Source organism: Pigmentiphaga litoralis, from assembly GCF_014651835.1.
In the GTDB taxonomy this organism is placed as follows: Bacteria; Pseudomonadota; Gammaproteobacteria; order Burkholderiales; family Burkholderiaceae_B; genus Pigmentiphaga; species Pigmentiphaga litoralis.
Genome location: NZ_BMXQ01000001.1, coordinates 2615018 through 2672023, shown reverse-complemented (window position 1 = coordinate 2672023; position 57006 = coordinate 2615018). Strand labels below are relative to the sequence as shown.

At 59.9% G+C, this 57006-nt stretch carries 54 protein-coding genes and 1 pseudogene (2 of these 55 only partly in view); 24 read left to right on the top strand and 31 right to left on the bottom strand.

Features of this window, described 5'->3' with window-relative positions; translation table 11 throughout:
- Positions 1 to 159 carry the final stretch of a cell division protein ZapD gene (gene zapD / locus IE116_RS12110; protein ID WP_189612738.1) on the top strand. It extends 597 nt beyond the left edge of the window, so only the last 159 of its 756 coding nucleotides appear in the window; its start codon lies off the left edge, out of view; its stop codon occupies positions 157 to 159.
- A gap of 22 nt (positions 160 to 181) precedes the next feature.
- Positions 182 to 400: a DNA gyrase inhibitor YacG gene (locus IE116_RS12105; protein ID WP_189612736.1), complete on the top strand. Its 219-nt coding sequence runs from the start codon at positions 182 to 184 to the stop codon at positions 398 to 400.
- A 96-nt stretch (positions 401 to 496) separates the two neighbouring features.
- Here the strand turns inward: IE116_RS12105 and IE116_RS12100 are convergent, their stop codons facing one another.
- From IE116_RS12100 to IE116_RS12085, 4 genes are all read right to left on the bottom strand, one after another.
- On the bottom strand, positions 497 to 1429 hold the full coding sequence (locus tag IE116_RS12100; RefSeq protein WP_189612734.1) for a LysR family transcriptional regulator: 933 nt from the start codon (positions 1427 to 1429) through the stop codon (positions 497 to 499).
- A 117-nt stretch (positions 1430 to 1546) separates the two neighbouring features.
- Entirely contained in the window at positions 1547 to 2338 is a 792-nt protein-coding gene (locus IE116_RS12095; protein ID WP_189612733.1) for a maleate cis-trans isomerase family protein, read from the bottom strand.
- A 34-nt stretch (positions 2339 to 2372) separates the two neighbouring features.
- Positions 2373 to 3368 (bottom strand): Bug family tripartite tricarboxylate transporter substrate binding protein, encoded by a 996-nt coding sequence (locus IE116_RS12090; RefSeq protein WP_189612731.1) that lies wholly within the window; start codon positions 3366 to 3368, stop codon positions 2373 to 2375.
- A gap of 15 nt (positions 3369 to 3383) precedes the next feature.
- Positions 3384 to 4421 carry a glutamate cyclase domain-containing protein gene (locus IE116_RS12085; protein ID WP_189612729.1) on the bottom strand — a complete coding sequence of 346 codons (1038 nt, stop codon included), beginning with the start codon at positions 4419 to 4421 and terminating at the stop codon, positions 3384 to 3386.
- Between the two features lie 197 nt (positions 4422 to 4618).
- Here IE116_RS12085 and IE116_RS12080 point away from each other — a divergent pair, with 197 nt between their 5' ends.
- The 5 genes from IE116_RS12080 (at position 4619) to IE116_RS12060 (ending at position 10029) form a co-directional block, all read left to right on the top strand.
- Positions 4619 to 5539, top strand: coding sequence for a LysR substrate-binding domain-containing protein (locus tag IE116_RS12080; RefSeq protein WP_189612727.1), 921 nt, complete (start codon positions 4619 to 4621; stop codon positions 5537 to 5539).
- A 132-nt stretch (positions 5540 to 5671) separates the two neighbouring features.
- A complete protein-coding gene (locus tag IE116_RS12075; RefSeq protein ID WP_189612725.1) occupies positions 5672 to 6643 on the top strand; it encodes a Bug family tripartite tricarboxylate transporter substrate binding protein in 972 nt (323 codons plus the stop codon).
- A gap of 85 nt (positions 6644 to 6728) precedes the next feature.
- Complete coding sequence (locus IE116_RS12070) at positions 6729 to 7418, top strand: dienelactone hydrolase family protein (RefSeq protein ID WP_189612723.1); 690 nt, start codon at positions 6729 to 6731, stop codon at positions 7416 to 7418.
- A 9-nt stretch (positions 7419 to 7427) separates the two neighbouring features.
- The gene (locus IE116_RS12065) at positions 7428 to 8789 is read left to right on the top strand and encodes a M28 family metallopeptidase (protein ID WP_189612720.1); all 1362 of its coding nucleotides are present in this window, start codon (positions 7428 to 7430) and stop codon (positions 8787 to 8789) included.
- Positions 8779 to 10029 carry an NAD(P)/FAD-dependent oxidoreductase gene (locus IE116_RS12060; RefSeq protein ID WP_189612717.1) on the top strand — a complete coding sequence of 417 codons (1251 nt, stop codon included), beginning with the start codon at positions 8779 to 8781 and terminating at the stop codon, positions 10027 to 10029. The genes IE116_RS12065 and IE116_RS12060 overlap by 11 nt, the downstream gene beginning before the upstream one ends.
- Positions 10030 to 10094: 65 nt before the next feature.
- Here the strand turns inward: IE116_RS12060 and IE116_RS25900 are convergent, their stop codons facing one another.
- The 6 genes and pseudogenes from IE116_RS25900 to thiD all read right to left on the bottom strand — a co-directional run bounded on the left by IE116_RS25900 (position 10095) and on the right by thiD (position 16609).
- Positions 10095 to 11300: a thiamine phosphate synthase gene (locus IE116_RS25900; protein ID WP_229828118.1), complete on the bottom strand. Its 1206-nt coding sequence runs from the start codon at positions 11298 to 11300 to the stop codon at positions 10095 to 10097.
- 164 nt (positions 11301 to 11464) lie between these two features.
- Positions 11465 to 12310, bottom strand: a pseudogene (locus IE116_RS12045) (ATP-binding protein); the annotation flags it as partial.
- A gap of 64 nt (positions 12311 to 12374) precedes the next feature.
- The gene (gene argJ, locus IE116_RS12040; RefSeq protein WP_189612715.1) at positions 12375 to 13601 is read right to left on the bottom strand and encodes a bifunctional glutamate N-acetyltransferase/amino-acid acetyltransferase ArgJ; all 1227 of its coding nucleotides are present in this window, start codon (positions 13599 to 13601) and stop codon (positions 12375 to 12377) included.
- 70 nt (positions 13602 to 13671) lie between these two features.
- Entirely contained in the window at positions 13672 to 14958 is a 1287-nt protein-coding gene (hemL, locus tag IE116_RS12035; protein ID WP_189612713.1) for a glutamate-1-semialdehyde 2,1-aminomutase, read from the bottom strand.
- 14 nt (positions 14959 to 14972) lie between these two features.
- Positions 14973 to 15662, bottom strand: a complete 690-nt coding sequence (thiE, locus tag IE116_RS12030; protein WP_229828117.1) for a thiamine phosphate synthase — start codon at positions 15660 to 15662, stop codon at positions 14973 to 14975.
- A 17-nt stretch (positions 15663 to 15679) separates the two neighbouring features.
- Positions 15680 to 16609 carry a bifunctional hydroxymethylpyrimidine kinase/phosphomethylpyrimidine kinase gene (thiD, locus tag IE116_RS12025; protein ID WP_189612711.1) on the bottom strand — a complete coding sequence of 310 codons (930 nt, stop codon included), beginning with the start codon at positions 16607 to 16609 and terminating at the stop codon, positions 15680 to 15682.
- Positions 16610 to 16747: 138 nt separating this feature from the next.
- On the opposite strand from thiD, the gene IE116_RS12020 reads away from it, so the two are divergent.
- The 5 genes from IE116_RS12020 (at position 16748) to IE116_RS12000 (ending at position 19763) form a co-directional block, all read left to right on the top strand.
- Positions 16748 to 16912 (top strand): rubredoxin, encoded by a 165-nt coding sequence (locus tag IE116_RS12020; RefSeq protein ID WP_179584690.1) that lies wholly within the window; start codon positions 16748 to 16750, stop codon positions 16910 to 16912.
- A 32-nt stretch (positions 16913 to 16944) separates the two neighbouring features.
- The gene (locus IE116_RS12015) at positions 16945 to 17517 is read left to right on the top strand and encodes a YqgE/AlgH family protein (RefSeq protein WP_189612708.1); all 573 of its coding nucleotides are present in this window, start codon (positions 16945 to 16947) and stop codon (positions 17515 to 17517) included.
- Positions 17510 to 17914, top strand: a complete 405-nt coding sequence (gene ruvX, locus IE116_RS12010; protein WP_189612706.1) for a Holliday junction resolvase RuvX — start codon at positions 17510 to 17512, stop codon at positions 17912 to 17914. The genes IE116_RS12015 and ruvX overlap by 8 nt, the downstream gene beginning before the upstream one ends.
- Positions 17907 to 18854 carry an aspartate carbamoyltransferase catalytic subunit gene (locus IE116_RS12005; RefSeq protein WP_189612704.1) on the top strand — a complete coding sequence of 316 codons (948 nt, stop codon included), beginning with the start codon at positions 17907 to 17909 and terminating at the stop codon, positions 18852 to 18854. The genes ruvX and IE116_RS12005 overlap by 8 nt, the downstream gene beginning before the upstream one ends.
- A gap of 180 nt (positions 18855 to 19034) precedes the next feature.
- Positions 19035 to 19763 (top strand): acyltransferase, encoded by a 729-nt coding sequence (locus IE116_RS12000; protein ID WP_189612702.1) that lies wholly within the window; start codon positions 19035 to 19037, stop codon positions 19761 to 19763.
- 63 nt (positions 19764 to 19826) lie between these two features.
- On the opposite strand, the gene IE116_RS11995 is transcribed toward IE116_RS12000, so the two are convergent.
- The 3 genes from IE116_RS11995 to IE116_RS11985 form a co-directional block, all read right to left on the bottom strand.
- A complete protein-coding gene (locus IE116_RS11995) occupies positions 19827 to 20804 on the bottom strand; it encodes a LysR substrate-binding domain-containing protein (protein ID WP_189612700.1) in 978 nt (325 codons plus the stop codon).
- A gap of 123 nt (positions 20805 to 20927) precedes the next feature.
- Positions 20928 to 21599 (bottom strand): DUF1028 domain-containing protein, encoded by a 672-nt coding sequence (locus IE116_RS11990; protein ID WP_189612698.1) that lies wholly within the window; start codon positions 21597 to 21599, stop codon positions 20928 to 20930.
- Positions 21600 to 21637: 38 nt separating this feature from the next.
- Complete coding sequence (locus IE116_RS11985; RefSeq protein ID WP_179584704.1) at positions 21638 to 22051, bottom strand: RidA family protein; 414 nt, start codon at positions 22049 to 22051, stop codon at positions 21638 to 21640.
- A gap of 161 nt (positions 22052 to 22212) precedes the next feature.
- On the opposite strand from IE116_RS11985, the gene IE116_RS11980 reads away from it, so the two are divergent.
- The 3 genes from IE116_RS11980 to IE116_RS11970 all read left to right on the top strand — a co-directional run bounded on the left by IE116_RS11980 (position 22213) and on the right by IE116_RS11970 (position 25038).
- Positions 22213 to 23238, top strand: coding sequence for an ABC transporter substrate-binding protein (locus IE116_RS11980; protein ID WP_189612696.1), 1026 nt, complete (start codon positions 22213 to 22215; stop codon positions 23236 to 23238).
- A gap of 122 nt (positions 23239 to 23360) precedes the next feature.
- The gene (locus tag IE116_RS11975; RefSeq protein WP_189614587.1) at positions 23361 to 24215 is read left to right on the top strand and encodes an ABC transporter permease; all 855 of its coding nucleotides are present in this window, start codon (positions 23361 to 23363) and stop codon (positions 24213 to 24215) included.
- Between the two features lies 1 nt (position 24216).
- Positions 24217 to 25038: an ABC transporter permease gene (locus IE116_RS11970; RefSeq protein WP_189612694.1), complete on the top strand. Its 822-nt coding sequence runs from the start codon at positions 24217 to 24219 to the stop codon at positions 25036 to 25038.
- A 74-nt stretch (positions 25039 to 25112) separates the two neighbouring features.
- On the opposite strand, the gene IE116_RS11965 is transcribed toward IE116_RS11970, so the two are convergent.
- Genes IE116_RS11965 through IE116_RS11950 form a run of 4 tightly spaced genes read right to left on the bottom strand, consistent with a single transcriptional unit; the run spans position 25113 to position 28302 of the window.
- On the bottom strand, positions 25113 to 26057 hold the full coding sequence (locus tag IE116_RS11965; RefSeq protein WP_189612692.1) for a 2-hydroxyacid dehydrogenase: 945 nt from the start codon (positions 26055 to 26057) through the stop codon (positions 25113 to 25115).
- Positions 26054 to 26512, bottom strand: coding sequence for a type II 3-dehydroquinate dehydratase (locus IE116_RS11960; RefSeq protein ID WP_189612690.1), 459 nt, complete (start codon positions 26510 to 26512; stop codon positions 26054 to 26056). Before IE116_RS11960 ends, IE116_RS11965 begins: the two co-directional genes overlap by 4 nt.
- Positions 26513 to 26521: 9 nt before the next feature.
- Complete coding sequence (locus tag IE116_RS11955) at positions 26522 to 27136, bottom strand: glutathione S-transferase (RefSeq protein WP_189614586.1); 615 nt, start codon at positions 27134 to 27136, stop codon at positions 26522 to 26524.
- A 47-nt stretch (positions 27137 to 27183) separates the two neighbouring features.
- Positions 27184 to 28302: an ABC transporter ATP-binding protein gene (locus IE116_RS11950; protein ID WP_189612688.1), complete on the bottom strand. Its 1119-nt coding sequence runs from the start codon at positions 28300 to 28302 to the stop codon at positions 27184 to 27186.
- 227 nt (positions 28303 to 28529) lie between these two features.
- Between IE116_RS11950 and IE116_RS11945 the strand changes: the two genes are divergently transcribed.
- From IE116_RS11945 to IE116_RS11935, 3 genes are read left to right on the top strand one after another with little or no spacing between them, the layout of a single operon-like run.
- Positions 28530 to 29780 carry a flavin-containing monooxygenase gene (locus IE116_RS11945; RefSeq protein ID WP_189612686.1) on the top strand — a complete coding sequence of 417 codons (1251 nt, stop codon included), beginning with the start codon at positions 28530 to 28532 and terminating at the stop codon, positions 29778 to 29780.
- Between the two features lie 59 nt (positions 29781 to 29839).
- Positions 29840 to 31132: a dihydroorotase gene (locus IE116_RS11940; protein WP_189612684.1), complete on the top strand. Its 1293-nt coding sequence runs from the start codon at positions 29840 to 29842 to the stop codon at positions 31130 to 31132.
- A gap of 5 nt (positions 31133 to 31137) precedes the next feature.
- Positions 31138 to 31908 (top strand): lysophospholipid acyltransferase family protein, encoded by a 771-nt coding sequence (locus IE116_RS11935; protein ID WP_189614585.1) that lies wholly within the window; start codon positions 31138 to 31140, stop codon positions 31906 to 31908.
- 185 nt (positions 31909 to 32093) lie between these two features.
- Here the strand turns inward: IE116_RS11935 and IE116_RS11930 are convergent, their stop codons facing one another.
- From IE116_RS11930 to galU, 4 genes are read right to left on the bottom strand one after another with little or no spacing between them, the layout of a single operon-like run.
- Complete coding sequence (locus tag IE116_RS11930) at positions 32094 to 33506, bottom strand: mannose-1-phosphate guanylyltransferase/mannose-6-phosphate isomerase (RefSeq protein ID WP_189612682.1); 1413 nt, start codon at positions 33504 to 33506, stop codon at positions 32094 to 32096.
- Between the two features lie 52 nt (positions 33507 to 33558).
- Positions 33559 to 34380: a symmetrical bis(5'-nucleosyl)-tetraphosphatase gene (locus IE116_RS11925; protein WP_189612680.1), complete on the bottom strand. Its 822-nt coding sequence runs from the start codon at positions 34378 to 34380 to the stop codon at positions 33559 to 33561.
- On the bottom strand, positions 34377 to 35552 hold the full coding sequence (gene lptG, locus IE116_RS11920) for an LPS export ABC transporter permease LptG (protein WP_189612679.1): 1176 nt from the start codon (positions 35550 to 35552) through the stop codon (positions 34377 to 34379). The genes IE116_RS11925 and lptG overlap by 4 nt, the downstream gene beginning before the upstream one ends.
- Positions 35553 to 35608: 56 nt before the next feature.
- A complete protein-coding gene (gene galU, locus IE116_RS11915) occupies positions 35609 to 36445 on the bottom strand; it encodes a UTP--glucose-1-phosphate uridylyltransferase GalU (RefSeq protein ID WP_189612677.1) in 837 nt (278 codons plus the stop codon).
- A gap of 612 nt (positions 36446 to 37057) precedes the next feature.
- Here galU and IE116_RS11910 point away from each other — a divergent pair.
- The 6 genes from IE116_RS11910 to IE116_RS11885 all read left to right on the top strand — a co-directional run bounded on the left by IE116_RS11910 (position 37058) and on the right by IE116_RS11885 (position 45957).
- Positions 37058 to 39547, top strand: coding sequence for a polysaccharide biosynthesis/export family protein (locus IE116_RS11910; protein ID WP_229828113.1), 2490 nt, complete (start codon positions 37058 to 37060; stop codon positions 39545 to 39547).
- Between the two features lie 3 nt (positions 39548 to 39550).
- Positions 39551 to 40747, top strand: coding sequence for a Wzz/FepE/Etk N-terminal domain-containing protein (locus IE116_RS11905; RefSeq protein ID WP_229828112.1), 1197 nt, complete (start codon positions 39551 to 39553; stop codon positions 40745 to 40747).
- Positions 40748 to 41081: 334 nt separating this feature from the next.
- Entirely contained in the window at positions 41082 to 42410 is a 1329-nt protein-coding gene (locus IE116_RS11900; RefSeq protein ID WP_189612675.1) for a hypothetical protein, read from the top strand.
- Between the two features lie 104 nt (positions 42411 to 42514).
- The gene (locus IE116_RS11895; protein ID WP_189612673.1) at positions 42515 to 43519 is read left to right on the top strand and encodes an acyltransferase family protein; all 1005 of its coding nucleotides are present in this window, start codon (positions 42515 to 42517) and stop codon (positions 43517 to 43519) included.
- Positions 43520 to 43711: 192 nt separating this feature from the next.
- The gene (locus tag IE116_RS11890) at positions 43712 to 44836 is read left to right on the top strand and encodes a glycosyltransferase family 4 protein (RefSeq protein WP_189612671.1); all 1125 of its coding nucleotides are present in this window, start codon (positions 43712 to 43714) and stop codon (positions 44834 to 44836) included.
- A gap of 131 nt (positions 44837 to 44967) precedes the next feature.
- Positions 44968 to 45957 (top strand): WaaS/CpsH family glycosyltransferase, encoded by a 990-nt coding sequence (locus IE116_RS11885; RefSeq protein ID WP_189612669.1) that lies wholly within the window; start codon positions 44968 to 44970, stop codon positions 45955 to 45957.
- Positions 45958 to 46070: 113 nt separating this feature from the next.
- Here IE116_RS11885 and IE116_RS11880 read toward each other — a convergent pair whose 3' ends face one another.
- The 10 genes from IE116_RS11880 to rfbG form a co-directional block, all read right to left on the bottom strand.
- Positions 46071 to 46955: a glycosyltransferase family 2 protein gene (locus IE116_RS11880; RefSeq protein WP_189612668.1), complete on the bottom strand. Its 885-nt coding sequence runs from the start codon at positions 46953 to 46955 to the stop codon at positions 46071 to 46073.
- A gap of 234 nt (positions 46956 to 47189) precedes the next feature.
- Positions 47190 to 48326 (bottom strand): NAD-dependent epimerase/dehydratase family protein, encoded by a 1137-nt coding sequence (locus tag IE116_RS11875; protein ID WP_189612666.1) that lies wholly within the window; start codon positions 48324 to 48326, stop codon positions 47190 to 47192.
- A 324-nt stretch (positions 48327 to 48650) separates the two neighbouring features.
- A complete protein-coding gene (locus tag IE116_RS11870) occupies positions 48651 to 49664 on the bottom strand; it encodes a glycosyltransferase family 2 protein (RefSeq protein ID WP_189612664.1) in 1014 nt (337 codons plus the stop codon).
- The gene (locus IE116_RS11865; RefSeq protein ID WP_189612662.1) at positions 49661 to 50932 is read right to left on the bottom strand and encodes a lipopolysaccharide biosynthesis protein; all 1272 of its coding nucleotides are present in this window, start codon (positions 50930 to 50932) and stop codon (positions 49661 to 49663) included. The genes IE116_RS11870 and IE116_RS11865 overlap by 4 nt, the downstream gene beginning before the upstream one ends.
- Before the next feature lie 279 nt (positions 50933 to 51211).
- A complete protein-coding gene (locus IE116_RS26125) occupies positions 51212 to 51847 on the bottom strand; it encodes an acyltransferase (RefSeq protein ID WP_189612661.1) in 636 nt (211 codons plus the stop codon).
- Positions 51848 to 51907: 60 nt separating this feature from the next.
- Positions 51908 to 52885, bottom strand: coding sequence for a glycosyltransferase family 2 protein (locus IE116_RS11855; protein WP_189612659.1), 978 nt, complete (start codon positions 52883 to 52885; stop codon positions 51908 to 51910).
- A 158-nt stretch (positions 52886 to 53043) separates the two neighbouring features.
- On the bottom strand, positions 53044 to 54072 hold the full coding sequence (locus IE116_RS11850; RefSeq protein ID WP_189612658.1) for an NAD-dependent epimerase/dehydratase family protein: 1029 nt from the start codon (positions 54070 to 54072) through the stop codon (positions 53044 to 53046).
- The gene (locus tag IE116_RS11845) at positions 54069 to 54950 is read right to left on the bottom strand and encodes an NAD-dependent epimerase/dehydratase family protein (RefSeq protein ID WP_189612656.1); all 882 of its coding nucleotides are present in this window, start codon (positions 54948 to 54950) and stop codon (positions 54069 to 54071) included. The genes IE116_RS11850 and IE116_RS11845 overlap by 4 nt, the downstream gene beginning before the upstream one ends.
- Before the next feature lie 59 nt (positions 54951 to 55009).
- Positions 55010 to 56323 (bottom strand): lipopolysaccharide biosynthesis protein RfbH, encoded by a 1314-nt coding sequence (rfbH, locus tag IE116_RS11840; protein WP_189612655.1) that lies wholly within the window; start codon positions 56321 to 56323, stop codon positions 55010 to 55012.
- A 7-nt stretch (positions 56324 to 56330) separates the two neighbouring features.
- On the bottom strand, positions 56331 to 57006 hold the 3' portion of the coding sequence (rfbG, locus tag IE116_RS11835; RefSeq protein WP_189614581.1) for a CDP-glucose 4,6-dehydratase. Its footprint extends 404 nt past the window's final position; 676 of the gene's 1080 nt are visible here — the last part of the coding sequence; its start codon lies off the right edge, out of view — the gene reads right to left on this strand; its stop codon occupies positions 56331 to 56333.

The following is a 57006-nucleotide window of genomic DNA, read 5'->3' as shown; positions in this document are numbered from 1 at the left end:
CTGCGCGTGTATGTGGAAGAGGGCGACGGGATTTTTCCCGAGATCAGCGCCAACAAATACATGGTGTCCATCCGCTTTTCGATCCAGGGCGGCGACATGAAGCCGCAGCACGTCCAGCAAGACGTTCCTTTCCAACTGGCCCTGTGCAACAGCATCTAGGGACCGCACACGACAGCGCATCATGGTTAAACAAGTGAAATGCCCCACCTGCTCCAAGATGGCGGAGTGGAGCACCGACAATCCGTACCGCCCCTTCTGTTCCGAACGCTGCAAGCAGATCGACCTGGGCGCCTGGGCCGATGAAAAATTTGCGATTCCGGGCGCACCGCTCGAGACCGACGGCTTGACGGGCGACAGCGGCGACAAGTTCAGTCCACCGCCCAAGTCGCTGCTGAACTGAACTGAACTGAACCTGACCGGACTGCACCGGACCGGACAGGACGGCACTGAGCCGGACTCGACCGCCCGATTCCGGCGATCGCTCGCAGGGTACGCCTCAGCGTTTCGGCCGGATCAGGCTGTCGATCACGTGCAGTTCTTCGGCGACCACGGCACGCAAGATGTCGGTGAAGGCCGCGGCGAAGCGCGATGGCGCCGGCATGTCGCGGTACACCGCTGCAAACGGCATCGATATCTTCGGGCTGAACGGTCGGATCGCGACCTGTTCGGCGCCGGGGCCCATCACCGCGATCGGATCGATCACCGCCACCCCCACGCCCTGGCTCACGTAGCTCACCACGGATGAGGAATGCACGGTCTCGAGCCGGATGTTGGGTCGCACGCCCGCCTTCAACATGGCCGCGTTGATCTGCATGCGCTGCATGCTGTTCGACCCCAGGGCGATGAAATCCTCGTCGTGCAGATCGCCAACCGCAACGGTTCGTTTGCGCTCCAGCCGATGCCCCACGGGCATGACGCAGACTGCCTGAGTCGGGGGAAACGGCACGTGCGCCAGCCCGCGCGGATCGCCGGGCGGCACAGCGTAGGCCACGTCGAGCTGGCCATGCAGCAGCATCTGGTTCAGGTTGACGGAACTGTCGGGGTGCACGGAAATGACCAGGTCGGGATACTGGCTCAGCATCGCCGCGACGGCTTTCGGGATGCACACCATCGACAGATTCGGCATGGTGCCGATATGCAGGTAGCCCGCCTTGGACAGCCGCAGTGACCTCGCCGCGTCGCGAATCCGTTCGGCGCCTGAAAAGTGCCGCTCCACTTCACGGTACAGCTCGCGCGCTTCTTCGCTCGGCACGATGTGCGTGCCCTGCCGCTGGAACAGCGACAGCTTCAGTTCCGCTTCAAGATCGCGGATCAGCCGCGACACGGCGGGTTGCGAGATCGACAGGGAATGGCCGGCGCCGGTGATGCTGCCGGTCAGCATTACCGCGCGAAAGGCCTCGAGCTGGCGAAAATTCAGGGGTCTGACCACCGGCGGGTTCCGCGAGGAAGGATCGGCCCGCACCTTACCGTTATCCGCGCCGGTCGGCAAGGGATGGCCGCTGGCCATCAAATAACGAATGGTGGTCGGTGGTCGGGTCTGCTTCCATCACCGTGGCGACACGGTCACCGCAAAATCCGCATCGGTGATCGGATCCAAGCAGGTCTCCAGCAGGGTGCCATAACCGGACACCGGCATCTTCAGGCCCAGCCGGCGCAGGCACGCCCAGAAGCAGGCCTGGTTGCTGGTGACAACCGGTTTGCCCAACTCCTGCTCGATCTCGGCGATCATGTCGAGCGACGCCAGGTTGGTGCACGACAGGAAAATGACGTCGGCATCCGGGCGGTCGATGGCGCGGGCCAGGCGATAGATGGCTTCGGGCGGCACGCGGCCAATGGCGCGGCGCTCTTCCTGGGTCTCGCCCAGCAGCAAGCCTTGCATGGCCGTCACTTCAAAGCCGTATTCCCGCAGGAAGGCGATTTCGCGTTGGTTGACGAAGTCAACGTAGGGCGTGCCCAGCGCAACGCGCTTGGCACCCAGGGCGCGCAAGGCGGCGACGACCGCACCGGCCGCCGCGATGGCGGGCGTGCCCGTGCGCCTGGCCATGCCATCCACGATCTCCTCCATCGGGCACACGAACGATCCCGACGTGCAGCCGTAGGCAACGATGTCGACTTCGGCCGTCGCCAGTTGCTCGGCGGCGCTGTCCACCGCCGCAGCCATCCGGTAATACGACTCTTCGCTTGCGGCGCCCAGCAGCATGGCGCGCGCGGTAAAGATGGCGACGCCATCGGGCGCCATCTGCCAGAACTCGGGTTCGTTGACGATGTTGGTCGATGGAACGATCAGGCCTATCTTTGCCTTCCAGCCGTAGTGGCTGTACAGGGCTACCGCTTTCATGGGTGGTCTCCTGGAGTGCGATCTGTCGGGGCGATCAGTCGAGCTTGATGCCCATGGTGCGGATCAGGTCGCCATATTTCTTTTCTTCGGACACCAGCATGGCCTGCAGCTCGGTGGGCGAACTGCCCACGATCTGCGCACCCGCGTCTTCGAGACGCTTGCGCACCGGCGGAAGGTTGAGAACGGCAACGATCTCGCGATTGAGCAGGGCCACCACCTCGGGCGGCGTGTTGGCTGGTGCAATCACGGCGCCCCACGACTCGGCACGGAATCCCGGAAACCCAGCTTCGGCCACAGAGGGCAGATCGGGGTATTGCGGCAAGCGGTCTGCGCCTGCGGCCAAGAGCTTCATCTTCCCCGCGGCAATGTGCGGCTGCACCGCGCCCAGCGTGTCGAACACGATCTGCGTGCGGCCGGCCATCAGGTCGACATGCGCGGCAGCGCTGCCTTTGTAGGGCACGTGCGCCATCTGCAGGCCCGCCAGGTCGGCGAACGATTGTCCGAAGATATGGACATTGCTGCCGTTGCCAGCCGACGCGAACGCCAACTGATTGGGGCGCGCCTTTACGTAGCTGATGAGCTCGGGCACGTTCTTCACGGGCAGGTCGGGCGTCGCGACCAGCACGATCGCGGTCCGCGTCGCCAGGGTCACCGGCGCAAAATCCTTGATGGGATCGAAGGGCAGGTCGGGCATCAAGGACTCCCCGAAGACATGCGAGCTGACGACCAGCGCCAGGGTGTGTCCGTCGGGCGGGGCCTTGGCGACCAGGGCGGTGCCGATGGACCCGTTCGCACCGGGCCGGTTCTCGACCATCACGGTCGTGCTTAGCCGGGTCGTGAGGTGGTCGGCCAGCAGCCGGGCGGTAATGTCGGCCAGGCCGCCTGCAGCATAGGGCACGACAATGCGCACCGGCTTGCCTGCGAGCGATGGCTCGCCGGGCGCCGCGGCATGGGCGCCGGTCAGGGGCAGGGCAGAGAATGCGATACCGCATACAGCGGCCGCAACAAGGCGTTTGAAGAAAGACGTCATGATGGACTCGATAAGTTAGCGGTCGATATCGCCGTGGGACAGCCCGCGGTCGGGGGGTGCAATGTTCACGCGGACCATGTCCCGGAGCAGTTGGACGATGGCCATGGAGCTTTCGCCTTCGGTGCCATCGACAATGAAGCGGGAGGTGCAATACCGCATCTCCCAACCGCCAGCGTCGAGGCAGGCGGTCACGATCTTGCGTTCGAGTTCAGGTGTCTGGACCAGGTCCTGCTGCTTGCACAGAAAGGCCAGCATCGCGCAGATGCCGTAGGCGCCCCAGTTGGAAATCGACGCCGGCAGAAAGATGTCGGTCGCAACGATCGTCGGCACGCCTTTGCCGCCCTCATACTGGCATCGGCGGCCGTATGGGTGAAAGTCCTGCATGAAGCCGTGGATGCGGCCAAAGCCGATTTCGTTGCCGTTGTCACCTATGCCGATCGACAGCACATCGCGCTTGCGGGCTTCGTCAAACAAGGGCGACAGGTCGACGCAGCCTTCGGGACGCACGCCGGTCGAGTAATGCAGGATGCCGTCAACGTTCGGGCCCAGCCTTTCGATGGCGATGATGGCTGCGGGGCGGCAGGTTTCAAAGAGGTCGGCCGCCCAGTCCGCCACGGCATGCTGTTCGGTGGGCGAGGTCATCAGGGCCGCGCCCATGCGGCGCGACTTGGCCAGCGGATAGTCGCGCACCATGATGCCGGCGGCTTGGCTGCTCGCCACGACTGGCGGCGCATGGCAAGGCTCGGTCACAAAGACCGGTACTGCGCGCAATCCCCAGAACAACGCGCGGGCCAGGGCGGCCGCACCCGGAGGCCCATCACTTTCGCCATTGGGCGCCTCGGGCGCATAACCGGCTCCCGTCACGATCAGCACCGTATCGCCGGGTTTGACGCGATCTGCCAGGGCCTGCGCTGCGCGTGCGGTGATCGGGCGGCCGCCGCCTTCACGGCGCGCTTCGTCGTAGATCTGGCGGATGATGCCGTGGTTCATTGCGCGGTTGCGCATCTCGACTGTGATCAGTCGATCGACGGTGTCGCCAATGATGTCGGGCATGTGTCCTCCGGAAAGCTGCACAGATACAACCATTCTGGTGGACTGCGCGCCGGCTGAAAAATCAAATTATCGGCAGTCTGGATAACAGAATGTTATGGACGGGCGGCGGCGGGTTGATGCGGGAAGTCACTGGCGCGGGTGCGCCGCCCGTAGAATGAGCCCCTCGTTACCTTTGGCGATCCGCCCGTTCGTCTGCCATGACTGCCTCGTTTTCCACCCTTCGCGCCTTCATGGAAGTGGCCCGGCTGCAAAGCTTCACCCGCGCCGCCGAGACCCTGTGCGTCACGCAAAGTGCCGTCAGCAAGCAGGTCCAGGTGCTCGAACATCAGCTGGGTTTCCGCCTGTTCCAGCGATCGCGCCGCGCACTGCTGCTTACGCCTGCGGGCAGCGCCTACCTGTCGCATGCGGCCGATGCGCTGGCGATGCTGGACGAAGGCAAGGCCATCGCGCAGGAAGTCGCTGGCGAAAAAGCCGCTGGATCATCGGTGGAGTTATCGGCATCGCCTGCGTTCGCCGCGCATTGGCTCGTGGCCCGGCTGCCGCGTTTTCTGGCGAACGCGCCGACCACGAAACTGAGCCTGCGCCCACGGCTGCCGGACTTTTCGCCGGTGACCGAGCGATTCGACATGGAGATCCGGGTGGGAGGAGGGCGCTGGCCCGATGCGCGTGCAACTTATCTGCTGGGGCGCGAGATGGCATTGGTGGCCAGTCCGGGCCTGCTCGCCGGCCGCCGTATCGAGTCGCCGCGTGACCTGGATGGCTTGCCCCTGCTGCAACGCGCGCAGCGCGGGTACGACTGGCGGGAATGGAGCGCCGTGGCGGCGCCCGACTGGCAGCACGACGGGCCCGAACTGCTGTTCGAAGGATTTTCCGTGCTGATTCCGGCGGTCATCGCCGGCTGCGGTCTTGCCATCTGCCCGCTGTTCATGGTGCTGGACCAATTGCAGAACGGACAACTGGTGCGTCCACTCAAGGACTGCGTACGAGCCAGGTATGCGTACTACGGCGTGGTGCCTGCTGGGGCGGGGCGCAATTCGGCCCGTGACCGCCTGCTCGACTGGATGTTGGCCGAAGCCCAACTCACGCAGATGCGCCTGCAGTCCTATCTGGACCGCTAGATCCGCATGGTGCTCTAGCAGACGGGTTCTTGCATTCCATTGTGGAATATGAGTTGTCGGCTTTTCGTTTGACCCTGTCCGGACAGCAAACTTAAGGTAGCGGCTTCCTCGACTCCTTTTGTGGCAACGACCATGGTCTGCTCGATTCTCCGCAAACTGTCTGCCAGCCTGCTTGCCTGCGCGTTGATCGCGCCAGCCCTGGTTTCCGCCGAAACGTATCCGGCCCGGCCGATCGAGCTCGTGGTGCCCTACGCACCCGGCGGCGCCTCTGACATCATCGTCCGCGCCATGGCGCCATTCCTGCAGAAGGAAATGGGCCAGTCCATCGTCGTGATCAACCGGGCAGGCGCCAACACCGCCATCGCTGCGACGCAGTTGGCCCGCAGCCCGGCCGACGGCTACACGCTGATGCTGGGAGACGTCGCGTTGCTGCTGAACGCCGCCGTACGCACCACGTCGCCCGGCTACGACACCGAAAAGGACTTCACGCCGGTCAGCCTGATCGGGTCCGCGCCGCTGGTGCTCTTCGTGCCTTTCGCCGGCAGTCGCACCGTCGACGAATTCCTTGCTCGCGGCAAGGAACGCGGCGTCAACATTGCCAATGCTGGCCCCGGATCGCTGGGCCATCTGGCGGCCGAGCTGCTTCAGCTGAAGACCGCCACGTCCATCGTCAGCGTGCCGTACCGCGGCTCAGGCCTGGCCATCAATGAAACCATGGCAGGTCAGGTCGATGCGACTTTCACCAGCACGGCTTCGGGCATGCCGCTCGTCAAAAGCGACCGCCTGCGTGCGCTGGCCATCGCCTCGCCCACGCCCAGCAAGGAATTTCCGGAGATCCCGACCTTCGATCAACTTGGCATCAAGGGCGTGTACGCCTTGAACTGGTGGGGCATCATCGGGCCGGCAGGGCTGGATAAAGCAGTTGTCGATCGCATCAATGTCGCACTGAAAAACGTGGTGGCCCTGCCCGAGATGCGCGAGCGTTTTGCGGCGCTCGGCATCACGCCATCGCTCAAGCCCACCACCGAATTTGCATCGCTCATGAAGGGCGACCTGACGCAGTGGCGCACGGTGGTGCAGCAAGCAAAGATCAAGGTTGACTGACACCGGCACATCGGCACGTCGGCGCATCGACATACAGACATACAGACCTACAGACATAGACATAGACACACCAGGAGAAGACGACATGACCCGCCACCTCAACCTGAAGGCTGCCGACGGTTTCGAACTGAAGGCCTATGTGACCGAGCCCGAGGGGGCACCGCGCGCGGCGCTGATCATCCTGCCGGAAATCTTTGGCGTGAACAGCCACATCCGCAGCGTGACGGACCGGTACGCTCAGCACGGCTACCTGGCCATCGCGCCGAACATGTTCGACCGCGTGCAGCGGGATCTCGACCTGGGCTACAGCGACGACGACGTCAAGACCGGCCAGGCGCTGATGCGCACGCTGGACTGGGACCAGGCTGTGCTCGATATCGAAGCCGCGGCGCAAGCCGTGGGTCATGCCGGCAAGGTCGGTATCGTGGGCTACTGCTGGGGTGGCACGGCGGCCTGGGTTGCGGCGTCACGCAGCACCGGCGGTGACCGCGGCGCCAACATCACCTGCGCCGTGTCTTACTACGGCAACGCCATCACCACGGTCATGGAAGATCGGCCGCGCATTCCGATGATGCTGCACTGGGGCGAAAAGGATCACCTGATCGCCCTGGCGGACATCGAGCGTGTGCGTGACATCGCGCCCGCGTCGTCGCAGACCTTCATCTACCCGACGGGACATGGTTTCAACTGCGATCAGCGATCGCTGTACCACCCCGAATCGGCCGCACTGGCGGAGCAGCGCACCCTGGACTTCCTGAAAGCCCACATCGGCTGATCGACATCCATGCCTGCTGCTTCCACGATGCCACCATTCGGTACGTCCGGCTCCAACGCCGATACCCCGCTGTCCCTGGCCGACTACCTGCGTGCCGTGCAGGATGATCCTGCCCTGTGGGCCGACTTCAACGCGCTGTGCGACACCGGTGGCCGGCTGGCCGGCACGCCCAGCGAAGCGGCCGCGCAGGCCTGGTGCGCCTCGCGGCTCGATGCCCTCCTGCCCGGCGCCGTGACCCGGCGAGATCCCACGCCCTATGCCGGCTGGGTCTGCCATGTGGCCGAAGTCCGTGCCGTGCATGCGCAGGCGTCCTTGGCTTCATCGAAGCCCCTGGTTGCGACGCCCTTGCTCGGCACCGCGCCCACCCCGCCTGAAGGCTTGACCCTCGACGTGCTCGACCTTGGCCGCGGCACACCGGAACAGATCCAGGCCGCGGGCGATGCCGTGCGCGGCAAGGCCGTCCTGGTCGAGCACGAGTATCCCTTCTCGACGTCCACGGTCCATCGCCGCGTGAAGCTTGCCGCAGCGCAAGCCGCCGGTGCCGCGGCGTTCTTTGTCGCGCATCCTGAGTCGAACGTCGGGCCGGTGTCCGGCTCGTCGGGCCGGGGCGGCGCGCCCGGCATTCCCGCGATGGGGCTGTCGGCGGAATCGGCGGCGGTGCTCAAGCGCCCGGGCGCGCGGGTGCACCTGCGTATCGACGCCGAAGACCTGACCGGCGCACAGACGGATGTGCTGGTGCTCGACCTGCCGGGCGCAGGCCCCGATCGTGTGGTGCTGTCGGCGCACATCGACGGCCACCCGCTGGCCGAAAGCGCGATCGACAATGGCACCGGCGTGGCTGCCGCACTGGCGCTCGCCCGGCAGATCGCGCCGCACGTGTCAAGCCTGCCGCGCGGCTTGACCGTCTGCATCTTCAGCGCTGAAGAGTGGGCGCTGAACGGCTCGCGCGAATGGCTGGCCAAGCTGCCCGCCGAGCAGCGCGAACGCATCGTGCTCAACGTCAACCTGGACTCGCTGGCCGGATCGCCCAACCTGACCGCGCTCATCTCCGGCTTTACCGGTCTGGCGCCGCTGGTCGACGCGGCGGCAACGGCGGCAGGCCGACCCATCGCGCAGCATTTGCCGCTGATGTCGAACAGCGACCACGCCAACTTCGCTGCCGTGGGCATTCCTGCCATGCGATTGATTGCAGGATTCAACGAACCCGACAGTGCATTGCGTCTGCTGCTCACCCCGGCCGACACACGCGATCTTGTCGACGAGTCGGTGCTGCGCAGCGCCACGGCCACCGCAGGCGCGGTGCTGTGGACCGCGCTGACGGCAAGTCATGAGCAGATGTCGAGTTTGAGCGCGCCCAATAATGAGCAGTAAAGGATCCCCCTCAGGCCGCGGCACCGTCGCCGTCCTTGGCGCCGGCCTCGTCGGCCTGGCCTGCGCCCGCGCCCTGCAGCGCGCCGGCTTTGACGTCACGGTCGTCGATCGCGGGGGCCCTGGCGAAGGCGCGAGCTTCGGCAACGCCTCCCATATCGCCACGGCGTCGGTCATCCCGCAGGCCACGCCTGGCATCCTGCGCCAGACGATCAACCTGCTGCGCGACCCCGCCGGTCCGCTGGTGGCGCGGCCAGGCTATGTCGCGAAACACTTGCCGTGGTTCCTGCGTTTCATCCGCAACGGCAACCCGGCCACGATGAAGGCCGGGTCGCTGGCCATGGCCGCGATGATCGGCAAGGCATGGGACAGCTGGCTGCCCGTGCTGGACGACATTAACGCGCGCCACCTTGTCATACAGTCGGGCGCCTTGCACGTGTTCCGCGGCAAGGCCGCACTGGATGCCGCACAGGGGTCGTACGCGTTTCGCCGCGACCTGGGCGTGGCGTCGGAACGGCTCGATGCCGACGCCGCACGGGCGATCGAACCCACCCTGTCACCGAGCATTGGCGGCGCGATGCACGTACCCAGCATGGGCTACGTGACGGACACGCTCAGCCTGTCGCTCGCCTTGGTCGCGCGCATTGAACAAGACGGTGGACGGATCGTAAAGGCCACCGCCACGGGCCTTGACGCGAAGGGGATCCAGACCGAAGACGGCCGGATCGATGCCGACCTGGTCGTGCTGGCCGCAGGCGCGTGGTCGCAAGCCTTTGCCAAACAACTGGGCGTGCATATCCCGCTGGTGTCCGAACGCGGCTATCACGTAATGCTGCCGCGCGAGAGCAGCGCGCTGCGCGTGCCATTGTTGCTGGTCGAAAGGAAAGTGGCCGTCACGCCGATGGAGAAGGGCATCCGGCTGGCCAGCATGGCCGAGTTCGACGTGCCCGACGCACGGCCGAATCATGATCGCGCGGTGCCGGTGTTGACGGGTCTGGATGGCTGGGCACAGGGGCTCGATGCCGAGCCGATCAGCCGTTGGGTCGGCCCAAGGCCTTCGGTGCCCGACAGCCGCCCCGTGATTGGCCGTGCGCCAGGAGCGCCAAACGTGCTGCTGGCCTGCGGGCACGGGCACCTTGGACTGACCCTGGCCGCGCTGACGGGCGATGCAATCGCTGCGCTGGCCTTGGGGCGGCAACCCGACATCGACATGGAAGCCGTGTCGCCGCTACGGTTTCGCTGAATCCCCGGGGCTCATCCAAGAACAAGCAGTCCCTATCAAGGCAACCTGCATCAAAGCAACCCGCATCAGAGCAGCCCGCGGATTCCTGCAATCCCATGCGCGCCGTGCTCACGGGCGACCTGCTCGGTCGCCTCGGACTGCCCACCCAGGGCAAACACCGGCAGGCCGGCAGACTGCACGAGCTCCGCAAATCCCTTCCACCCCAACGTGACCGCGCCGGGGTGCGAGGCGGTCTCCAGCACCGGCCCCAGCACCGCAAATTCCGCATCCAGGGCGCGTGCGCACGCCAGATCCGCTGCGTTATGTGCAGACACCGCGCGCCACTTGCCCGCGGGCAGGGCCGTCGGGGCGACTACCTGATTTCCAAAATCGTCGTTTTCTGCCACATCTGCCGCTTGCAAAGCGTGCGCGGCATCTGTGGCACGAAAGTGGACTCCGTCAGAAAAGGACCACCACGCCGCGGGGTGCACGCTGTTGACCAGCAGGCGTGCGCCGGCAAACCGCGTGCGTGCCAGGATCTGCTGCATGGCGTCGAACAGGCTGTCGGCATCGACGCCGTCAACCCAGCCGGGCTCGCGCAGTTGCACGAGCTTCAGGCCCGACGCCAACGCGGCGTCCAGGCGCGCCAGGAACGCTGGCAGGCCCGCAGGTCCGCCCATATTCGTGATGGCGTACCGCGTGGGCACCTGCAGCCAGCGCAGCGGCGGCAGGGCGGCCGGCAGCAGTGGGCCAACCGCAGGGGTCAGGGCCAGGCCCAGCGCGTCTTCAGGCGCCTGTGCACGCGCCTGGGCCACATCCAGGTCACCGGGGGTCTCGCCGGTTGCCTTGCGGGCTTCCAGCGCGGCCAGGCGGTCTGACAGCGCCACTCGCGCCGTGGCAATCTCGTCTTCGGTGGCAAGGCGTGACCCGACCCATTGAAGGGCCTGCGATTCCAGGCCGCGTGGCTCGCCGGTCCACGCCGTCACCCGGCAAAAGAACAGCCGCACGGTGGCATGGCTGTACGCGTGGATGTGCGTGACCCAGGGCGTCGACGCGGTCACGTCGATGTCGACTTCTTCCTTCAGTTCGCGGGCCAGGGCTTCAAGCACCGTTTCACCGGGTTCGAGCTTGCCGCCGGGCAACTCCCACCAGCCCGCATACGGCTTGCCGTCAGGCCGCTGGCCGAGCAGCAGGCTGCCGTCGGCACGAATCACCACGCCCACGGCAACGTCCAGCAGCTTGACGGGCGCAGACGTAGCGGCTTTGCCCGCCCCGGTCGTCTCCGCCGTCATAGATCGCTTTCATCCGACGCGGCGCCGTAGTCCGCAATCAAGGGCCGCTTTTCAGGCGGCGTGCTGCCCAGGTCCTTCGCGGCTTTCTTTGCCGCCTTGCGCGAGGCCTTGTCATCCAGCGAAGGCTCGCCGCGCACCGGCAACGCCGTCACGCCCGCCCCACCGTGCCGTGCAGCCCAGTCCTTCGCAAATTGCCACGCCACGCGGCCCGACCGCGATCCGCGTTCCAGGGTCCACTGCAGCGCTTCCATGCGCGCGGCCGCGATCGACTCGGCATCGCAGCCCAGTTCTTCGAGCCAGTGCGCCACGATGTCCAGGTAGTCGTCCTGCTTGAAGGGGTAGAACGACAGCCACAGGCCGAAGCGCTCCGACAGCGAAATCTTTTCTTCGACCGTCTCGCCCGGATGGATTTCGCCATCGGTCTGGTGCTTGGCCGACAGGTTCTCGTTCATGTACTCGGGCATCAGATGCCGGCGGTTCGACGTCGCGTAGATCAGGACGTTATTCGTCGCCGCGGCAATCGAGCCGTCCAGTACCGACTTCAGCGCCTTGTAGTCCGCCTCGCCTTCCTCGAACGACAGGTCGTCGCAGAACACGATGAAACGTTCCGGGCGCTGGGCCACGGCCTCGACGATCTCCTGCAGGTCGCACAGGTCGGACTTGTCGACTTCGATCAGGCGCAGCCCTTCGTCAGCGTACTGAGCAAGCATCGCCTTGACCAATGAGCTTTTGCCAGTGCCACGCGCGCCAGTCATCAGCACGTTGTTGGCCGGGCGGTTCGCCAGGAACTGGGCCGTGTTGCGGTCGATGATCTGCTTCTGGCGATCGATGTGCTGCAGATCGTCCATGCCGATGCGCGCAATGTGGCGCACGGGTTCGAGCCAGCCGCGCGAACCGCGACGACGCCAGCGAAAGGCATGGGATTCCCACTCGGTTGCCGGCGGGGCGGGGGGCAGAAAGGCTTCCAGTTGCGCGAGCACGCGATCGGCGCGGGCAAGGAAGGCGCCCAGATCGACGGCGTCGAGAGCAGGCAGTGCGACAGGCTTGGACTTTGCCACGGGTGACCTCTTGTTGTTATGAGCGGTAGTCGGCGTTGATCGTGACGTATTCGTGTGAGAAGTCGCAGGTGTAGACGGTCTCGGTCACGTCGCCGCGGCCGAGGCCAATGCGCACCAGGATCTCGGCCTGCTTCATCACGCGCTGGCCATCGGCTTCCTGATAATCCGGATTGCGGCCGCCGTTCACGGCAACATGCACGTCGTCCAGCCACAGGTTCACGCCGCTGACGTCCAGATCGTCGATGCCGGCGTAGCCGATCGCCGCCAGGATGCGGCCCAGGTTGGGGTCCGACGCATAGAAGGCCGTCTTGACCAGCGGCGAGTGCGCCACGGCATAAGCGACCTTCAGGGCTTCTTCCTGCGTGCCCGCGCCTTCGACCTTGATGGTCATGAACTTGGTGGCGCCTTCGGCGTCACGCACGATCAACTGCGCCAGTTCCGTCGCGACGGCCATGAGTGCATGGCGAAGTTCAGCGTACTGAGGATCCTGAACAGACGTCACTCTCACGCCCGACTTGCCCGTGGCCGCGATGATGAACGAGTCATTGGTGGACGTGTCGCCATCGACCGTGATCCGGTTGAAGGACACGTCGGCCACATCGCGCGCCAGTTGTGTCAGCAGGCCCTGGTCGATGCCCGCATCGGTTCCCAGGAAACCCAGCATCGTCGCCATGTTCGGGCGGATCATGCCCGCGCCCTTGCTGATGCCTGTCAGCGTGACCGCCTTGCCGCCAATCGATACCTTGCGCGACACGATCTTGGGCCGTGTGTCGGTGGTCATGATGCCGTGCGCGGCGTCGAACCAGTTGTTCGGCCCCAGCGCACCGATGGCCGCGGGCAGGCCCGCCACGATCCGGTCGACAGGCAGCGGTTCAAGGATCACGCCGGTCGAAAACGGCAGGATCTGATCCGCGGCAAGGTTCAGCAGGCCAGCCAGCGCATCGCAGGTTGCCCGTGCCGCGGCCAGGCCGGATTCGCCGGTCCCGGCATTGGCATTCCCGGTGTTGATGACCATGGCACGGATTGCCGTGCCCTTGCCCAGGTGGTCCTGGCAGACCAGCACCGGCGCCGCGCAGAAACGGTTGCGCGTGAACACGCCGGCCACCGACGTGCCTTCCGCAAACCGGAACACGGTCAGGTCGCGGCGGTTCGCCTTGCGGACCCCGGCTTCGGTCACGCCGATCTCGATACCATCGACAGGCAGGATCGTGTCCTGGGCGGGAATGTTCAGGTTGACGGCCATGGAAGGTCCTCGCAGGCAGTAAAAGTAGGCAAACAGAAAAGCGGAAAAAGATGGCTGTGCAGATGCAACATCAGCGCGCGGTGATCTCTGCAAACGCAGCTTGGGCCACGTCCAGGGTGTTCTTGATGACGGTGTCGTCGTGCGTTGCCGACACAAAGCCCGCCTCAAAAGCCGACGGCGCAAACATCACGCCGCGCGACAGCGCCGCATGGAAGAACTGGTTGAACGCGTCAACGTTCGATGCCGACACCTCCGCCAGCGACGTCGGGATGGTGTCGCGAAAGTAAATGCCGAACATGCCGCCCACCGAATCCGCGCTGAACGGAATGCCGGCATCCGATGCCAGGCTGCACAGTCCCTTCACCAGGCGCGCGGTTTGTGTTTCCAGACGCTCGTAGAAGTCCGGCTCGCCGATCAGGCGCAGGGTGGTAATGCCGGCCGCGACCGCAATCGGGTTGCCCGACAGCGTGCCGGCCTGGTAGACCGGACCCAGCGGCGCGATCTTGGCCATTACGTCGCGGCGGCCGCCAAACGCGCCCATCGGCATGCCGCCGCCGATCACCTTCGCCAGCGTCGTCAGGTCGGGCGTGATGCCCACCCGGCCTTGCACACCCTGCGGGCCGACCCGGAACCCGGTCATCACTTCATCGAATATCAAGAGCGCGCCATGGCGCGTGCACTGTTCGCGCAGCCCCTGCAAGAAGCCGGCTTTGGGCTGCACCAGGTTCATGTTGCCGGCAACCGGTTCGACGATGATGCACGCGATCTGGCCGCCGTATTCCTTGAACGCGGCCTCGACCGCATCCAGGTCGTTGTAGTCCAGCACCAGCGTATGCGCGGCGAATTCGGCCGGCACGCCTGCGGATGTCGGATTGCCGAAGGTCAGCAGGCCCGAGCCGGCCTTGACCAGCAGGCTGTCCGCATGGCCGTGATAGCAGCCTTCGAATTTGATGATCTTGTCGCGCCCGGTAAAGCCGCGCGCCAGGCGGATCGCGCTCATGGTGGCTTCCGTGCCGGAACTGACCATGCGCACCTGCTCGATCGACGGCATGCGCTCGCACAGCATCTCGGCCAGCTGCACTTCACCTTCGGTTGGCGCGCCGAACGACAGCCCATTCACGGCGGCGTCCTGCACCGCCTTGATGACGGCCGGGTGTGCATGGCCCAGGATTGCCGGGCCCCACGAGCCGACGTAATCGATATACCGCTGCTTGTCGGCATCCCACACATAGGGGCCGGCCGCGCGCTCGATGAAAGGCGGCGTGCCGCCCACCGACCGATAGGCACGCACGGGCGAATTCACGCCTCCGGGAATGGTGCGGCATGCGCGCTCGTATAGCTCTGCGTTGCGGGTCATGGGTATGCCTTCGTTCAGAAAGGGGTTGAAGCGGATGACTCGAACGCCCGGCTGAATGCGCGGGCGGTGGCTTCGATATCGTCGGTCTCGAACAGGGCGCTGATCACGGCCAGCGCATCCGCGCCGGCGGCGACGACAGACGGCGCATTGTCGGGCGTAATGCCGCCAATCGCGACGACGGCGGGGCGGCGCGCGTCGGCGCCGTTCGGGGTCAGGCGACAGTCACGTGCCGCGGTCAGGCACGACAGGGGCGCGCGCACCGCCAGCGGTTTGGTGGGAGACGTGAACACCGCGCCGAACGCCACGTGGTCGGCGCCTTCGCGTATCGCGGATTCGGCCAATGCCAACTGGTCATAGCAAGACGCACCGATGAGCATGCCCTGGCCCACCTGCGCGCGAACCGGGGCCAGATCGCCATCATCCCGGCCCAGATGGACGCCGGTCGCACCGACTTCCAGCGCCAGGCGCCAGTCATCGTTGATGATGTAAACGATCCCGAGCCGGTCGCACAGGTCCTTCAAGCGCCGCGCCTCGGCCAGCTTGCGGGCGCCGGACACCAGCTTGCGGCGGAACTGCAGCACCTGCATGCCTCCCCGGGAAGCCGCGGCAATGCCGTCAACCAGCCGGTCGATGTCGTCCCATTCAGGCGTGATCCCGTACAGGCCGCGCACCGGACTGGAGGGGGGGAAGGTTGACGACATCATCCGTGCTCCCGGCAAGGTCAGGACGACAGACCGCCGCGCGCCGGATCGAGGGCCGCGCCGCTGACGGTATCTTCGCCGATGGTGGAAGGGTGGCCGCCGTCACGGTCCGGCTGGCGGGCCCAGAAGAAGCGGTCTGGCAGAATGCGGCCCATCCCCGGCTGAAAGCCTGCCGACAGGGCCTGCCACGTGTATTCCTGCGCTTCGGCGGCGGCGTCGGGCGCTTCCACGCCCCCGGCCATCATCGCGGCCAGCGCGGCGGACAGCGTATTGCCTGCGCCGCGGTAGTTGCCCGGCAGGCGGATCCAGCGGTATTCCACCTCGATCACGTCCGAGGGAGACTCGCCCGCACCGGTCAAGGTATTCACCACGTTTTCACCGCCCAGATGCAGGCCGGTCGTCAGGACCCAGCCCGCGCCCAGGCGCAGCAGAGCCTGCACGCCCGATTCCGAGCTCGATTCCAGTTCCAGCAGGCCATCGGCCACCCATTGGCGCAGCCGCATTGCGTCCACCACCACCAGGGTGGCCTGGGGCACCAGCAGTTCCAGGGCAGCCGACAGGATCTCTTCGGCCGAATCCTCGGCCTCGGCATCCTGCGTTTCCAGGGGATCGGACCCCAGGTGCAGCACCACCGGGATCGCCGAATAGTCGGCCAGGATCTCGGCAATCGTGCTCACGGCCTCGGGGCTGAACATGCCGCCGATCTTGAAGGCGCGCACCGGCATGTCTTCCAGCAGGCTGCGCGCCTGGTCGTCGATCCATTCGGGATCGACTTCCTGGCTGTCTTCGATGCCCGCCGAATCCTGCACCGTCAACCCGGTCAGGACCGTCAGGGCCTGGCACCCCATGCTGGCACAGGTGAGCAGGTCGGCCTGGATCCCGCCGCCACCGCTGGGGTCTGACGGCGCGAACGTAAGGACAAGGGGAGGGGTCAGGGCGGAGGCTGGCAAACGTGAAATCTGTAAAAGGTGGCGAACGCCGGCGACGGCGCGCGACGGGGGCCAACGGGTTTGGGTAAGATGCGTGATTCTAATGGAAGCCCGCCGAATCCCGGATTTCCGGGTCGGCCTCAAGAGCGAAACTCGATAATGCGTACCTGGATGTGTTTGATTTGCGGCTGGATCTACGACGAAGAAGCCGGTCTGCCTGAAGAAGGCATCGCCCCCGGCACCCGTTGGGAAGACGTGCCACCGAACTGGGTCTGTCCGGAATGCGGCGCACGCAAGGAAGACTTCGAAATGGTAGAGATCTGAGTATCCCCGCGCAGTCGCATTACAATCCCAAGATGACCGACAGCACCGCCATCGACCTCTCCAACCAATTCCTGATTGCCATGCCCAACATGGCGGATCCCAATTTTGCGGGCGTGGTCATCTACGTCTGCGAACACACGCCTGAAGGCGCGCTGGGGCTGGTGATCAACCGGCCCACGGATCTGACCCTTGCGGGCCTGCTGGAACGCATCGAACTCGACATCGACGACGTCGACACCGAAGGCCATACCGAACCGGTGTTCTACGGCGGCCCGGTGCAGACCGACCGCGGTTTCGTGCTGCACGCGCCCACCGGCAAGTACATGTCCACGGTCGAAGTCGGCGAACTGGCCTTGACCACGTCCCGCGACGTGCTGCAGGCCGTGGCCGAAGGCGACGGTCCGCCGCGCCTGCTGGTCACGCTGGGCTATTCGGGCTGGGGCGCCGGGCAACTGGAAGAAGAACTGTCCGACAACGCGTGGCTGACCGTCACGGCCAGCCCGGACATCATCTTCAACACGCCGCCCGAACAACGCTTCAACGCGGCCCTCAAGCTTCTCGGCATCGACCCCATCATGCTGGCGGGCGAAGCCGGCCATGCCTGACGAGACGCTGCTGGCGTTCGACTACGGCACGCAGTTCATCGGCGTTGCGGTCGGCAACACCCTGACCGCGCATGCCCGCCCGCTCGAAGTCCTGGGCAACACCTCGCGCGACGCGCGTTTTGCCCGCATCGAAGCCTTGATCAAGGAATGGCAGCCCGGCCGCCTGGTGGTGGGCCTGTCGCTCAATGTCGACGGTGAAGACCAAGCCATGACGGCGCACTGCCGCAAATTCGCCAACCAGCTCAAGGGCCGCTTCGGTCTGCCCGTGGTGCTGGTGGACGAACGGGGCACCAGCCTGGCCGCGCAATCCGAGATGGGTGGGTCGCGGCGCGGGCAACGCGTCGACGCGGTCGCCGCCGCCATCATCCTGCAGAGCTACTTCGACGACCATGCGTAACCCCCAGCTCAACCGTAACGGCGAACTGACGCACCTGCTGTCCATCGAAGGGTTGCCCCGCGCCGTCATCAACCACGTGCTCGACACCGCCGCGTCCTACGCGCCGCTGGCCGAAAACGAGGTCAAGAAGGTGCCCCTGCTGCACGGCAAGAGCGTCTTCAACCTGTTCTTCGAGAACTCGACGCGCACGCGCACCACCTTCGAGATCGCCGCCAAACGCCTGTCGGCCGACGTCTACAACCTCAACATCAACGCCTCGTCGGCCAGCAAAGGCGAATCGTTGCTGGACACCATCAACAATCTGTCGGCCATGCAGGCGGACCTGTTCGTGGTGCGCCATGCGTCCAGCGGGGCGCCGCACCTGATCGCCCAGCACGTCGCGCCGCACATCCACGTCATCAATGCCGGTGACGGCCGTCATGCGCACCCCACCCAGGGGTTGCTCGACATGTACACGATCCGTCACTACAAGAAAGACTTCACGAACCTGACCGTCGCGATCGTGGGCGACGTGCTGCATTCGCGAGTGGCGCGGTCCGACATCCACGCGCTGACCACCCTGGGCGTACCCGAAGTCCGCGTGATTGCCCCGCTGACGCTGCTGCCTGCCGGCATGGAAAGCCTGGGCGTCAAGGTCTTTACCGACATGGCCGAGGGCCTGAAGGGTGTGGACGTCATCATCATGCTGCGCCTGCAGAACGAACGCATGCGCGGAGCGCTGCTGCCGTCGGCACAGGAATATTTCAAGCATTACGGCCTGACCCAGGACAAGCTTGCCCTGGCCGCCCCCGATGCCATCGTGATGCACCCGGGGCCCATGAACCGCGGCGTGGAAATCGACTCATCGGTCGCGGACGGCAAGCAGGCCGTGATCCTGAATCAGGTCACCTTCGGGATTGCCGTGCGCATGGCGGTCATGAGCATCGTGGCCGGCGCCTAGAGGTTTCCAGTGACCGCCTTGCGGATTAGCGCCGACATTCGATCTAGAACCGCTACACCATGGGCGTACGGCATACGCGTCTAGGCTTTCCGCATGCGCGGCCGTTTAATGACGAGGCGTTCAGTGGCCAGGTTTCCTGCACTGCGACGCAGAATAGAAATCCCAGCGGATGCCCTCGCCATGAAAATCATCAAGAAAGTCTTGCGGCGCGTCTACTTCCTGTATTGCCGTGCAGGAAAAACCGTCGCTTCGCACCAGCGGGGCGTCTCACTGAAAAAGGACGTGACCTTCCTGGGATTGCCGATCATTACCCTAATGGCCGACTCCACCCTGGAAATCGGCCAGCGCACCGTGCTGGTGTCGACAACGATGGTGGCCGACCTGGGTGTGATCAACCCCGTCATTCTGCGCACGGTGCGGCCCCACGCCCACATTTCGATTGGCGAAGATGTCGGCCTGACCGGCACGGTCATCTGCGCGGCCAAGTCGGTCACGGTAGGGCGGCATTGCCTGATCGGGTCCGACGTGATCATCGCCGACAACGACTTTCACCCGATCACCGCGCCCAACCGCCGCTATGAACGCGACCCTGATCGTATCGGCGCCAAGCCGGTCGTGATCGGCGACAACGTCTTCATCGGCGCGCGGTCCGTCATTCTCAAGGGCGTTCATATTGGTGACAACGCCGTGATTGGCGCGGGGTCAGTCGTCACGCATGACATCCCGGCCAACACCATCGCGGCTGGCAACCCGGCGCGCGTGGTGGCTGGTGTGCCGCCCATCCGCAACCTGTCGGCGCTGCGCGAAGCAGGCATGCCAGACGGTGGCATGCCCGACTTCAATGACCTGGCCGGGCTGCAGCCGATCGTGCTCGCATCGTCGTCGGCAACCTCGCAGACGACGCACTGAGGGCGCATCGAAGGGTGCCCTGATCCGCGGTGGCGATCAAAGCGCATCGATTCGCGGCGGCGCCTATACCGCGCTCCCGGGCGGGGGCACCACCATATGCGGGTCGAAAAAGCTGGCTGCGCTCATGCCAGGAATGTACTGGTCCGAAATATACGACCGGCAGCGCTGCATGAACACTTCGACCAGCCGCGACCGTTTCATCGCGCTATACGTGGCCAGGCCCAGCAGCATCGGCCGATTCTCGCCCGCCAGACGGCGGCGCACCAGGCGCTTGCCATCCAGCGACTGATTGGACTTGGGACGCACGTTGAACAGTGTGTAGCCGATGCCATTGGCCACCATCGACCGCACGACTTCTTCGGACCTCGACCGCGCCACGACATTGGCCGGCACGCCGGCCTTCGCGAACAAGGACAGGAAATATTCGCGGCTCATGGGCAGGTCCAGCAGCACCATGGGCTCCGGCGACAGCTCCTCGAAGGTGACCGCAGGCTGCAAAGCCAGGGGATGGAGCTCGCTCACCAGGACATGGGGCGGCAGGTGGGCCAGAGTTTCGAACGTGATCTCGTCGCTCAGTTGCAGGTCATAGGTGATCGCGACATCGATCTCGTGCGCGTGCAACTTGTTCATCAGCTCTTGTTGATCGCCTTCGACCAGCCGCACGTCCACCTTCGAAAACGCGCGCGCAAAACCGAAGATGACCTCGGGCGCAAGCATGGGCGTCAGCGGCTGGAAGCTGCCCACGCGCAGCACGCCCTGGATTGCGTTGCTCGAGTCCGACGCAATGTCATACAGGCGGGACGCGCGTTCCAGCAGGTCTTCGCATTGCTGCATGACCAGCGTGCCGACGGTCGTCAGCGCCAGCCCTTTGGAAGGGTGCCGCACAAACAGCTGGACACCCAGCTCGGCTTCGATGTGCGCGATGGCGGCCGAGATGGACGGCGATGAGATGTGGACCTGTGCCGACGCCGAGGCAATGCTGCCCAGCTTGGCGGTGGCCACGAAGTATTCCATCTGGCGCAAAGAAAGGCGATTGAGCATGGCAGGGTGATGGAAGACGGCTGACAGAAGAGCCGTAGCATGCCAGATCGACCCGCCGCGGTCGCCTGCGATCGCGCCGGCCCCGGGCGCCCTGGCTTTGCAAGGCCCCAACGTGCAAGCCGCCTACAGATCTCCCGGCACGCCAAAGCTGGGCGCAGCGCGCGGATCGCGGGCTCGGGTGATGTAATCCTGCACCTGCGGCTCGTAGATCTTCCATGCCTCGTACAGGGCCTGCACGGGCTGGTCATCGACCCAATCCAGGCGCAGGTCCACCATCGGCCAATCCAGCTCGCCCACCACCAGCAGGCCGGCGGAATGGACCGGGCCTGCCTCGCCGCCGGCTGCCTGCCCGGCCAGCAGCGCCTGCATCAGCCGTTCGGCCAACGTACCTTCGGCAGCACCAAACGCGTCCAGCATGCGGGTCGGCACCTCCAGCGACGCCAGCATGTTGCCCGCGCAGGCGGCATGCTCGCCGGCCGCACTGGCCAGCGTGCCCAGCGCACTTGCACCCGTAAAGATCGCGGGCGGATGCGCCGCGTCGATCGCCATCAATTGCCGGTAGGCAATGAAGGGGCGGTCTTGCAGGGCTTCCAGCGCTTGCTGCGGCGTGTGCCCGTTGGCCATCTGATCCAGCAACTGCGGACCCAGGCCGGGATCGGTAATGTTCTGGCTCACCGCCGCCCCCACGCCGCTGCGGGCGCGAATGCAGCGGGCCGCCACGGCGGGGGACGACGACGAAACCGCCGCGCCAAATTGCCCCGTGGCGGGGCAGCGCGCAATGATGGAATAAGTCATGCCTGCGCCTCGCTGGAATCAAAGCAACGCATCGACGTTCAGTCCGGAATCACGGCAGTGGCGTCGATTTCCACCAGCCATTCAGGCCGGGCCAGGGCCGATACCACGATGCCTGTGGACACCGGGAACACGCCCTTCAACCAAGTGCCCACCACCCGATACACCGCCTCGCGATAGCGCGGGTCAATGATGTAGATCGTGATCTTGCAGATGTCTTCCAGCTCGCCGCCTGCTTCCTTCATCAGCATGGCGATGTTCTTCATTGCCTGCTCCGCCTGCCCGGCCACGTCACCGATGCAGACGCTTTCTGACGTGTCCAGATCCTGTCCGATCTGCCCGCGCAAGAAGACAGTGCGCCCTCGCGCCACGACTGCCTGGCACAGGTCGTTGTCCAGGTTCTGCTCGGGGTAGGTGGCCTTGGTGTTGAAGGTCCGGATACGGGTGTGTTTCATGGTCGGGTCGCCCAAAAGTCAGTCTCGACTTTGTACCGTGGGGCCTTGGCGGCGGCACCTCGGGAATTGTGAGCCAGGCATAAGGAAAAGGTGACTTGGTGCCGAGTGCCCTGTCTCCCATCATTGCCCTACACCGCTTCACTCACCCAGAGGGCACTGCAATGATCCGAAAACTCATGACTGCCGGTTTGCTGTCGGCAACCTTGTTTGCGAACGTGGCCTGGGCTCAGGATGCCCTCGTCATCAGCACCTGGGGCGGAAGTTTCCGTGACCTTATCGACGAGAACATCGGAAAGGAATTCACGAAGCAGACCGGCGTGCCCGTCAAATACGTGACCGGCGGCACCATCGACCGGCTCAATAAAGCCAAGCTGGCCTCGACGCCCGAAAGCGACATTACCTTCACCACCTCGCACATCGGCTGGCTGTACGCCAACGGCAACCTGTTCGAAAAGCTCGATACGGCCAAGATCCCCAATTACTCGCATCTGGTCGACCAGGCCAAGATCAGCCCATTCCATATCGGCAGCTGGGCCTACGTCTACACCATCGGCTACCGCCCGGATGCCGTGCCGGCAAACATCAAGTTCGACAGCTGGAACGACCTGTGGAAGCCGGAGTTGAAGCGCAAGCTGTCGGTGCCCGACTTCGACCCCAGCCACATCATTGCCGTATCCGCCATGCTGTCGGGCGGCGATGCCAAGACCTGGGAAAAAGGCCAGGACAAGTTGAAGGCGCTCAAGCCCAACATGAAGGCGTTCTACACCAATGATGCCAACAGCCAGCAGCTGATTGCCACCGGCGAAACGCCGGTGCAGGTGCTGCTGTCGATGAACGCCTACTACATGATCGGCCAGGGCGTACCCATCAAGGTCGTCATGCCCAAGGAAGGCGCGGTGCTGGGCGTCGATGCCATGGGCATCATGAAAGGGTCGACCAAGACGGACCTGGCCTACAAGTTCATGAACATCGCGCTCTCGTCCGACGTGCAATCGAAGATCGTGGCGTTCAAGAAAGCCAGCCCGGTCGTCGACAACGCCAAGGTATCCGCGGCCGACGCCGCCTTGCCGGGTGTCTTCACCACCAAGGAACAGTGGAAGACGCAGGCAATTGTGATCGACAACCAGTTGCGCGCGGAAAAGACGGCCGAATGGCGCAAGTGGTTCACCGAAAACCTGATGAACTGATTGCCGTCGCGCCTTGAACCTCAGCCTTGCCTGACGAGCGCATTTCCAGGGGAGCCCCGGGAAATGCGCCAATGATTGTGTTCGTCAACTGACTGTCAACGATTGCGGAGCCCTATCGAATGATGGCCATGCGTTCCGGGCTCAGAGCCTCCCTGTTGTCGCCGGCCTTTCTGGTTGCGGTGTGCATTTGCGTGGCGCTGCTCAGTGTCTTCCAGTTCAGCTTTCGCGCCTTTGTGCCGGGCTCGATGGAGGTGGGTGGCCTGACCCTGGCCAATTTCACCACGCTCAACAAATCCATTTACCTGGATGCGTTCGTCAACACGCTGCGCCTGAGCGTTGAAACCACCGTCCTGTCCTTGCTGGTGGCCTATCCGCTGGCCTACGCCCTGGTGCGGGTGCGCCGCCGCGTGCTCAAGTCCGCCATCCTCATCATCTCGATCACGCCGCTGTTCCTGGGCGAGATCGTTCGCACCTACTCGTGGATCATCGTTCTTGGCAGCAATGGCTTTCTTAACACCATGCTGCGCAAGCTTGGCATCATCGACCAGCCGCTGTCGCTCATGTTCACCCATCTGGGTGTGCTGGTCGCGCTGGTGCACGTCACCATACCGGTAGTCGTGCTGATGCTGGCCACCGCCATCTCGCACATCAATCGTGACTACGAAAAGGCGGCCCAAAGCCTGGGCGCAGGCCCCATCCGCACCTTCATGACGGTGACCCTGCCGCTGTCCATGCCGGGCATCCTGGCCAGTGTCACCACGGCCTTTGCCTGGACCTTCAGTGCGTTCGCCACGCCGCAAATGATCGGCGGGGGGCGCGTGCCGACCGTGTCCACACTGGTCTATCAACTTGGCTTTTCGTCCATGAACTTTCCGCTGGCGGCCAGCCTGAGCGTGGCCGGCCTGGCCATGACCATCGGCGCGCTGGTGATATTGGGCCGCTTCACCCGGCGCATGAAACTGGCAGGAGGGCACTGACATGAGCACCCAACATTCCGTCTCCCTGCCGCTGCGAATTGCAGGCCCGGTCGTGGTCTTCCTGATCCTGGCATTCGTCATGCTGCCGGTGGTCGTCGTCGTGCTGGCGGCCTTTAACGAAAAGGCCATGCTCAGCTTCCCGCCCGAAAGCTGGTCGCTGAAATGGTTCGAACGCGTCTTTACCTACAGCGACTTCAAAGACGGTTTTCATGCCAGCCTGATCGTGACGGCATGGTCATCGGTGATCGCGCTGGTTGTCGGCACCGGCCTGGCCATCGCCGTCAAACGACTCGAGTTCGTCGGCAAGGAAACCCTGCAGGCCATCCTGCATTCACCGCTGGTCATCCCGCACTTCACATTGGGCCTGGGCCTACTGATCCTGGTGTCGCAGCTCAAGCTGCAGCGCGGCTACGCGGTCGTGATCCTTTGCCATGTCATGCTGGTGCTGCCTTTCGTGCTGCGCAGCGTGTACGTGTCCATGGAAAACCTGGACGAACGCCTGGAGCAGGCGGCGGCCAGCCTGGGCGCGTCACCGCTCAAAGTGCTGTTCACGATCACGGTGCCCTTGCTGGCGCCGGGCTTGTTTGGTGGATGGTTGTTTGCCGCCATCATGTCGTTCAGTGAGTTCACGGCGTCGCTGTTCATCACGACCCAAAGCACGCAGACGCTGCCTGTGTCCATGTACAACTATGTGCGCGAATTTGCCGACCCGACCCTGGCCGCGCTGTCGGCGGTCTACATCGTGGTGACGGCCAGTGTGCTTGCATTTGCCAACTACTTTCTGGGTCTGGGGAAAGTGCTGAACATCGAAGACAACGACTAGGCAAGAAAAAGCGCGGGGTTCATCCCGCGCTTTGTGATTGTGCATCCGTGCATTCGTGCATCCGTGCTGACGACCTAATAACCGCGCGAAGGGTCCACCTGATTGGCCGGCGCTTCACCCCGCGACACCCGCACAATATTGTCGGCGATCTGCCTGGCCGACGATGACGGTATCGCCACCGACGCCAGGTGCGGCGTGATCAACACGTTTTCCATTGCCCACAATGGATCGGTAGAAGCCAACGGTTCTTGCGCAAATACATCCAGCGTCGCCGATCCGATATGGCCTTCGCGCAGCAGGTCGGTCATGGCCGCCTGGTCCACCAAAGCGCCCCGCGCCACGTTGATCAACGCCGCCCCTTGCGGCAAACGGGACAGCCGTTCGCGATCCAGCAGGCCACGCGTATCGGTTGTCAGCGGCAGCATCACGACAAGAATGTCGGCCTGTTCCAACACGGTATCCAATGTCTCGATTCCCGCGAAACACTGCACGCCATCGATCTGCCGTGGACTGCGCGACCACCCCAGAACGGTAAAGCCCTGACGCTGCAGTTCCATCGCCGCCAATGCGCCCAGTTCGCCGAGCCCCAGCACCGCGACACGAATCGTCTCGGGCGACCGGGGGTGCCGATACGCCCATTCCCCGCGGCGCTGAGCCTGCTCAAAAAACGGAATCTCGCGCGCGTGACGCAGGGTGGCAAACAGCACATAGCCTGCCATCATGCGCGCCATCTGCGGGTCGGTAATACGAGTGATCGGGACACCCGCCGGCAGATCACGGCGACCCACCAGCGAGTCCACGCCCGCGCCCAGATTGATGATCAGCCGCAGGTTCACCATCTTGTCGAAGAAGCCTTCGGGCGGCTTCCATGCCAGCGCATAGTGGATCGAAGCCGGGTCCGCTACCTCGCTTGCATCGACGATGGCCAGGTCGGGCAGATGCGCGTGCAGCGCGTCGCGCCACACATCAAAGGCATCAAACGCGCTGGAAAAAACCAGGGTGCCAGAAGGACGCGTCATCGGCGGATCAGACGCGACATGGCGTCGATCGCCAGTTCATATCCGTCCCCGCCCAGCCCGGCAATAACGCCATGGGCCGCCTTTGAGATATAGGAGTGATGACGGAAAGGCTCGCGCTTCCAGATGTTGCTCATGTGGACTTCGATGATGCTGCCCGGAAAGGACAGCAATGCATCCAGGATAGGGATGGAGGAATACGTCAGGCCGGCGGCGTTGATGATGATGCCCTGGGCATCGCCACGCGCTTCCTGTATCCAGTCGATCAACTGGCCTTCGTAGTTGGACTGCCGGAAATTCAGCGTGATCTGCAGGCTCGCGGCCTTGGCTTCGCAGCGTTGCTGCAGCACCGGAAAGCTGTCCGACCCATAGGTCTTGTTGGCGTCCAGACCATACAGATTGGCGTTGGGTCCGTTCAGGAACCAGACCGTGGCGGGGGGCAGGGCGGTTGTCGTCATAGGGCAGCCTCAGGCATCGTGCGGAAGGGTGGCCTGCATGGCAGGCAGGGTGCGGAACACGCCATGCCAACGTGCAGCCTCGGGGTAACGCGCCGGCCAGTCCAGCTCCGGAAAGCGGAAGTCCAGATAGCCCAGCGCGCAGCCCAGCGTGATCTCACCAATCGTCGGGTTCAAAGCCAGTGCAGACGCCTGCGCTTCAATGGCGGTCAGCCCCGCTTCGACCTTGACGAGCTGCGCGTCATACCAGTCGGTCCATTGCCGCTCGGCAGGACGCGCCGTCCGCTCGTAACGCGCCAGCAAGGCCGCATCGAGCAGGCCGTCACCCAGCGCCTGCTGCATCAACGCCTGCCATCGTCTGGCGGCGTCCGCAGGGAACAACTGCGTGTCCCCCGCAACGCTTGCCAGGTACTCGCAGATGACGCGGCTGTCGTACAAGGACTGCCCGTCATCAAGAATCAACGTCGGCACCTTGGCCAGCGGGTTGTGCGCGGCAATGCGGTCATCGCGCCGGATCGGGTGCGCGGCGCTGGGCAGCCATTCGATCTGGTCGGCCTGGCCGGTCAGGTGCGCGCACACCATCACCTTTCGCACAAACGGCGATGTCGGGGCATACAGAAGTTTCATCGTGGCCATGCTGCTCTCACCATTCTGTGCTCATCATGGAGTCGTCATCATGCCGCGGCATTGAACAGACTGATGCCGTCTTCGGGCAGGGCAAGACCCGCCACCGCGCCCACGGGCCACAAACGCATCGCGTCCAGCCCCGCACTGCGCACCATGACCAGTTGCCGGCCAGCCACCGGAATGTCGACATCAATGTATGAATTCACGTGGTCGCCCTGGAACACATGGTTGACCACCGTGCCGCTCAGCACCGACGCGGCATGCAGGCCTTCCAGGCGGATCTGTTCCGGCCGCACATACATATCGAGCCGGCCGCCTTCATGCGATCCGCCCACAAGCCGTTCACGCGGCACCTGGATCAGGCCCGCCCCCAGGCGCACGTGCACACCCGAGGCGTTCTCGCCGTGATAGTGGCCGGGCAGAATATTGACGTCACCCAGGAAGGACGCGACGAACGGGTCCTGCGGATTGCGATACAGCTCGTCAGGCGTGGCGATCTGGCGGATCACGCCGGCCGACATCACCGCGATCCGATCCGACATCGCCAAGGCTTCGCCCTGGTCATGCGTCACAAAAATCGTGGTCACGCCAAGACGCCGCTGGATCTCGCGAATCTCGACCTGCATCGATCCGCGCAGGCTTTTATCCAGCGCAGAAAACGGCTCGTCCAGCAGCAGCACCTTGGGGCGGATCACCAGCGCGCGGGCCAGCGCCACACGTTGCTGCTGGCCGCCGGACAATTCGCGCGGCTTGCGATCGGCCAGGCCATCGAGCCGCACCATCGCCATGACTTCCTTGACGCGCTGGTCGATCTCACCGGTGGCCATGCCGCGCACACGCAGGCCGTAGCCGATATTGCGTGCGACCGTCATGTGCGGGAACAGGGCATAGCTCTGGAAGACGATGCCGATCTGGCGCTGATGCGCAGGCTCGTTCGTCACCAGCTGCCCGTCGATAAAGATCTCGCCATTGTCCGCGCTGGCAAAGCCGGCGATCAGGTTCAGCAGGGTCGTCTTGCCGCAGCCGGACGGCCCGAGCAGCGTCAGGAACTCGCCGCGCTGAATCTTGAGTGACAGCTCGTGCAGCACGGTCTGGTCACGGTACTTCTTGACGACACCTTCCAGGCTGACCGCGATGGAGGAGGCAACGGGTTCGACAGAGTTCATGGCTTCCTGGGGATTGACGACCTGTTTGCAGGATACGGCAGACCCCCGCCATCGATGCTTTGTGGAATTTGACCCGGCCCTTAGGAAAATCAGAAGCAGGTGCCTAAGCTTTTTCCTAAGCCCCGGGTCCAAAAAACCGGGTTCCCAGCCTGGCCGACTATGCCCACACTCGACGCCGTGCATGAAGCTGTCGCTCGCCTTCGAGCCGACCTATCTAGGGATGAACAATGTCAGTCGAAACAATCAATACGCTGGTGGTCGGTGGCGGCCAGGCCGGGGTCGCCATGAGCGAAAACCTGAGCGCCCTAAGCATTCCGCACATCGTGCTCGAGCGCGGGCGCATTGCCGAACGGTGGCGCTCCGAACGCTGGGACTCGCTGGTCGCCAACGGCCCGGCGTGGCATGACCGCTTCCCCAGCCTGAAATTCGACGACGTCACCCCCGACACCTTTCCACCCAAAGAACGCATGGCCAAGTACTTCGAGGACTATGCAAAACTGCTGAAGGCCCCGATCCGCACGGGCGTGGCCGTCACGCACGTCAAGCGCAACGAAGGCCGTCCGGGCTTTACCGTGACGACGTCGGACGGCGTCATCGAAGCCATGAACGTCATCGCCGCAACGGGTCCGTTCCAGACGCCGTCCTACCCCCGCATCGTTCCGGAAGGCTCCGGCATCCAGCAATTGCATTCGTCTGCGTACAAGAATCCCGGTCAGTTGGCCGAAGGCGCCGTGCTCGTCGTCGGGGCCGGCGCATCGGGCTCGCAGATCGCCGATGAACTGAACAAGGCCGGCAAAAAGGTGTACCTGTCGGTCGGTGAACACTACCGGCCCCCGCGCTCCTATCGCCAGCGCGACTACTGCTGGTGGCTGGCCGCGCTCGGCAAGTGGGACGAAGTCAAGGTCAAGCCCAAGAAAGAACACGTTGCCTTTGCCGTCAGCGGCTACGAAGGCGGCAAGACCATCGACTTTCGCAAGCTCGCCCATAGCGGCATTACGCTCGTCGGCATCACCCGCGCCTACGTCGGCGGCGTCATGACCTTCGACGAAGGCCTCGGCAAGAACATCGCGCAGGGCGACGCCGACTACTTTGACGTGTTGCGCGAAGCCGATGACTACATCGTGCGCAACGGCCTGGACTTGCCCCCCGAGCCCGACGCCTGGACCATTCCGGCCGACCCCGACAGCCTGACGAACCCCATCCTGAGCCTGGACCTGGCCAAGGCCGGCATCACCACCATCCTCTGGGCCACCGGCTTCAAATACGACTTCAACTGGCTCGACGTTGCCGCCTTTGACGACAAGGGCGACCCCCTGCAGAAGCGCGGCATTTCGGCAGAAAAAGGCATCTACTTCCTGGGCCTGCCCAACCTGACCAACCGGTCCTCGTCCTTCATCTGGGGCGTGTGGCACGACGCCAAATACATTGCCGACCACATCTGGGTGCAGCAGGACTACCTGGCGTACGACAAGGCATAGTCATCTGGGCGCGCGCGACGCCCTGTAGAATTCCGGGGTCACAGGCAACCACTGACCTCATGAATCTGCACATCAAAGGCGGCCGCCTTATTGATCCGGCCAATGGCGTCGACGCCGTGCAAGACCTTTATATCGCTGGCGGCCGCGTCGTCAGCATCGGCACAGCGCCCGGCGGTTTCGTGCCGAACCGGGTCATCGACGCGACCGGGCTGGCGGTCCTGCCCGGTCTGGTCGATCTGTCTGCCCGCCTGCGTGAACCCGGCTTCGAATACCGCGCCACGCTTGAATCCGAAATGAACGCCGCGCTGGCTGGCGGCGTTACCAGCCTTGTGCTGCCGCCTGATACCGACCCCGTCCTGGACGAACCCGGCCTGGTCGAAATGCTCAAGCACCGCGCGCGCCAGCTCAACCAGGCGCACGTCTATCCGCTGGGCGCCATCACCGTCGGGCTCAAAGGCCAGATCCTGACCGAAATGGCCGAGCTGACCGAAGCCGGCTGCGTTGCCTTCTCGCAGGCCGACGTCGCCATCACCGACACCAACGTCCTGATGCGTGCGATGCAATACGCGCGCACCTTCGACTACGCCTTGTGGCTGCGCCCCCAAGACCCGTGGCTCGCCGCCGACGGCGTTGCTGCCAGCGGCGCCATGGCCACGCGACTCGGCCTGAATGGCATCCCCGAACAAGCCGAGACCCTGGCCCTGCAGACCATCTTCGAACTGCAACGCGCCACCGGCGCCCGCGTGCATTTGTGCCGCCTGTCCAGCGCCGCCGGCCTGAAATTGGTGCGTGCCGCCCGGGCCGAGGGCCTGCCCGTCACCTGCGACGTTGGCGCGCATCACGTGCACCTGACCGATATCGACATCGGCTACTTCGACTCCAACTGCCACCTGATGCCGCCCCTGCGCGGGCAGCGCGACCGCGACGCCATCCGCGCCGGCCTGGCCGACGGCACCATCGACGCCATCTGCTCGGACCATACCCCGGTGGACGACGACTACAAGTTGCTGCCCTTTGCCGAAGCCGAAGCTGGCGCCACTGGCCTGGAACTGCTGCTGTCGCTCGCGTTGAAATGGTCCCGCGACTGCCGCCAACCCTTGTCGCTCGCCATCGCCCGCGTCACCAGCGAACCCGCCAAACTGCTCGGCACCCGCGCGATTGCGTCCTGCGGACAGCTCGGCCTGGGGTCGCACGCAGACCTGTGCCTGGTCGATCTTGAAGAAGAATGGATGGTCAGCGCCGACACCCTGCTCAGCCAGGGGAAACATACCCCCTTCCTGGGCATGGAACTCCCCGGCAAAGTCATCACCACCATCGTAGGCGGCCTGATCGCCTATCAGGCGGTGCGCTGATCGTGCTGCATCTGCTGCGGTTCCTCATCCGTATCGTCGCCGTCATCCTCTGGATCCTGCTCGGCTTCGCGATCCTGCTCGTCTACTACCAGTGGGCCCCCATCCCGCGCCGCGACGCCCTCTACAAATGGTGGTCCACCGTCATGCTGCGGATCTGCGGCATACGCGTTGATGTCATCGGCGAACCGCTGCCCTTTGGCAGCGGACTGCTCATCGCCAACCACGTCAGCTGGATCGACATCTTCGTGCTCTGCAGCCGCCGCGCCACGATCTTCGTGGCCAAACGGGAAATCAGGCAATGGCCCGTGTTGGGTTGGCTAGTCGCGCTGGTCGGGACCATATTCATCGAACGCGGAAATCGCAAAGCGGTGACCAACGTCGGTATTCAAATGGCCCGTCGGTTTGAGAAGAGTCAGTTGGTGGGCTTGTTTCCGGAAGGCACGACATCGGAAGGGATGGATGTCTTGCCATTCCACGCGGGCCTGTTCGAGCCCGCGCTGCAATCCGGGGTGGCCATCCAACCGGTGGCGTTACGTTATCGCTTGCGCGGGCAACGCAGCAGCTTCGCGTCGTATGTAGGCGATGAAAGTCTCATCGCCAACGCGTGGCGGGTGCTGGGGGAGAGCGGGGTGTCGGTAGACGTGGTGTACCTGCCCCCCATCCGCCGGTCGGACAGCGAAGCCGGCTACGGATCGCGGCATGAGTTGTCGGAAATGACGCGTCGGGCGATCCGGGAACAGGTGGTGGAGGGTGAGTTTGCGCGGCAGAGCGCCTAAGTGACTCAGATGCCACCCAGATCTTCGCTATATGGCGCGTCCGCCGCCAGACGTAATTGCGGTAGCAAGGCAGACGACCTCGGTACCTAACCTGCGGATGCATCTCATGAAAAAAGCGACAAAAAACCCGGCACACCATATGGTATGCCGGGTTTCTTTCGTTCTGCGGTCGACTAGCTGACGACTTAAGCGCGGCCGTAACGATCCTCAAACCGCACAATATCATCCTCACCCAGATACGCACCCGACTGCACTTCGATCAGTTCAAGCGGGATCTTGCCCGGGTTCTCCAGCGCGTGCACCACGCCCACTGGAATGTAGGTCGACTGGTTTTCCGTCAGCAGGATTTCCTTGTCGCCCAGCAGCACCGTAGCTGTACCCGACACCACAATCCAATGTTCAGCACGGTGGTGGTGCATCTGCACCGACAGCTTCTGGCCCGGCTTCACGGTAATCCGCTTCACCTGGTAGCGGCCGCCGTTGTCGATCGAATCGTACGAGCCCCAGGGACGGAACACTTCCCGGTGCGCCGTCACTTCCGACCGCTTCTTGGCCTTCAATTGGTCAACCAGCTTCTTCACGTCCTGGACGCGGTCCATCGGCGCAACCATCACGGCGTCCGACGTCTCGACGATCACCATGTTATCCAGCCCCAGGCCAGCCACCAGTCGGTGCTCAGCGTGGATAAAGCTGTTCGTGACATTGGAGGTGATCACGTCGCCCTTCAGCGCGTTGTTCGACTCGTCGCGATCCAGCGTCGCCCACACCGAACCCCAGGCGCCAACGTCGCTCCAGCCGGCGTCCATCGGCACGACCATGGCCTTGTCAGTCTTTTCCATCACGGCGTAGTCGATCGAGTCGTCAGGCGATGCTGCAAATTGAGCGCTGTCCAGCCGGATGAAGTCCAGGTCGGTCTTGGCGGCATCGAACGCGGCGCGTGCAGCGGTCAACACAGCGGGGCAGTGCTTTTCGAGTTCGGCCAGAATCACCGATGCCTTGAACATGAACATGCCACTGTTCCACAGGTGGCGGCCGCCAGACACGTATTCCTGGGCCGTCTCGGCATTGGGCTTTTCAACAAACGCTTCGACGGCGATCGGCTTCATCGTCGTCGTGGGTTCACCCACGCGGATGTAGCCGTAGCCCGTTTCAGCTGCCGTCGGCACGATGCCAAAGGTCACCAGCTTGCCAGCTTCAGCAGCAGGTTGACCCGCGCGGATCGATGCTTCAAAGGCAGGAATGTCCTTGATGGCGTGGTCAGCAGCCAGCACCAGCAGGATAGGGTCATCGCCCTTGGCCGTCGCGGCAATCGCGGCAGCGGCAATCGCTGGCGCGGTATTGCGGCCGACCGGCTCCAGCAGGATGGCCTGCGGATTGACGTCGATCGCGCGGCATTGTTCGGCCACGATGAAACGGTGCGCTTCATTGCTCACGATGATGGGAGCCAGAGCCCCCGTCGACAGGCCGCGCAGGCGCTCGAGCGTGCCCTGGAACAGGCTGACGTCATCCAGCAATTTGATGAATTGCTTGGGATGCAGCGCGCGAGACAGAGGCCAGAGGCGCGTACCGGAACCGCCTGACAGGATTACGGGGATCATGAAGCAAAGCTCCGCAAGAAAATTTTTTAAGAAAAGGTCAGTGACCTTTGAATCAACCAGGAACTCGATACTGCGGACATTGAACCTGGACGAGCTGCCGGTCATCCAGCCGCACCGCCGTCAGTTGTCCCCCCCACACGCAGCCGGTGTCCAGCCCCAGGATCCCGGGCTGGCGCACCAGCCCCAGGGTCGACCAATGGCCGAACACCACCGTGACCGACGCCGTTGCACGGCCTGGCACGTCAAACCACGGCACATGGCCGGCAGGCGCATCGCCCGCCGCGTCCTTGGCATCGAAGTCCATCGTGCCGTCCAGCGTGCAATAACGCATGCGCGTCAACGCATTGACGATCACCCGCAAACGATCCGGGCCTTGCAGGCTGTCCGACCAAGCTGCCGGCGCATTGCCGTACATTCTGGCCAGAAAATCCCGCCACTTCGGTCCGCGCAAGGCGGACTCGACCTCGGACGCCAACCCAAGCGTCTGGGCCGCTGTCCACGCCGGCAGCACACCCGCATGCACCATCAGGTGCCCGCGTTCAAAGTGCGCCAGTGGCCGCGACCGTATCCACGCCAGCAACTGGTCGGCATCCGGCGCATCCAGGATTTCCTGCGTCGTATCCGACTTGCCCGGCTTCCGGATCCCGGCCGCCACGCCCAGCAGATGCAGGTCATGATTGCCCAGGATACTCACCGCCCGGTTTCCCAGCGCCATGACAGTACGCAGGGTCTTGAGCGATGCCGGACCCCGATTCACCAGATCACCTGCAAACCAGAAACGAGCTTGCGGATCATTGGCAATCTCGGGTCGCGCCAGCAAGGCGTCCAGCGAGTCGCAGCAGCCCTGCAGATCACCGATCGCCCAGATACTCATGCCCGCGACCCCCGCAGCGCCTTCCATCGCCGCGAGATCGTGCTGCCGTACTCGACGATCAGCACCGCCGTCATGGCCAGCACCAGGGCCAACGCATTCGGCCCGACTGCCGTCAACCACGCCGGCCACTTGTTCAGCATGCCGACGTTCAATGACAGCTGATTGAGCATGAAGAACCCGACGCCGAGCAAGATTCCCAGGAACACCTTTGCGCCAACACCACCACGGCGCGTCTGCATGAAGCCCAACGGCGCCGCGATCGTCACCATCACCAACAACGTGAAGGGGTAGATCAGCTTACGCCACACAGCTACGATCTGGCGCTCCGCCACAAGGTGATTTGCGCTCAGGTATCCGATGTAGTCAAAGAGGTCGATGAAAGACATGCGCTCAGGTGTTAGCACCCGGGCAAACAGCAGTTCCGGCGTCAACGAAGTGGGTACCGTGCGCGTCGCTTCCTTGGTAACGGTCACCGGCGGGGTGGTTGCCCGTGAGCCTTTCGCCAGCGCCGACTCAGTCTCGGGGCTGATGGTGTTGACCGTCACGTCAGTCAACGCGAGCTCGCCTGTACCAAAAGCACCACTGACTGCCGTCACCGTCGACGTCAGTTGCCTTGCCGCGTTGAAGTCGTACAGCGTGACCGTTAACGCGCCGCCCCCAGACTGCAACGCGCCGACATTGATGATCCGGTCGCCTTCCGGTGTCGTTTCCTTGAACCAGTAGCCGCTGCGCAACACCCCTGCATTCTTGCCGGCGCTGCCCGTCAAGGACAGCGTCGCCTCGCTTAGCTTGAGTTCTGCTGCCGGCGTAAGAAACTCGGCCAAAATCAGTGCAAATATCACCACCGGGATCGTCACGATCCACAGCATTACCAGCATCCGCATTCCGCTGATGCCCGACACCCGCAAGATCACCAGCTCGTGCCGCTGCGCCAGCCCCGCAAGCGCAAGGATCGACCCAATCAGCAAGCCGATAGGCAAGATATCGTATAGGCGGGTGGGAAGGGCCAGCAGCTCAAGAAAGAGCAGGTGGTAGATCTTGAAGTCGCCGCGGCCAACCTTGTCCAGGTCGTCCACAAGCGCAAAAAACGTAAACAGGCCCACCAGTGCCATAAGCACAACGGCGGACGAGCGGTAGATCTCAGTGGCGAGGTAGCGGCGGGCAGTTTTCACTTGGACAGCGCAGGTCTAGACAAGCTGCAGTGTAAAGGAAGCGCCCGCCGGAGCCCTCACTCGAAGCCGTGGTACTTGCGACCCAGCGCGACTGTTGCTTCGAACAGACCCGCCTTGTTGCCGCAGTCATAGCGCTTGCCTTCGTAGCGATGGGCAAACACCTTGCGCTGGGCGTTCATCAGGGCAGCGATGCCGTCCGTCAGCTGGATCTCACCGCCGGCGCCTTTGCCGATCTTGCGCAGGTGGTCGAAAATTTCGCCTTCGAGCACGTAGCGGCCAACGACTGCGAGAGTCGACGGAGCTTCGGCCGGTGCGGGCTTTTCAACCATGCCGAACACTTCGGCCGTAGCGCCAGTTGCTTCGTGCGTGTCCACGATTCCGTACTTGGACGTGTCCTTGCGTTCCACGTCTTGCACAGCCAGCACGCTGCCGTTGTTGGCACGGGCGACGTCGACCAGCTGCTTGGTAACCGACACATCGGCGTCGATCAGATCATCGGGCAGCAGCACGGCGAAGGGCTCTTTGCCCACAACAGGTTCGGCACACAGCACAGCGTGACCCAGGCCCAGAGGCGCGGGCTGACGGATGAAGATGCAGTTGACGCCAGCGGGCAGGATGCCCCGAACGACTTCGAGCAGCTCTTGCTTGTTCTTGGCAAGGAGTTCGGCTTCCAGGTCAGGCATGGTGTCGAAGTGGTCTTCGATCGCGCGCTTGTTCCGGCCAGTGATGAAAATCAGGTCAGTGATGCCTGCTGCAATCGCCTCTTCCACAGCGTATTGGATCAGCGGCTTGTCGATGACAGGCAGCATCTCTTTAGGCATTGCCTTGGTGGCGGGCAGGAAGCGAGTGCCGAGGCCGGCAACGGGGAATACGGCTTTACGGACAGGATTCATGAAAGCGCTCTTTTTGGGGATGCGTGATTTTGCGATGAACGGCTCGGCTTGTGGCCGCTACTCAGTGAATTTGTAAGCGGCTGTGGGGTTTCAACTGCAGCGCAAACAATAGGACACAAATTAAAAGCCGAGAATCTACAACAGGCTGGCCGACCATCATTGTTTCGCCGAAAGCCGGGGGTAATCCACCGGCATGGCCAGTGTGCTGAACCGGGCATTACGAGGGAAGCGCGACGGAATAAGGCGTGGCTGCAATGTCAAGCTTGGAGCGAACTTGGATGGTGGAGCAATAGCCGCAAAGGACGGCTTCACCGGCCGTAGTAGATTGTGATAATGATTTCCCCCAGCCCTCTGATAAACTCCCCATCGCGCGAAGACAGCCGCTCCTGCGGGTGTCAGACGCTTGTTCAGACCATAGTTCATCTTTCGACGGCACTACTCATTCGACCATGCTCCATCAGGACGATGCCCTAAGTTTCCAGGCGCGTCGGCGAGTGGGATGGCTGTCCGAGCAACAACCCGTTCACTTTGCGTCGTTCGTCCGAATCCACAATTCTCCTGTCAACCGCTGTGTCTAAGCCTGCGGCGACGGGGCGCATTTTTCTGCAGATAATGACCTACACCTACCTTAACCGTCCGCTTCGCGGCACAGCAGCAGCTGCATTCGCTGCGCTGGTCAGTACGTCTGCCTTTGCGCAGTTTTCGTTGAACGGCCTGGGCAGCACTGCGCCAACGTCCAGCGGAAGCACCTACGTTTCTCCGAGCTCAGTTACGGGATCAGGAATGAACGGCGCCCGCGCAACTAGCGCGACGAATAGCGGAGGAATGGGAACAGGACCTTCCACAGGCGCGAACATGCCTGGCATGGCGCCTGGCGCGCCGATCGGAGGCGCAGGAAACAACTCGCTGGATTCCGGGCCCAATACGCTACGGGACTCGCGTGGGCCACAAGACCTGAACATGAACGGTGAGTCAGGGTCGGAAGCCGCGCGGTCCCCAAAAAAAGACACTCGTACGTCTGCGCGTCAACGGCAGATCAGTCAATTTCAGCAGTTTGTCCAGCAGTCGACAGGCCGCCTGTTGCCTGTGTATGGCCAGGATCTCTTCGACCTTCCTGAAGTCACTTATGCGCCCGATGGCGGCGCTCCTGCGCGAGACGATTACGTTCTCGGACCAGGCGATGAGCTACAGGTCCAGGTGTGGGGCGGCGTTGACTACAAAGGCAGCGTCACGATTGATCGGAATGGGCAGGCAAGCATCCCGCGCGTCGGCGTCGTCAACCTGGCCGGAACGCGTGTCGGAGATGTCGAAGCGGTCCTGAGACAAAACATTGGTAGAACGTTCACGAACTTCAACTTGAATGCGAGCTTGGGAAAGCTGCGGTCCATCCAGGTCTACGTCGTGGGGCAAGCGCAGCAGCCGGGCACCTACAACCTGTCTAGTCTCGGTACCCTTGTAAACGCGTTGTTTGCGAGCGGCGGGCCGAACGGAAACGGCAGCATGCGCAATATCGAGTTGAAGCGTGGCGGCAAGGTGGTGACTACCTTTGACCTTTACGACTTCATTGGCCGAGGCGAAAAGGGACGCGACGTACCGTTGGCGTCAGGTGACGTCATTGTCATCCCACCCGTCGGCCCGCGAGTAGCCATTGCAGGCGCGCTGGACAACGCCGCCATCTACGAGCTTAAGCCAGGACAGAACGTCGGCAACTCACTAGGCGATATTCTTACTCTTGGTGGCGGCGTACCGACCCTCGCAACTTCGCACAAGGCATTGATCGAACGCGTGGTGCCGGAGCAGACCCCTCCACGTCAGGTTCAGGACTTGGTCTTAGACAATGCCGGCCTCGCAATGCCACTGCGCGACGGCGACATCGTCACTCTGCTGGGAATCAGTCCAGCGTTTGCTAATGCAGTCACGCTACAGGGCAACGTGGCGGCCCCGCTTCGGTATCGATGGTTCAGGGGAATGAAAGTTAGGGACTTAATTCCGGAGCGCGATGCCCTCATCACGGCTGATTACTACGTCCGTAAAAACCTGCTCGTTCAGAATGCGGAAGCGCTTGGTTCCGACGCAACTAAAGCGGGAAACCAAGTCGATCGCCGTGTGCGCAGTATGGTTGATGAAATTAACTGGGACTACGCGGTTGTTGAAAGACTTGACCGAGACAAGCTCCGGACTCAGTTGATTCCATTTAACCTCGGTCGCGCTGTCCTGCAAGGGGACGAAAGTCAAAACTTGGTCCTGCAACCTGGCGACGTAGTAACCATTCTGAGCCAGAATGATTTGCGTCTGCCGGCGGAAAAGCGTACCAGACTGGTCCGGGTTGAAGGTGAAGTGAGCGCACCGGGCATCTATGAAGTACTGCCAGGCGAAACGATGAGCCAGCTCATACAGCGAGTCGGTGGCATAACGCCGCAAGGCTATGTGTATGGAATCGAAGTCGATCGGGAATCTGTGCGCCAGAAGCAGCAGCAGAACCTTGACTTGCTCATACGTCGGCTGGAGTCGCAACAACAAAGCCAAATTCTTTACATCATGGCCAATAGAAATACGGCCGATGCCGCAGCACAAGCTGCTGTGGCTCAGCAGCAGCAAGCCCTTGCCCGCTCGCAGCTAGAAGCCCTCAGGAAACTTCGGAGTAACGGTCGGATCGCCTTAGAGATGCCTGCAGGCGATGCCGCTATGAGCGTTGCGTCATTGCCTGATTTGCCTTTGGAAGACGGGGACCGGGTAATGGTACCAACAGTACCGAGCTTCGTTTCCGCAGTGGGTGCTATCAATAACGAAAACGTCTTTATCTATAAAAATGGCCGGACTGTTGGCGAGGTCATCAAATCTGCTGGTGTGCGACCGGAAGCCGATCTAAAACAGTTGTTTGTCGTGCGGGCTGACGGCAGCATACTGGCCTCGGGCAGCGGATTTTTCAGCAGCGGTGTTCAGTCTGTAGCCTTGATGCCTGGCGACACTATCGTGGTGCCGGAGAAGCTGGACCGAGAAACCACGGGTAACTTTGTTGCTCGACAACTCAAGGACTGGACGCAGATCTTCTCGCAATTGGGCCTGGGCGTCGCGGCACTTAGCGTTATTAGGGATCTGTAAAGAATGACTCAAACCCACGTAAAAAACATGCCAGACCAGGGATCCGGCTTGTATGCGCTCGATGATGATGAGCTTAGCCTGATCGACGTAATACAGGTTATCGCAGAAAACCTCCGTCTCCTAGTTCTTGGCCCATTAGTCGTCGGTTTGATCGCGCTGGGGATCAGCTTCACGCTCACACCGACCTTTACAGCTACCTCGAGATTTTTGCCACCTCAACAACAACAGAGTGCAGCATTCGGCATGCTTCAGTCGCTTGGAGGGCTAGGGGGACTAGCAGGAGCCGCTGCAGGAATCAAAAATCCGTCAGATCAGTACGTCGCATTCCTTAAAACAAACACCGTGCAGGACTCCGTAATAGACCGCTTCTCACTCCAAGAGCGCTATGAGCAGGAATACCGGCAGTCCGCTCGCAAGCAGCTAGAAGGGAGCACCCGTATTACGGCTGGTAAAGACGGATTAATAAGTATCGATTTCGATGACGCGGATCCTCAATTCGCGGCACGCGTGGCAAACGCATACGTCGATGAATTGGGCGCGCTCCTTAATCGACTCGCTATCACTGAAGCGCAGCAACGTCGGGTGTTCTTCGAGAAACAGCTGGCCTCGACGAAAGACAATTTGATTCGTGCCGAACAAGCATTAGCCGCAAGCGGAGTAAGTCCGTCCGCCCTAAATGCCAATCCTTCGACAGCTTTAGAGGGGCCCGCTCGTTTGCGAGCTCAGGTGACAGCGCAAGAAGTAAAACTGGCTGCAATGCGCAGCTATCTCACAGAGTCAGCTCCCGAATATCGGCAAGCGCAGGCTGAACTATCTGCCTTAAGAGGACAACTCGCGAAGGCTGAAAAGGCACAGCCAGCGACTAGCGCGAGCGGTAATGATTACATCGCAAAGTACCGCGAATTCAAATACCAGGAAACGTTGTTTGACCTCTTCGCGCGGCAGTTTGAAACTGCGAAAATCGACGAGAGCCGAGAGGGCGCGTCAATTCAAGTCGTCGACGAGGCAACACCTCCAGAACTTAAGTCAAAGCCAAAGCGCGCAACCATTGCGGTCGCCACCTCGTTGGCGACAGGATTTTTCCTTCTGATATTCGTTTTCATGCGCCAGATCTTTTGGGCCGGTAAAGATGACCCTGCTACCGCAGCGAAGCTGGGGCGACTCCGACTCACTTTTGCCAAAGCGTTGGGCCGAGTTTGAAATTGGGACAGCTGGCATTTCACCGCTAGGCAATCGTACACCGCAGGAGCATCGCAAATTACATCGATGCTCCCAACTCTAGCAGCGTAATGCTGGCCTGGCTTCGCGCCGAGCAACCGCTGTCATGCTGCTTGCTGCATACATCCCGGGGCGAACTCTTGGTTCACCACACTGGAAGCAGCGGAGAGCCGTCGTCCGCAGCTCGTAGAAGCAACTGCACACATAGTTCCGCTAATCTTAGTTGCTTCTTTCGCGACGCGACTTTGAACATTACAGCCGACTGTACGCAGAGTCAGGCTGGCAATGAGAAACGCCCAAGTACCCGAAGGCAAACATGTCTGTCTATAACCTGATATTGGTGTGGAGTTTATCGATCCAGGTGGTCGGTGCATACTCTATATGGTTCAGCCGTACCAACATCGTTACCCATGTATCGGCCGGGTTTATAGTAATCGGCTATATTATCCCAGGACTATTCACCAAATACTACACAGGATTTTCTGAAGATATCCTTGATCTGTATGTCTGGACTTCCTTCATCGGTGGGATTGCCTACTTAGCCGGCCTCCAGGCTTCGCGCTTTTATTCATTACGCAAGCAGTGGATAGTCAACAAAATAGCAGTTTTTAAAACAGCGCATTTTGAGCGCAACGCAGCGAAGCAGTTGAAGATCTTGCTCATAGTCGCGATCGGTTCCCTGATCCTCGGGTATGCCATTATGGGATTCGTACCGATGTTTGCTGCCGACCCGTTGTCTGCGAAGCAATTCAAAGGGGAGTACCGGGACAGTTACTTGAGAGCAGCGTGGATCTTTCGATCTGGCTTCATGATCGCCATCTTCGTAATGCCAATCGCCGCGGTTTATTCATTTATCACTAAGAAACGATGGTTCTTAGCTGCCAGCGTCGTACTTGGCTTCCTCATTCTCGTGTCGCTGGCGAAAGGCGCGGCAGCAATATGGTTGATTTTCGCCGTTGGAGTACTGGCCGTACGGAAGAGGCGTTGGTTCATTTTATATTTTTTGTTCGTCATCGGTGTCAATCTCGCCGGTAGCATCTTTAATTACGTTCTGTCGCTCTTGACCGGCCTGCAAACATTCACAGTGAGTGACAGTACTTACGGTTTCGCAGACCTCGTCGCAGCGGGGGCACCTGACATGGTCGATCAACTGAACTTGCTGCAGGCCTTTGTCTCGCACGGCTCACCTTGGACTTTCGGCCGAACCTTCCTAGGTGGCCTAGTCCCATTCTCCTATCAATGGAACCCTTCCGTGTGGACATTGGACCAGCTTAATGACGGCGCTGATGTCACAGAGATTGTCTCAGGAGGTCTACGCCTGCCCGTCTCATTGTGGGGCTACGTTAGCTTCGGATGGGTCGGTGTGGTGGTTGTTCCGGCACTATCAGGCTTCGTACTCGGCTGCTTCATGCGCATAGCCAAGAAAATCATATTGGCAACAGACGACCCTTTTGTTCTCGCTGTGCTAACGGTGGTACTTAGCTACGCTCTCATACCACTGTCCGCATTTTACATCTGGAGCTTGTACTTGTTTCCGGCTGTGCTTATTTCCATATTTCTACTTCAGCGGAAGCGCATAGTGCTCATGCCAGGCCGATACATGTCTAAGTTGGCGAGGGCAACGCCTTCCGCAACTCCGAAATAAGTACGTAACGAACCACAACGCCGGCGTCGAGTGTCCTAGCTCAACGGTTCGGCCCGGCCGGGCACCTTGAACTTCACGACCGAATGGAATCTCAGTTAACAGAAATGAAGACTAATAATTTTGATCTACTGCGGTTTGCGCTCGCGTTCATGGTCATGTTATTTCACATTGGAATGTTGTCCGAAGCGGAAGAATTGCGACCGTTGACGCTCATTTCAGGAGCTTTCGCGGTGAATGCGTTCTTCGTCATAAGCGGCTTTCTTATCTGTATGAGCTGCGAAAGGGCTAGTTCTATTTTCGATTATGCGATTAAGCGACTCCGGCGCGTCTACCCTGCTTATCTAGTTGCGATAATATTTACGTTTCTTATCGGCGTCCTGTTTACCAAGCTCGAATTGCATAAATTCTTCACGTCGAGCGAAACATATAGGTATCTCGCCTACAACCTCATTTTCCTCAACTTCAAGCAGGTGAGCTTGCCAGGCGTCTTTAGCGATCACGTCGACGTAGGCATGAACGGGTCGCTGTGGACGCTAAAAATTGAGATAATGTTCTATGCACTCGTTCCATTTCTTCTAATTGCGTGCAGAAGACTTGGCACGACCCGAGTGCTCTTAATAGGCTACGTGCTTTCAGTCACATACCGAGTCGGATTTTTGTACCTTTTTGACGCGACGGGGGATGAAGTGTATAGCCGATTTGGAAAACAACTCCCCGGACAGCTTTGCTTCTTTCTCTCAGGGGCGTTTTTCTATTTCTGGGCGAAGTCGAACCGCGCTGTGCCGTGGTGGGCTGCCTTGACCGGAATCGTTATTTACAACGTGCCATATGATTACTTGCAGATCTCTTTGGGGCCATTCGGGCTGGCAGCCTCAGTGTCTTGGTTTGCTTTAAACGCAATGCATTTTGGCAGATTTGGCAAGTATGGTGACATGTCATACGGGATTTATGTATATCATTTCCCCCTCGTCCAAGTGGCCGTAAGTCTCGGGCTTTTTGCTGCTAATCCATACGCTTCGACGTTTGCATTGTGTTTGATTGTCTTGTTGCTGTCTCTGCTTTCATGGAAATACGTGGAAAATCCTTGGTTGCGACGTCGAACAAGTTGATTCTTTTCTAAGGAAGGGAGGCTGCACGAGCTACCTATTCTTCCAAATCTCATCATGGAATTGGTAGTGGGCCCCTTCGGAAGCGTTGACTGGAGAAGCTTAGTAAAAATGGCGCCTCATTCCCGCTCTGACCAATCTAGTCGGAGCGACACCACCAGTAATGATGCCAGCGAGATCTGACGTAAACATTTAATGACGAATCAAGTTCAAATTTCGATCCCCTTTCATACGATCCACCATCAGCAAATTGGCGGTACCGAGTCCTCTTTGTATAATCTAGCGAAGGGCTTACATCAAGCGTCTGCACGACTCACCCTAGCATATTCTGACGAGCGCCGTCTGGCTCCGGAATTCCGGGCTTGGATACAAACAAGTCGCGTAGCCACACAAATGACTTGCCGCATACCGGGGCCTAAAAGCGGCCGTTTCCTTGAGGAGTCGATTTTTGAACTCCGCCGTGCCGACGATAGCTGGGTACTGTATCCGAACTATTTTGTGCCTCCGGCTTGGGGTCGACGTAAGCCGACGGCAGTTTTGCTCCACGACATTCAGTACAAACTGCTTCCGGAGTATCACTCTGATCGTAGGAAAAAATGGCTGGATTACTATCTGCCAAGAATGTTTAAGCGCGCGGACGTGGTTTTCCTAATATCAGAGTTTGAAAGGCAACAAGTTCTTGAATTTTTTGGCGATGAGTTCGGCCGGAAGTGTCGGGTGATATACAACGCAATCGACTTCGAAAGATTTGGAGACGGCTCGGCGACGGCAGGTGCCGTTGTGGCGGCGGAAGCCCCTTACATTCTTACTGTTTGCCATCAATTCCCGCATAAGAACGTAGTCACCCTTTTACGCGCGTTCGAACTAGTAGCGAAATCCGATCCGCGGGTGCAGCTATACCTCGTTGGAAAACAGTCCGAAGAAAATAAGCAGTTCGTCACTCGGTCTTTATCCGAACAAACAGCGAAACGGGTGCGCTTGTTAGGCTACGTATCAGACGCCGAGTTGGGTACTTACTATCGAAACGCTGCGCTCTTCGCGCTGCCTTCGCTTTACGAAGGGTTTGGCATGCCGGCGATAGAAGCTTTGGGCCTTGGCGTTCCAACACTTCTAAGCGGTATTGCTTCGCTCAAAGAAATCACATTAGGCGAGGCACATTACATAACAGACCCGACAAGTGTAGATATGTGGGCTAGCGGAATGCTCGACCTTTTAGCTGACCCGCTGTCTCGAGCTCATACTTTACAACGCAGTCACAAGATACGAGCTCTTTACGAGCCCCGGAAGGTTGCAGGGAATCTGTTGACCCATTTAACATAATACTAGACGGGGTCAGGGGTCACCTTAGTCGGCCCTTTCAATGCCTTGCACTCATTATGCGTCTGGGTGTCAGGACCTAACTTGCATTCTCGGATCCGAATTAACCGCTGATCTCTTTCCCCGAATTCTCAATGACCGACCTTCACGATAAAAAAATTCTCTTGATAATGCCGAATTTTTTCGGCTACGAGCGGCAAATTTCTGCGAAGTTGCGAGATAAAGGCGCTGAGGTAATTTTTTTTGGCGACCGACCATCCCTAAACACCGCCACGAAGGTAGTTACACGAATTCATCCCGGCCTTCTTAAGCCGTGGTCAGATAGGTACTTCAGGAAGCTGATCTCGAGCCATCCCCCTGGTTACTTTGACTTTATTTTAGTTATCAAAGGAGAGGGAATGAGCGTCGCGATTACCAAGGAATTATTCGCGAAGTTTTCGCGTGCGAAAAAGATATTTTATCTTTGGGACAGTTTCAGGAATTCGAAGGGCGCCTTTGCTAAGCTGCCTCTATTCGATAGCGTACTCACCTTCGATCCAATCGATGCAACGAGTACGCCTAGTGTACGTTTTAGGCCGCTCTTCTTCGCTGATTCCTATGTATCAATAACGGCTTCGCCAGATCCGGTCATAGACCTGTTGTTCGTTGGTACGGCTCATACTGACAGGTACCCCATCCTAAAGAGACTTCAACGAGCACTGCCGGACGGCGCCAGAGTGCACTTCTACTTGTTCCTGGCTAGCAAACTGGTTTTTTGGGGACGTAGGCTGATGGATCGGCGACTACGGGGCGCACGTTACGAGGAGTTTAAATTCACTCCATTGTCCGCGTCCGAGAATGCGGCTCTGTTCCGGCAGTCGTTGGCAATTGCTGACGTCGAACGAAAAGTGCAGCGAGGGCTGACGATGAGGACCCTCGAGGTAATGGCATCAGGAAAAAAGCTTATTACAACGAACGCCGACGTAAAGAACTATGACTTTTACGACGCTAATAACGTACTCGTGATCGACCGCGATCGGCCCTTCGTACCACCGGAATTCCTCGTCACCCCGTTCATACCGATAAAGCAGAACGTCCTATACAGATACAGCTTGGAAAGTTGGCTAAACGAGGTGTTTGAGTAATATAAAGGACGAAAGTTGGTACGAGTTTAAATTTCTTACGAGCGACTTGGGAACACTCGAACCGTCCGACATTTTTTACCGAGACGTCGACGGCTATGCGTTGAAGTCAGCGGTCATACTAGCTTTGTCGAAATTCCGTCGATCAGTGCTTGGAAGACTTTTCTCCGGCGGTCAGGTGTGAACCGTAAGCTCTTAGCTGCCATTGCAGCAGTGGTATACGAAATCGCGACTAATTTTAAGAAAGCAGGAAGATTTTTGCGCGCAAAGAATAAACGATTCCTAGTGGCATAATATAGGCTAAACAAGCTGTCATTGCCGCCGGTTGAAAAACTTACTTTGTGGAAAAGTTCGTAGGTCGGAACATACAGGATCGAGTGCCCACGCTGACGCATACGCCATACGAAATCGGTGTCATCATAATATACGAAGTATTGCTCATCCATTAACCCGATGTCGTGAAACACTTCGGGTTTTAAAATCATAAAGCAGGTCGGCGCGTATTCGGTGACGCCAGCAGTGTTGTGCTGTCCTGCGTCTTCTTCCATATCTCCCAGGTGCGGCGAGATAGCTTTAAGCTTCGAAATATGGCCGCCGGCGCACCAAATCGTTCGCGTACCAAAATAAAGCATTTTTGGTACGCTGGCCGAAACGCCTTCCCGTGTCATGGCATCGATCATCCCAGCAATCATGTTGGGGTCGCCAAACTCGACATCATTATTCGATAAAACAACGTAGTCGACGTTCGCTGCAAGGGCCATTTCGATCCCTTGATTGTTGCCTTTAGCAACGCCTAGATTTGCATCGTTGAACACTGTGGTGACGGCGATGCCGTATTCGGCGCCTAATTTCGTCGAGATTTCACATCCTTCCCGTGTGGCACTGTTATCGATCACGAAAACCGACAGGTCGATATTTCGCTGGCTATGGAGGCTGCTGAAAAAACCCGGCAAGACATCGTTGCTGTTAAATAGAACGGTGACAACGGCAACTTTAATCATAATTTTCTCGATAGTTCCGGCGTTGTATGCTTCGGTAGCCTCGAAGTCGCGGCCCTTGGCACGTCACACCGTTTAGGCAAACGGACACGCGATGAATCGGGGTGGTAGCATAATCGGATCGATGTTGCGAGGCCATTCGCAAGCCTAGCGACTACCGCTCCCCGCCCGATGCGCTCTCTGCATATACCAGCCAGTAAAGCGACTGGTGTAATTGCGTCAGCAGGCCAAGCTAAATCAGCCCCTATACAGACCCTTAGCCTTCATTTCGGCAATACTGGCTTCGTACTTGTCAACTTGCACTGCCTGACTGTTGACCCAGGCCGTGAAATGTTTGATCCCCTCAGTAAAACTGACTTTAGGCTCAAACCCAAGTTCTTTGCGTGCTTTTGTAAGGTCCGCAAAATTGTGACGGATGTCTCCCAACCGGTACGCGCCAGTAGTCGTGACTGGGACCGACGCGTGGTAAGCCTCGATAAGGCGTTCTGCGACTTCCTTGACAGTTGTTGCGACGCCTGAACCGATCCCGAAGACCTTGCTGTCCTTTCCATCACGCAGCAAAGCAAGCGTTGTCGCTTGGACAACATCACTGATGTAAACGAAATCCCGGCTTTCGAGGCCATCCTCAAATATGCTTATCGGGTTGCCGTTCTTGATCCGAGTAGAGAAGATGGACAAGATGCCGGTGTAGGGATTGCTTAACGATTGGCCAGGGCCGTATACGTTTTGGTAGCGAAGCGCTGTGGCAGCGATGCCGAGGCTCCCGCAGACCGTAAGCACCATCTGCTCTTGGTTAAGTTTGGTGATTCCGTAAACAGATGAAGGATGGAGTTTCGACTCCTCGTCCGTTGCAGTCAGGATCAGCGGCTCGCCCGATTCGGGGTCGTCGTGCTCGAATTTGCCAGCTGCTAGGTTGGCTTCCGTGCGCGCGCCGGGATAGACGTATTGACCGTTCTGATTTTTGTATTTCCCTTCACCGTAGATAGACCGTGACGAAGCAACTACAACCCGTTGCACGGAATGACCCTCATTTGCGAGCAAATCTAGAAGGATTGCGGTGCCACCGACGTTTACGTCGACGTACTTCTTGATCTCGTACATCGACTGGCCCGTCCCGGTCTCTGCAGCAAGGTGTACGACGGCATCCTGGCCCTGCAAGGCGGATCGCCAGCATTCCCTATCTGTAACTGTCCCTTCAACAAACTGGACGTGGCCAGCGATAGAAAGATAAAGCTCCGACGTGCTCTTTGCATTGGCACCGTGAATCTGCTTGGACAAGTTGTCCAATACGGTGACCTCGTGGCCCAGGCTGACAAGGTGCAAAGCAAGATTTGACCCGATAAATCCGGCCCCACCAGTTATTAGAACTTTCATGATTAATCCAATACGTTAGAGATACTTGACCTCGAAGTACCTGTGCAGTACTTCACTACCTAGAAAAAAAAACGCCTGTCGCATGAGCTGACCACCCAGATCAAACGTCTCCGTTTAAGATCGGCTGAGCTTGCGCAATCGCACCGCAAAAATGCAGAAAAGTGTGAGCGCATAAGCGCTTAAGGCAGCGCCGCCACTTGGACTGGCCTTGTTGTCGACCATTAAGCATCAAAGCTGACTTCTCGTGTCATAAGCTTCGTTTTGGACGACGACAGCGCCTTGACGCTGCACCATCGTGCGTGCGGCGACCGTTACCTATAGCGCCTAGTAGTCCGGCGCCCGGTCTGGAACGCTTGAGATCAACTGCGGATACATGCCCGGTTTCAGCTTACGTAGTATGTGGTTCGCCAAGCCGGGAGCTAGGCCAAAGCCAAGTCTCAGCGACAATAGAGCTATCTTGCCCTTTACGTCAAAACGCTTGTACATCAGCTTGAACGCGCTCGGTGGCAAGGGCTTCCGTTGCAAAAAATGACCAATGGCGATCCAAAGCAGCGGCTTCTGGCGTAACCTCGTTTCACGTAAATTTGATTGCTCTTGAAAACCCTCGTACATCGTCAGTGACGCTTCCCACGCTCCGAGAAATCCTTTCATTAGATTCCAACGGGGTAAGTCGGCCTCGTGCTCTGTAAGTATCGGTAGTACTAGCACTTTAAGGCCTTCGCGGGATATCAGCGGGCCGTAGATAGCACTATAAGAATGTAGATGGCCAAGCGACTTGGCGTAGGCATCTCTCAGGAATGGCCGAATTGCTTGGCTTCGGCAAACCATCCTACCGACTTGTAGGACATGCATTCCGACTTGATCGTAGTCACTGGCGAAATAACGATCGATAACGATATGCTGAGTGCCAACTCCATCTGAGGAATGGGTATCCAGCAAAAGAAGTGTTGACGTACTGGTATTCGCTAGTTCACAGAGAATCTCGGGCAGCAGACTGAAATCTATCCGATCGTCGTCGCCAATCATCCACACCCACTGGCCTGTCGCCGCTTCGAGGACCCTCAAATAGTTAACGTCGGCACCTAGGTTAGTGCCATTTCGCAATGCACGGAACCGATGCGCAGTATCGCCCTGAAATCTCATAATGAGTTCCCAGGTTTGATCGGTACTCCCGTTGTCGCAAACGAGAATTTCCACGTCTTCAGTGGCGCACGCGCTCAGCAGCTGAAGCTGCTCCTTGAGCAGCAGCTCCCTATTCCAGGTTGGGATGCCGATCGTTAAACGAGGCTGCGTAATATTTCCTGCGGAAGCAGCGGATTCAACGAATTCAAGTTTCACATCTTCTCCCTGCTTAGCTGCCGAAAAATGATCGGAAATCGCCAACCGGTGGTTATTGCAAGAGACAGAAGTTGGGCGATCATGATGCCAGGCAGACCTGCAAGAATGCAGCCCATAATGGAGAGAGGGACATTGAGGACGCCATGGGTAAGCACAGCGCCTACGGTGCGATGCTGGTTCCTGGTGGCAAAGATCGAGATGGTTACCGAGTCAACTAGCGCCCTAACTGCCATGAATGCCACAGCTGCGACAATAAAGTAGGGATCGGATAGCTCAACAGCTCCGCCGGTGAGCTTATATACAATCGGATCAATCGTGAAGATGATCGCCGTTCCCATTACCGTCCAGAAAGCGGCGGTGCTCAGCATCGACTGTTTTAGCACGGCGCGTGCACCTCCTTTGTCATGGACATTCCACGCATTTCCCACCGTATGCCAAAGCTTTGCTATAAACACAGTGTTAAGGGTATAGACGGCCATAATAACTTTCATCGCCACGTCAAGTTTGGCTGTGTCCTCGGGAGACAGGAAATAAAACGAAACGACTCGATCTATCTGGAATGCGGCAAGAGCTGCAGTATTAAGTAGCAAGAACGGGTAAGCAGATCTGGAGAGCAACCGAAGCCGTCGTAACGACGGTTTTGCGCGGACAGTGATTGTTCCGAAAGCGCGGTAGGACTCGAGCGTGTGCATGGATGCTCGCGCCAGCAACATTGCCAATCCATAGGCCAACGTAATCGCGAAAAGCCGTTGATGCTGTTCAACCTGCACAAGCCGCACGACCACGAGCATCGATCCGACGGTTAAGGCGGATGTGAAAAATGCCCATGCCATACTCCTGGTGATCTCACCTCGGGCGTTTAGAAGTCCCTGGGTCAAAGAGAACGGGACAGCTGCGAGAGAAAGTCCAATCCCGGTCGCAAACGGTCGCAGTTCGGCCGTCGCAGCACTGTGCCAACTCCATGGGAGCGCTAGCACGAGCAGTGGGACGGAAACTATCGCGCTGGCGGCGGTCACTACCAGGAATGAAGTATCCAAATAGGTCTTTGAACCGCGTAAAAACTTTCGCTGGTCAAACTTGTTTATTATGCCCGTACACGTTTCGATAAGGCCCAGTCCGAAGAGGCTGGTCCACATGACTATCGACTGAATCAGCGCGAAACGACCCAAGTCGGTGATGCCCAAAAAAGGCGCGATGATTGTTACTGAGAGGACACTCAACAACAGCGTAACAGCCCTGATGGCTACTGCGCTAAGTTTGGAGAACATGTGTTGACGTTGCTCACGCTAGTTTTCGGATTGCTTGGGATTAATGACGTCGTCGCCACGGTTTCGAGGATGAGAGTCTGCGGGTTTAGCGGCTGATGAGTCTAAGGAGCGAGCCGCTCGGCACTACCTGAGCTTGGGCGGCGCTCTTGCGAACTCACGCTCGCACCCGAGGACGCGCTACCACATTAAGGCATGCTTGCGCGCCGCCGCGGGAGGTAAAGAAAGATTCGAAAGACACGCAACGGCAAGCCTATGACACTGCTGCACATAAAAGGATGGTCATGCTTTGGCTGTAACCCACGCGCCCTCCTGAGCGTCGAATTGGCGAATAATACGGGCGGGGTTTCCGCCGATTACAGAATTAGCAGGAAAACTCTTGGTTACGACGCTGTTCGCCGCCACAACACAGTGTTGACCAAGCTGAACGCCACTTGAAATAAATACGTTCGCGCCGATCCAGCTATGCTTTCCAATGGATACTGGCCCTTTCGTCACTAACGGTGTTGCCAGAATCGGAATGGCCAAGTCGGTGTAGTCGTGATCGAAATCTGTGATGAATACGTTGTAGCCGAAGGCGACGCCTTCGCCCACCGTGATGCTGGACACTGCACTTAGCTTGAGCCCGTTGTTAGCAAAGACCCCGTCACCAATTGTTATCCTGCCGTCGTACGTCGCCTCGGCGTACTTGCTCACCGAGTACAGGACGCAGCCGGCTTCGATACGAACATCCTTCCCGATGGCAATGTTGGACGGGTTGAAGATTTGGGACGGCTTCTTAACCCACGTACGATTGCCGACCGATTGGAACTGCGTTCTATACAAGGTTTGCGTAACCACGCGAGCTGCAAGGCAGCCTATTTTGTATCGCTTTTCAAAGTAGGGAGCGCAAATGAAACGAGCAATTTTGACGAACATGGACATAAAGGCCTGGTAAAGGTGGATCGTACTCTGCGGGAACTTGAGTCACCGTAATCTCTATCCTTTCACCCAGGTCTTTAGTCCCCGTAGCGGCGCAACCGGCAGCAGCAACAGCGCAACGCTGGCACCTACAATCCGCCAAGTCGATAGTCGTTTCTTGTCTGCGAACGCGAAATATGGATAAACGCTCTTCTTGAATGATTGCCAATTCAAGCTGCTGGTAGACCTGAGACTTGCAAGAGTACGGACTTTGACGAATCGCTCAACCACCTTCTGGACAGCGATCCTTCGGGTCGGAAGATCGTAACAATCGGTCGGCAGTAAATTTATGACGGTCATCCAGAGGCGGAACTGGATGTCCAGAAAGCTCTTCATCCAAGTCGCATTACCGGTTCGGTATTGGATCAAAGGCGCAGCAACGAACTTGGCTGGCTGTCGAGTGCGGCAAAGAGCCTCAAATATAATCCCCACGTGTACGAACACAGTATCGAGGTACCGCTCTGATTTAACTGAGTTCCAGAGAGTGCGTCGCACCACAAACGCTCCCACGTAGGTCGTGTACCAGGAGATTTCTCGTAAGAACTCGCGGTGGTCTGTGTACACCTTATCCGAATAAACACCAGTGAGGTTTTCCTCGAGGCATTGGCTCATGTCCGCGCTCATTGCCATGCTATTTATCAGAAAGAAACCGACCGTCGGATTCGAGCTGATCTCTGATAGGACTTTGTCGATCGCTCCCGGAACAGGAAGGTCGTCGTCGCCGAATATCCAGAAAAATTCCGTATTAGCCATTGATGCGACTTTTACGAAGTTGCGATCAAGTCCCACGTTAACTTCGTTTTTTTCGTATCGAATATGAGGGTATACCGAGCCAAGCGACGAAACGGCATGGCGCGTTTTGTCGTCTTCGCTGTTATCCGCGATGACAATTTCAATGGCATGAGGCCTAGCCTGCTTGATGAGCTCGAGCAAAGTGGCATGCAGTATCGTCGGACGCCCATAGGTCGGGACGCAAATCGTTAGTTTGGTGTTCATGAGTACTGTTGACCGGGTAAGCGTACTGTTCTGCCAATCGCAGAGGCGCACTAAACACAAAGCGAAGAATTGGTCTCTTGGCACGAAAACGGCTAGACGCCTTAAGCGGCATTTCGTTTGGAAGGTGCTTGGGCGCGCCTAGGCCAACCTAATCTAACCTACGTTCTTACAATATTCTGGTCGACCCACTTAAGCATTTGGACCACGCCATCTCTCGCGTTTACCTGGGGACTCCAGTCCAGCATGCTTTTGGCCTTAGCCAAGTCAGCTACGAAGACGCGTTGATCACTTTCGCGCGGTGGTAGCTTGGCATAATTCAGCTTTGTACCGATGGCTTCCGACAGAACATCAAACAATTCCAGCAAGGACAGGCTGTTCTCTATACCCCCACCGATGTTAAATGCATTTCCTGCAGCCTCATTAATGCGGCTGGCGGCGTTGAAGTACAGGCTAATCATGTCATCGGCGTGCAGTACATCCCGAACCTGCTTGCCGTTGCCTGATATCGTGAAGCTGGTCTTTGAACCATGCGAAGCTTCAGCTGCCTTCTGGCAGAACCAGCCGACCCACCCTTGATCAGCGGTTGCAAACTGACGCCCGCCGTACATCGAAGAGTGTCGGAAGACGATAGTTTTCAAGCCGAAAATTCGGTTGTAGTCCAAAAGATACTGATCAGCAGCACCTTTCGAACAACCATAGGGCGAGTGGAAATCTAGCGGTGTGGTTTCATCAAATCCGCGCGGGCGTTCAACGCATTGATAACGTGTCGCCGTTTCCTGATACGCATACTGTTCCAGATCGCCATAGACTTTGTTTGTGGATGAGTAAATGATGCCTGTTGCTGGCGAATGTTTCCGGATTGCCTCCAGCACATTGAGAGTTCCAAGAGCATTGACTTCGAAGTCCATTCTCGGGTTAGCGATTGATGTCGTCATAGCGACCTGACCGGCTAAGTGGAAGACGACGTCGGGCATGAACGACGCGACTACTCGATCAACGTCGTTCGTATTGCGAATATCGCCGTGCACGAACGAGAAATTACCTTTGGATTGAAGCCAATGGAGGTTGCTCAAGGATCCGCTGCGGTACAGGCTGTCGAAAACACACAGGTCTATACCATGTTCGAGCGCATGGGCAGCGAGATTGCTGCCAAGGAAGCCGCAACCGCCGGTGATTAAAATCTTCATGTAGGTGATTCCAGATTGAGTGTCTTTCGCAAACCCGCTTCAATGTCGAAGGCAGGTGCCCAGCCAAGTTCGCGCATGCGAGTGGTATCCGCGCAGCAAGACATCGCCTCGTTTGCGCGGTACGGTAGCGCGCCGAATACCAGTTCGGTTGTGGAGCCAGTTACCCGATGAGCGGTTTCTACAAACGTTCTGATCGAGGGGGCGACGCCTGATCCGACTTCGATGTGTTCAAACGGAGCAAGCTTTTCGAAGCTGTTCACCAGAACGTCGTACGCGTCCACAACGTCATCAATGTAGATAAAATCCCGCAGCTGCTCACCGGCCGTCAGATCGAGTCTGGACATATTGGAACGGCAGGAGCGCAACACGTGGGTTGTAAACTTTGTGGCTGCGTCGTGCGGTCCGTACATATGCTGCAGAAGGACGTTAATGAACTGGATCTGGTTTGGAAAAACCTTGACTACCGATTCGCCCCAGTCAGTCATTTGCCACTTGCTTAGCGCATAAAAGTTCGTCGACGGCTCTAACACTGTGCCAGTGTTGATGAACCTGCCCACGCCGACACCTTTTAGCTGGCTTTGAAGCAGGAGTACGCCGAAGCGAACGTTCGCATCCAGCATTTGCGATAGCGACTCGCCGCTCCTACCGTATGAGCATGCGGTGTTTACGATGACGTCCGGCGCGGACGCTTGGACGATTTCTTCGACATCTGCATCCGACGAGTATGCAGCTGCAACCAAATCGCCTATATCGAGGCTTTTCAGTTTTTCTGCTGACGCCGACCGGACTATCGCCGTGACGTCATGACCGGCATGGACCCAGCGGCGCGCCAGCGCGCTGCCCAGGAAACCTGTAGCTCCAGTGAGCAGTATCTTCATTTCTAATGCCAAAAATTGAGGTAGCGACAGGCCCTGTAACTGCAGACGAGGAAACAGCGTTAAAAGTTGACGCCCAGGAACGTCTCGATCTTTTCAACGCTGTAATCGAGCATTTCTTTAGTCAAGCCTGGGTAAAGCCCGATCCAGAACGTCTGGTTCATGATCCGGTCGGTATTCGTCAGTTCCCCGGAGATCCGGAAATTGCGACCCAGCATGTAGGGTTGCCGCGTCAGGTTGCCCGCGAAGAGCAAACGCGTGCCGATCTTGTTCTGATCCAGATAGGTCGTCAGGTCCAGACGTGTGACACCTGCGTCCTCCTTCACCGTGATCGGATAACCGAACCACGACGGGTCGGCCTTTTCGGTCGCTTCCGGGAGGATGAGAAAATCTTCGCAGCTCTGGAGCTTTTCGGTCAGGTAAGCGAAGTTGTCCTTGCGAGCCTGCACGAAGCCTTCAAGACGGTCCATCTGTGCAAGCGCGCACGCAGCCTGCATATCCGAGATCTTCAGGTTGTAGCCAAGGTGCGAGTACGTGTATTTGTGGTCGTAGCCTTCGGGCAGGGTACCCAGCTTCCAGCAGAAGCGCTTGTTGCAGGTGTTGTCCTTACCTGGAGGGCAGTAGCAATCACGGCCCCAGTCACGGAACGATTCCGCGATCATCTTGAGTTCGTAGTCGTTCGTGAAGACGGCGCCGCCTTCGCCCATCGTGATGTGGTGTGCCGGGTAGAAGCTCAGCGTGGCGATATCGCCGAAGGTGCCGACGACCTTGCCGTTGTACGTGGTGCCGAGGGCGTCACAGCAATCTTCGATGAGCCACAGGTTGTGCTTCTTGCACAGTGCAACAACCGTGTCGAGGTCGAACGTATTGCCCAGCGTGTGGGCAATCATGACCGCCTTCGTCTTCGGCGTGATGGCCGCTTCGATCAGCGAGGCGTCGGCGTTGTAGGTGCCCATTTTGACGTCGACGAACACAGGAACGGCGCCAAATTGCAGGATGGGGTTGACGGTCGTCGGGAAGCCCGCAGCGACGCTGATGACTTCGTCGCCCGGCTTGACAGCACGGTCGCCCAACTTGTGGGACGTCAGCGTCGAAAACGCGACCAAGTTGGCCGACGAACCCGAGTTGACCGTCATGACGTGATTAACGCCAAGGAATTTGGCCAGGCGGGCTTCGAACATGTCGTTAAATCGGCCGGTGGTAAGCCATCCATCGAGGGACGCATCGACCATCAGTTGGAGTTCTGGCGCGCCAATGACCTTGCCCGACGGGGGTACAACGGAGACGCCCGGTACGAATTCTTTCGCAGCGGTGGACAAGGCACCATATTGGCCGACGAGCTGGATGATTTGCTCGCGAATCTGTTCTTTGCTCATGGTGCTCTCAAGCCTTCAAAAAATTTGATTGGTATGAATTGATCTGGGACAGCGTCAGCGAACGCATGTCAGCGCCGAGGTGCGCAGCCTTATACCATTCCACAATGTTGTCAATTGTCTCGGCTAACGTCCATTGAGGACGCCACCCAAGCTGACCCCTCGCTTTAGAGCAGTCGAGCTTCAAAAACGTGGCTTCGTGTGGCTGCGGGTTCTTGTCCAATACCCAGGTTGCGCCAGCCCCCCAAGTCGAGGTCAGGCGTTCAACAATCCATTCAACTGGTTGAGTGTCAGAATCCTCAGGGCCGAAATTCCACCCATCGGCATAGGCAGCACCATCGGTATATAGCTTTTGCGCGAGAACCAGATAGCCGCTAAGCGGCTCAAGGACATGTTGCCAAGGACGGATGGCATGTGGGCTACGAATCAGCACCGATTCGCCAGCACCGATCGCCCGCATCATGTCAGGGATAAGTCTGTCTTGCGCCCAATCGCCACCGCCAATGACATTACCTGCGCGACCGCTTCCGATAGCAACTCCGTGCTTCGAATAGTCATACGGGTTAAAAAAAGAATTTCGGTAGGCGCTCGTGACGAGTTCCGAGCACCCCTTGCTATTGCTATACGGGTCATAGCCGCCCATAGGCTCGTTCTCCCGGTATCCCCATGCCCATTCTTTGTTCTCG

Bases quoted from the DNA above. Each gene is read 5' to 3' on its own strand.
- IE116_RS12105 (WP_189612736.1), top strand. From the start codon at position 182: ATGGTTAAACAAGTGAAATGCCCCACCTGCTCCAAGATGGCGGAGTGG.
- IE116_RS12095 (WP_189612733.1), bottom strand. From the start codon at position 2,338: ATGAAAGCGGTAGCCCTGTACAGCCACTACGGCTGGAAGGCAAAGATA.
- IE116_RS12090 (WP_189612731.1), bottom strand. From the start codon at position 3,368: ATGACGTCTTTCTTCAAACGCCTTGTTGCGGCCGCTGTATGCGGTATC.
- IE116_RS12085 (WP_189612729.1), bottom strand. From the start codon at position 4,421: ATGCCCGACATCATTGGCGACACCGTCGATCGACTGATCACAGTCGAG.
- IE116_RS12080 (WP_189612727.1), top strand. From the start codon at position 4,619: ATGACTGCCTCGTTTTCCACCCTTCGCGCCTTCATGGAAGTGGCCCGG.
- IE116_RS12075 (WP_189612725.1), top strand. From the start codon at position 5,672: ATGGTCTGCTCGATTCTCCGCAAACTGTCTGCCAGCCTGCTTGCCTGC.
- IE116_RS12070 (WP_189612723.1), top strand. From the start codon at position 6,729: ATGACCCGCCACCTCAACCTGAAGGCTGCCGACGGTTTCGAACTGAAG.
- IE116_RS12065 (WP_189612720.1), top strand. From the start codon at position 7,428: ATGCCTGCTGCTTCCACGATGCCACCATTCGGTACGTCCGGCTCCAAC.
- IE116_RS12060 (WP_189612717.1), top strand. From the start codon at position 8,779: ATGAGCAGTAAAGGATCCCCCTCAGGCCGCGGCACCGTCGCCGTCCTT.
- IE116_RS25900 (WP_229828118.1), bottom strand. From the start codon at position 11,300: ATGACGGCGGAGACGACCGGGGCGGGCAAAGCCGCTACGTCTGCGCCC.
- argJ (WP_189612715.1), bottom strand. From the start codon at position 13,601: ATGGCCGTCAACCTGAACATTCCCGCCCAGGACACGATCCTGCCTGTC.
- hemL (WP_189612713.1), bottom strand. From the start codon at position 14,958: ATGACCCGCAACGCAGAGCTATACGAGCGCGCATGCCGCACCATTCCC.
- thiE (WP_229828117.1), bottom strand. From the start codon at position 15,662: ATGATGTCGTCAACCTTCCCCCCCTCCAGTCCGGTGCGCGGCCTGTAC.
- IE116_RS12020 (WP_179584690.1), top strand. From the start codon at position 16,748: ATGCGTACCTGGATGTGTTTGATTTGCGGCTGGATCTACGACGAAGAA.
- IE116_RS12015 (WP_189612708.1), top strand. From the start codon at position 16,945: ATGACCGACAGCACCGCCATCGACCTCTCCAACCAATTCCTGATTGCC.
- ruvX (WP_189612706.1), top strand. From the start codon at position 17,510: ATGCCTGACGAGACGCTGCTGGCGTTCGACTACGGCACGCAGTTCATC.
- IE116_RS12005 (WP_189612704.1), top strand. From the start codon at position 17,907: ATGCGTAACCCCCAGCTCAACCGTAACGGCGAACTGACGCACCTGCTG.
- IE116_RS12000 (WP_189612702.1), top strand. From the start codon at position 19,035: ATGAAAATCATCAAGAAAGTCTTGCGGCGCGTCTACTTCCTGTATTGC.
- IE116_RS11995 (WP_189612700.1), bottom strand. From the start codon at position 20,804: ATGCTCAATCGCCTTTCTTTGCGCCAGATGGAATACTTCGTGGCCACC.
- IE116_RS11990 (WP_189612698.1), bottom strand. From the start codon at position 21,599: ATGACTTATTCCATCATTGCGCGCTGCCCCGCCACGGGGCAATTTGGC.
- IE116_RS11985 (WP_179584704.1), bottom strand. From the start codon at position 22,051: ATGAAACACACCCGTATCCGGACCTTCAACACCAAGGCCACCTACCCC.
- IE116_RS11980 (WP_189612696.1), top strand. From the start codon at position 22,213: ATGATCCGAAAACTCATGACTGCCGGTTTGCTGTCGGCAACCTTGTTT.
- IE116_RS11975 (WP_189614587.1), top strand. From the start codon at position 23,361: ATGGCCATGCGTTCCGGGCTCAGAGCCTCCCTGTTGTCGCCGGCCTTT.
- IE116_RS11970 (WP_189612694.1), top strand. From the start codon at position 24,217: ATGAGCACCCAACATTCCGTCTCCCTGCCGCTGCGAATTGCAGGCCCG.
- IE116_RS11965 (WP_189612692.1), bottom strand. From the start codon at position 26,057: ATGACGCGTCCTTCTGGCACCCTGGTTTTTTCCAGCGCGTTTGATGCC.
- IE116_RS11960 (WP_189612690.1), bottom strand. From the start codon at position 26,512: ATGACGACAACCGCCCTGCCCCCCGCCACGGTCTGGTTCCTGAACGGA.
- IE116_RS11955 (WP_189614586.1), bottom strand. From the start codon at position 27,136: ATGAAACTTCTGTATGCCCCGACATCGCCGTTTGTGCGAAAGGTGATG.
- IE116_RS11950 (WP_189612688.1), bottom strand. From the start codon at position 28,302: ATGAACTCTGTCGAACCCGTTGCCTCCTCCATCGCGGTCAGCCTGGAA.
- IE116_RS11945 (WP_189612686.1), top strand. From the start codon at position 28,530: ATGTCAGTCGAAACAATCAATACGCTGGTGGTCGGTGGCGGCCAGGCC.
- IE116_RS11940 (WP_189612684.1), top strand. From the start codon at position 29,840: ATGAATCTGCACATCAAAGGCGGCCGCCTTATTGATCCGGCCAATGGC.
- IE116_RS11930 (WP_189612682.1), bottom strand. From the start codon at position 33,506: ATGATCCCCGTAATCCTGTCAGGCGGTTCCGGTACGCGCCTCTGGCCT.
- IE116_RS11925 (WP_189612680.1), bottom strand. From the start codon at position 34,380: ATGAGTATCTGGGCGATCGGTGATCTGCAGGGCTGCTGCGACTCGCTG.
- galU (WP_189612677.1), bottom strand. From the start codon at position 36,445: ATGAATCCTGTCCGTAAAGCCGTATTCCCCGTTGCCGGCCTCGGCACT.
- IE116_RS11910 (WP_229828113.1), top strand. From the start codon at position 37,058: ATGACCTACACCTACCTTAACCGTCCGCTTCGCGGCACAGCAGCAGCT.
- IE116_RS11905 (WP_229828112.1), top strand. From the start codon at position 39,551: ATGACTCAAACCCACGTAAAAAACATGCCAGACCAGGGATCCGGCTTG.
- IE116_RS11900 (WP_189612675.1), top strand. From the start codon at position 41,082: ATGTCTGTCTATAACCTGATATTGGTGTGGAGTTTATCGATCCAGGTG.
- IE116_RS11895 (WP_189612673.1), top strand. From the start codon at position 42,515: ATGAAGACTAATAATTTTGATCTACTGCGGTTTGCGCTCGCGTTCATG.
- IE116_RS11890 (WP_189612671.1), top strand. From the start codon at position 43,712: ATGACGAATCAAGTTCAAATTTCGATCCCCTTTCATACGATCCACCAT.
- IE116_RS11885 (WP_189612669.1), top strand. From the start codon at position 44,968: ATGACCGACCTTCACGATAAAAAAATTCTCTTGATAATGCCGAATTTT.
- IE116_RS11880 (WP_189612668.1), bottom strand. From the start codon at position 46,955: ATGATTAAAGTTGCCGTTGTCACCGTTCTATTTAACAGCAACGATGTC.
- IE116_RS11875 (WP_189612666.1), bottom strand. From the start codon at position 48,326: ATGAAAGTTCTAATAACTGGTGGGGCCGGATTTATCGGGTCAAATCTT.
- IE116_RS11865 (WP_189612662.1), bottom strand. From the start codon at position 50,932: ATGTTCTCCAAACTTAGCGCAGTAGCCATCAGGGCTGTTACGCTGTTG.
- IE116_RS26125 (WP_189612661.1), bottom strand. From the start codon at position 51,847: ATGTTCGTCAAAATTGCTCGTTTCATTTGCGCTCCCTACTTTGAAAAG.
- IE116_RS11855 (WP_189612659.1), bottom strand. From the start codon at position 52,885: ATGAACACCAAACTAACGATTTGCGTCCCGACCTATGGGCGTCCGACG.
- IE116_RS11850 (WP_189612658.1), bottom strand. From the start codon at position 54,072: ATGAAGATTTTAATCACCGGCGGTTGCGGCTTCCTTGGCAGCAATCTC.
- IE116_RS11845 (WP_189612656.1), bottom strand. From the start codon at position 54,950: ATGAAGATACTGCTCACTGGAGCTACAGGTTTCCTGGGCAGCGCGCTG.
- rfbH (WP_189612655.1), bottom strand. From the start codon at position 56,323: ATGAGCAAAGAACAGATTCGCGAGCAAATCATCCAGCTCGTCGGCCAA.